Here is a 57,084-nt window from a genome sequence, read left to right on the forward strand (position 1 = left end):
TTGCTGTCCAGGCGTCACAGAATGGGCCACTGAACTCTTCTCGGTAACGTCTCGTGACGTTTTGTGATCTTCGTTCAGGTAGTGCGGCCGTGTTCGAGCTGGAGCAGGACGAGGGCGGCTCGGGCGATCCTGGTGATGGCAGCGGGGTCGAGACTGACCCTGCGCAGCGCCTTGAAGGTGACCTTCAGCAGGGCGTTGGCGCGCTCGGCGACACCGTGGATGCCGCGGATGACGGCGTTGAAAGTCCGTTTCTCTTCTGCGAGTTCGCCTCCCGTGGGCTTCTTGTGCGGGTGGCGGAAGCCGTCGCCGGCGTTCTCGTAGCCGAGGTCGACCAGGGTAGGGATGCCCAGAGTGGCGGCGAGCCGGTTCAGGGCGTCCACCAGTCCGTGGGCCCGGGCGCAGGTGGTGTCGTGCTCCCGGCCCGGCCGGACCGGGGAGACCCAGATGGGCCAGCCGTCCGGGGCGGCGATGACCTGCACGTTCCCGCCGTGATGCTTGTGTTTCCCGGACCACCACAGGTCGGCCTTGTTGGGGCCGGCGGCGGCCACGCGGTCGGTGCGGATGACGGTGCCGTCGAGGTTGAGGTGGGTGTACCCGGCGGTCGCCGCTCGTTCAAGAGCGGTGGACAGATCGGGCGCGTGGTCGGCCAGGACGGTCAGCCCCTCGTGCAGGTAGCGGTAGGTGGTCGGCACGGAGATGCCGTTGTCCCGGGCGAGTTGGGCTATCCGGGTGCCGTCGACGAACCAGCGCAGCACGAGCACTGCCTGCCTGAAGGCGCCCAGCGCGCGGGTGCCCCTGCGGGTCCCGAGCCGTTCACGGTGCCCGCGCAGCAGCTTCGCGAAGTACTCGGCGGTCGCCCTGCGGACATCGAGCACGGCGGTGTAGGTGATACTGGACGTCACGTGGAGCCTCTGGTTGTACGGAACGTGATCTTCGCAGACCTGTTCCTACCAGGGGCTTCACTCATGTCCGGCATCGAGTCACCACCCCGCCGCCCGGCATCATCACGCACCGCAACTGTCACGTTGCCGAGAAGACCTCAATGGGCGACTCAAGGCATGTCTTCTTGCCCCGGGTCTTGCCGGGGAGCTTGGTGAGCTCGGTTTTCGCTGGTCGAGTCGGTGTGCACATGTGGCGAAGTGATCGTCATTGGTCATCATTGGCCATTGCCGAGCGGCCTGGGACGGCCCAGAGATGGGGCCCGGACGGACTGGGCTACGGTGCGGCCCGCCTGTGGCAGGTTGAGCAGTATGGGAGCAGGAATGAAAGTCCCGCCGGATGGCGGCGCCGCGGCAGGCGACTGTCGGGGCAGGGCGCGAAGCGCCCGACCGGAGAGGGGGCCGCTGCGGTTCGCTCGGTCGGGTCACTGGGATCTGGCCCATCGCGATGGGAGCGCAAGCACAGCGCAATGCTGAGCAGCAAGGCGCCCTCTGTCTGCTTTTTCCCATTCGGTTAGGTTTGCTCGTCATTTCACTTGGCGGCTGACTTGGTTGCCGAAAGCGCCGTTGGAACGGGTCGGTAACCTCTTGAATCTCGCATCATTTCTCTACGCTTGCCACGTTTCGCCGGTGACGTGGGAGGATTCTTCTGCTGTTCTCCCGGGAGGAATTGAACGGGAGTTGAGTGATCGTTTTCGTGGTAGAGTTTCAATGAATTCACAGGACGCCGCGAAAAAAGGGGAATGGCGTGAACACCGAGAAGGTCACGGCTCGACGTCTTACGGCCGAAGAGGTTTCGGAGTTGAGTCTCCAGGACGGAATCTTCGTCTCGGCAGAGATGGATGGCCTTCCTCTCGACTGCTATGCCCCGGCTTCCCTTACGGAGCCGGGTAAGAATTTTGAGGGAGGGTCCTTCACCGCGAGGACGATATTCGGTCAGGAAATTCGCGTTCTCCCGGACAATGCCGAAGAGTCCGGGATCTGGGTTGCCGACAAGGCAGGGGAAGAAATCGAGGTTCTTCAGAATGCCGGCGTCCTCCTGAATCTCGCCCTCTTCGTTCCCAACGGGAACAAGGAATCTCTGGAGTCGCTCTACTCCGCCGCCCGGGACGCCTTCGGCGCGGGGATTGTTCAGCGCTGGAGTGAGGAAGTCGTCACGGTGCCGGATGTCAAGGTCGACTTGTTCGAGGAGCCTGCCCGGGGCGGAAGAACGCGAGCAGCCAGAACCGTGACCGCCGCGCCTTGGACATCTACCCGACCCGAGTGCGATTCATGGAGCCCAGCGATGGCTGGAGGTTCATTGTCGAACCTCACAAAGAGGTCGTCGATGAGACACCGACGATCTGACCTGATGGCAGGTTAACCTCGGTCTTTCGCATGAGCCCGTCAGCTTGCTGACGGGCTCTTCGAAGTGCCCTGGGTGGAGGCTGGCCCTTTGCCGTTTGAGCCTCAGCCGATGAACGTCAGCCACGACGGCGGTTGCGTTGATCGACCAGGTGCGCGTGTGTCTCGCTGCACCCCACCGGTCTCAGCTACGTTGTCGGATGCAGTCGACCAGTCCTTCGGCGGCGGGCCTGAGTGGCACACGGCTCCGGAGGCCCCTTGCGTGCGAGGCAACGGCGCTGGTCACGGCTTCATAGGTGCGCGGCCAACCGCGGCCCGTCCACGGGTAGTCCACGGCCTCCTGGCGATCACCTTGAGGAAACTGCTACTGACTCGCGTTTTACCCCTCAGGGCTGCTGCGCCCGTAGTGCTACCGGAAGACGGAGCGGGTGCGCGCACTCGTCTCGCTTGGTTCGTTGTCCACATAGACGTCATCGTCCCGTCTCCCTTATTGAGCCGGAACTGATGGGTTTCCCACTGGATCGTGTAGCGGACGTGGCGGGCGGCGAAGTGGCCGCAGACGACGTGGGGCTGCCTCCGGCGTCGGTGCAGGAAGCGGCGGGTCTCGTGGGCGAGAGCGTCGGCTGAGGTGGCCCGGGCCGCGTGGACGTGGTGCTTCGGATCGGCGTTCAACAGCTCGTCGGGATTCATCTCGGGGCTGCAGCCGGGCATCAGGTGCAGTTCGACGCGCTCGGCGTGCTCGGCGAGCCAGGCCCCGGACGGTCTTGCTGCGGTGGACCGGGTGCCGGTCGGCGATCACGTGGACCTTGCGGCCGGCATGCCGGGCGAGGCGGTCGAGGAACGCGCAGAACACCCGTGAGGTGAACCTGCCGGGGAAGACGGTGCACCACAGCGCCCCGCGGGAGGCGACGGCCGACATGAGGGTGACCCTGAAGCGGCGGCCGTTCACCCGCACCAGCGGGGTCACTCCGGCCGGGGCCCACGAGCGTCCCGGCGGGGCGGTGTCCGAGCGCAGACCGCACCGATCGGCCCGGACCGGCTCGGCCTTCTCCCCGCTCGCCCGGGCCCGGATCGCCGGATACTCCTCCTGCAGCCACCGGCTGACCTCGTCGCCCTTCTGCCGGCAGGAGCGGCGGGCGGGCCGCTGCGGGCGAAGCCGTGCCGGCGCAGTCACTTGCCCACACCCCGCTCGGTCATCGACACCCCGCACACCGACCGGATCAGGGTCCGCACCGAGACACGGGTCCACAGCACCCCGCTCTGCCCGAGGTCGGCCGGGGTGTCATCCCGCATCGCCTGCAAGACCGCTCCACGGGCGGACTCGTCGACCACCCTCCCTTGCCCGCCCGAGATTCACGCACCGCCGTGAGCGGTGCCTGCCTTCCCCGGTGCGGCAGGCCCGCCACCACGTGCCCACCGGCCGCTCGGAGGCCCCGCACATCTCCGCCGCCTGGCCGTCCGTCTGGACCCGCCCCGACTCCAGCGCACTCACCGCCCGCAGCCGCAGGTCCTCCTGCGCAGCGGGCGGCAGACGCCGCATGTCCCCATCCTCGATCGCGCCCGGTCGACGAGCAGGCAACCCATCAGTTCCGACTCACTACGAATCCGTGGAAACGGGTTTCGTTGCGTGGGGTATCTGGGTGCCGGCGCCGGTCCTTCCCGTTATTGGGACAGCCGCTGCCGGAGCGCTCATTGGGAGAGAGATACGCTGGGTACAGCGTGAGGCTCGGCGAGCATGATTGTGCCTCTGGGGCACGCAGCGGGCACGACGACGATGACGACGGCTCCGCCGGGGTGCTCGCACCCGTCTGACCTGCGGGGGAGCGCTCGCCCCGTCTGATCGGCAAAAGGTCTTGAAAACCGTCGTGGCAGCGATGTCACCGTGGGTTCAGGTCCCACCGCCTCCGCTTGCCGAGCAGTGAGAACGGCCCCTGACCAGGTCATACGGTCAGGGGCCGTTCTGCTGTGCGCTGTCCGCTCGGCACCGTGTTTCCCCGGGCTTCCCATGGTCGCTGTAGTACTGAGCCACCTCGGAGCGACCAGGGACGAAAAGCAGGTGGGTTGCCGACTACGGAGGTGTTCGCGCCGGGCTCAGCCCGGCCTGTGGCGGACGAAAAAGGCTGGCGGTAGGCCTGATGACCAGGTAGGAAGAGCGCCATGAGCGCCTCCGACCCCCAGAATCCCGCCGACCGGCGGACCTTCCTCCGCACCACGCTCGACCTGGGCGATGTGCTGCTGCACCCGTGGGGCCGCGAGGCCGCCGAGTCGAAAGCGATGCTGGACGGCCTGATCGCCGCCGCGGCAGACCCGCAGATCGCGCTCTGGAACCCTCTGGCGATAACCGACCGCGGCGATGCCCGGGCATGGCTCGAATCTCGAGTCGGAGGCTGGGACCGCGGTGCCAGTGCCGCTTTCGCCGTGTTGAACGCCACCGACGGCGTCCTGTTGGGCAACGTCACCCTGCGCTGGGTCGACCGCGCGGACGGCCTGGCGATGACCGGCTACTGGACGCTGCCGACCGCCCGCGGACGGGGTGTGGCCACCCGGGCAACGCGGGAGGTCACCAGCTGGGCCTTCCGGACAGCCAATGCCCGCCGGATCGAGATCGCCCACGCAGTTGGCAACGAGGCTTCCTGTCGGGTGGCCCACCGCTGCGGCTACCTTCCCGAAGGCACCCTGCGCGACTCGCACCGCTTCGGCGACGGGGTGTACCACGACGAGCACCTGCACGCCCGCCTGGCCACCGACCCGGAACCGACCAACCCCACGGGGGAACCGACGGCATACGACAAACCGACCACCGAAAGGGCGAGCGACATGTCACGGTAGCCGGCGAGGCCCTCGCCGCCGAACAGGCCCTGACGGCCAGGCCGTGGGGTTATGAAGCTGCTCGTAGGAGGCGGAGTTGGCCGATTTCTGTGGCGTTCTTCAGGAGTTCTGTGTTCACCCAGGCGGCCATGTGGGCCACGGTGTACGCCGGGTCGCTCGGCCAGGGGAACGGTGCAGTGGTGTCCAGATCGGTGTCGGTGAGGCCGTCCAGCGTCGCGAGCCACTCCGTTCGCAGGCCGCGCAGCCACTGGACGGTCGCCGGCCCTTCTCCGGGCCAGGTGATCTCGGTCCGCTCCCGGGGTCGACGCCCGTGCGCATGGTCCAGGGCCACGCTCCACCACCAGCCGATGTGCCAGTTGATCCAGGCGATGGTCGGTACGGGTACGGGGTCGGGCTCGGTCTCCGCCCAGTCAGGGGTCCAGGTTCCGTCGGCGGCACGGTGCATCGTCCAGCAGTGGGCGGTGGGCTCCCACAGGAAGTCGTCCGGCTCCAGCCGCTCCAGGTGGTACTCGAACAGGGACCAGGTCAGTTCGAACTGCCAGCGCAGTAGTTCTGTTCGGGAGAGGGGGGTGGGGGCGGGGTGGGGGTCTGGGGTGCTCATTCGGGGGCTTTCCAGGTGTGTGCGGTGCGTACGGTCAGATCTCCTCGTCCTCGGCCAGTTGCTCCCTGGACACGTCCCGCAGCTCGGAGAGGTCGACCGAGCGGCCGGACGTGAGGGCGACGCGGGCGAGTGGCATGGTCGGCACTCTAGGGCGGTGGTGCATCTGGGTCTTTCGGTTTTCGTGGGGCGTGGGGCGAGGGGCGAGGGCGGGGGCGGGGCGCGGAGGGTGGAGCAAGGGGGCGGGTCAGGGGTGGTGCCCCGTCGGGCGGGCTGCCGACGCGATGGTCGCGCGGGCCTCGCGTTCGGACAGGCCCGTGGCGAGGGCCGCGTCGGCCAAGGAGTTCACCAGAGCGGGGAGTTTCGTCGGGGACAGCGGGATGACGGCCAGTCCGCGTTCGGCGGCTGACGAAGCGCGTGCGAGGGCCGGCGTGGTGGCCTGCCGGTCGGTGGGGACCATGGGGCTACTTACGTACGCACGTTCGAGAAAGGGAAGGGGGAGTGGGCGCGACTCGCCGGGGTTCGCATGGTTTGCGAAAAAGTGCCGAAATGCTTCACCCCTTGCGGGGCTTGGCGCGGAGCGGGGCGTGTCGAGCGGAGAGGTGACTCAGGGGGAAGAGGGGGTTTATCGACTTGTCCTCACGCTTGCGTGCTAATGAGGGCTTCCGAGGTGGTTCACCGGGATTCGGTGGGCAATCCTGATCCCGCGACGTCGTGCACAGTGCCGGGGCGGTCGGCCAACTCCCCTGGTGACAGCCGTACATCACGCACACACGGTCATGAGCCGGTGCGTCCTTGGTTCTGGAGGGAACACAACATGGCAGGCATCCGTACCGCCTGCGTCGTCGCCGCCGTCTCCGCTCTTCCGCTCGCGGCGGCCCTCTTCACCGGCGTCGCGGCGGCGGACAACGGCGCTCTCGCGGACAACGGATCGAGCGCCACGGCCGCAAGCGCCACGGCGGGAGTGGTCGGCAGCGGCGTCGGCGGCGACAACTTCGGCAACGCGGCCACCACGCAACAGCAGGCCGTCGGTTCCGGCGCCTCGAACCAGAGCAACACCGCCCAGGTCAACGGCTCCGCGTTCACGCCCGTCAGCCAGGGCAACGACAACGTGGTGGTCAGCTTCGCCCCGCTGTGGTGGTGAGGTGAGAGGGCCGACGGCCCTCTGAGGCTGTGTGGGGCGTGATTCGTGGGGTGCAAGGCGTCTGCGCGGCGGTACCGCGGTACCGCCGCGCAGACGTTTTCGGGTTTCCGCGTGCGCGCGCCGGGTGGGAGGTGACCGGCCCCGGCGTCGGAGCCGGGGCCCTCCCGCCAGGTTCCCGCGATGCTTCCCCCAGGGAGGAACCCGCACAGGACCTCCCGCGCTCGTCCACCTTCAGGAGGTGCGGCATGCCCCACCCCTACAACCTGAGGGGGACTCGGCTTCGGGACCTGCGGCCGATCCGCCAAACGTGTTCCACTCATAGCGTTGGGTCATGACCACACCCGTCTGCACCAGCGCTTCGAACGCCGCTGCTCCAGCGGCGCAGACCCTCCCGTACCCGTCGTTCTCGTCGTACATGAGGGCCCGGCAGCCGGTGCTCCTGCGTACCGCCCGGTCCCTGACCGGGAACTCGAGCGACGCGGAGGACCTGCTGCAGACCGCGCTCGCCAAGACGTACGTCGCCTGGGAGCGTATCGAGGACCATCGTGCGCTCGACGGCTATGTGCGCCGGGCGTTGCTGAACACGCGGACGTCGCAGTGGCGCAAGCGCAAGGTGGACGAGTTCGCCTGCGACGAGCTGCCCGAGCCGGACCCGGTGCCCGGTGGCGACGACCCGGCCGAGCGGCAGGCGCTGCGCGACGCGATGTGGCGGGCGATCATGCGGCTGCCCGCGCGGCAGCGTGCCATGGTCGTCCTGCGGTACTACGAGGACCTCAGCGAGGTCCAGACGGCCGAGGTGCTCGGCGTGTCGGTGGGCACGGTGAAGTCGGCCGTTTCGCGGGCGCTCGGGAAGTTGCGGGACGACGCTGAGCTGGGGCTTGTTCGATCCTGATCGTGAATGAAGTTTCGTGAAATGTGATCGATCATCCGTTCACCTAGTGACATACCAAGCGGTATGTGCGCAGAATCAGCGCAACCGTTACCGCCGCGTAGGCAATGTCGCCCAGGAGGACGCCGTGCTCAGCACCATGCAGGACGTACCGTTGCTGATCTCAAGGATCCTGACCCACGGGTCGACGATCCACGGCACCTCACAGGTGATCACCTGGACCGGCGAGGACGAACCGCAGCGCCGTTCCTATGCGGAGATCGGCGCCCGCGCGGCACAGCTGGCCCACGCCCTGCGCGAGGACCTCGGGGTGTCCGGCGACGACCGGGTGGCCACGCTCATGTGGAACAACGCCGAGCATGTGGAGGCGTACTTCGCCGTCCCCTGCATGGGCGCGGTGCTCCACACCCTGAACCTCCGCCTTCCGGCCGAGCAGCTCGCGTGGGTCGTCAACCATGCCGCCGACCGAGTGATCATCGTCAACGGTTCGCTGATCCCGCTGCTCGCTCCGCTGCTGCCGCATCTGAAAACCGTCCAGCACGTCGTCGTGACCGGGCCCGGAGACCGTTCCGCGCTGGCGGACGCCGCCGCCCAGGTGCACGAGTACGAGGACCTGATCACCGGCAAGCCCCTCGCCTACGACTGGCCGGAGCTGGACGAGCGCGCCGCCGCCGCCATGTGCTACACGTCGGGCACGACCGGGGAACCCAAGGGCGTGGTCTACAGCCACCGTTCGATCTACCTGCACTCGATGCAGGTCAACATGGGCCAGTCGATGGGCCTGACCGACCGGGACACCTCGCTGGTCGTGGTTCCCCAGTTCCACGTCAACGCCTGGGGCCTGCCGCACGCCACCTTCATGACCGGCGTCAACATGCTGATGCCGGACCGCTTCCTGCAGCCCGCACCGCTCGCCGAGATGATCGAGGGGGAGCGGCCGACGCACGCCGCCGCCGTCCCCACCATCTGGCAGGGCCTGCTGGCCGAGCTGCTGGCCAAGCCCCGGGACGTCTCCTCCCTCACCCAGGTCACCATCGGCGGCTCGGCCTGTCCGCCCTCGCTGATGGAGGCCTTCGACAAGCTGGGCATGCGGGTCTGCCACGCCTGGGGCATGACGGAGACCTCCCCGCTCGGCACCATCGCCCGCCCCCCGGCCGAGGCCGTGGGCACCGAGGCGGAGTTCGGCTACCGCCTGACCCAGGGCCGTTTCCCGACCGGTGTCGAGGCCCGGCTCACCGGCCCCGGTGGCGAACGGCTCCCCTGGGACGGCGAGTCCGCGGGCGAGCTGGAGGTGCGCGGACCCTGGATCGCCGGCGCCTACTACAACGGCGCCGACGCCGAACCGCTGCGCCCGGCCGACAAGTTCAGCGAGGACGGCTGGCTGAAGACGGGGGACGTCGGCACCATCAGCCGTGACGGCTTCCTCACCCTGACCGACCGGGCCAAGGACGTCATCAAGTCCGGCGGCGAGTGGATCTCCTCCGTCGAGCTGGAGAACGCGCTGATGTCCCACCCCGATGTCGCGGAGGCCGCCGTCGTCGCCGTCCCGGACGACAAGTGGGGCGAGCGCCCGCTGGCCACGGTCGTCCTCAAGGAGGGATCCACCGCTGACTTCACCACCCTGCGCGCCTTCCTCGCCGACGAGGGCGTCGCCAAGTGGCAGCTGCCCGAGCGCTGGACGGTGATCGAGTCGGTGCCGAAGACGAGCGTCGGCAAGTTCGACAAGAAGAAGATTCGCGAATCACTCAGGTTGGGTGAGCTGGACGTGACCAAGCTGGACTGAGCCACCACACCACCGCAGAGGGCCCCGGCGCCATGCTGGGGCCCGCCTGCTGTCCTCCCCACCGAGGAGGCTGGGTTGAGTCATGGTGGGTTGCGTAGCAGCCTCCCCGTCTCTCGACGGCTGGCCGGAACTCAGCCGAACTGCGGCCGTCCTTGGCCGCCTCGGGGCCGTCGAGCCGAAGCTGAGCCTCGGGGCCGCCGAGGCTCTGAACCTCGCTTCCCTGGCCGCTGAGCGGCTTCGCCACGGCCTGACCTCTGCCATCCAACTACCCAACCTCTAAGGAGAGTTGTTTCTCGGAACACCCCTGCCTCGGCTCAGGAGACAGGCGCCCCCGTCGTGTGCGGCGCTCGGCGCACGGTCCCGCCGTTGGCATAAATCGCATCCCCTGCGTCCTCTCCGCGCACGGCCCGGACGTGATGCACCGGGAACGCCTTCGGCCTCGGCTGGAAGTCGGAGGATGCGAAGTGAGCCGCACCCGCATCCTGTCTGTCCGCCGCACGCCCGCGATCGATGCCGCCCTGGCCGAGATCATGAGCGCGTCCGACTCGGCCACGACTACCGAAGCCGTCGCCCGTGCCCTCGACATGTACGCCTCTTGGCTTCGGATGAAGCCGGGAACGACCGCCGTGGTTACTGGTCATACGCGCCGTATGACGCCGTAACACGCGCCCCTTCAGCGGGCTTACCGCAGGCAAGGAGAATCCCCCGACATCTTTAGATGCTGGGGGATCTTGTTGTATCCCAGTCGCATGCTCCAGTCAGCCTTTAAGGGCCTTCCATATGGCGCTAAAAGCAACAATAAACCCGGCCACGACCGCATATGCAATCAAGTTAATGAACCAGTTCGAATTCCGCCGCAAAAACGGTTTGAATTCATCCGATTTCTTGGCCCTCTTCACTGGCGTTTCAACAATGTGAGCAGCAGTGCAGTCGACTGGCTTCCTATCGCCATCAACGAGAACCGAGATGCTTACCTTCTGCCCACTCTTGATGAGCCCAGGCTGAATACACAGATTGCTGCCGATGCTACTCAAGGCAGGTTCAGGTGCACTATTCGGCTCTACGTCCGTAGAGATGATTGAAAGAATCGTGTTATGGAAATTGAATACGAGAGAGTTGTCGCCGCTGGCGAAATCTGCTGCGACGATGTCCCGTCGACCAGAATTCTTCAAGGTGAGCCGAACGACTCTAGGGTTTTGCAGAGAAACTCCACCATGAAGAATCTCGATGGAGGCTGCTGCTTGCCGACTCGCAATGAGACGGAGGTTCTCTACATCACCCCATAGAAGTTTCCTTTTTGGCCTCGCCGCTGCGAGCGTTGCCCACGCTGCGCCGGCACCGACGACAAGCGCAGCAACCACTGTAATGACCGTGTTCCAAAAGTCGTTCGAACCGATGTACGGCTCTGCGGTGATCGCGGCTGCGTTCATCTCTTCTCCCCCGAGGCTAGTTACACTATCCCCTACGGCTTCTTGATTTCCGGGCATTCCTTCTTAGCTCGGGCCGGATCGTGGGCGTCCCAGTAGCGGCAGGCCTGGAAGTGTTCTCTCAGCTCACTCTTGGTGGGCTGGGTGAAAGCGTAGATGGTTGTCACCACCGCAAAAATAAGGTTCACGGCTCCAAAAATGAGGAGGCGCCGCTTTTCTCTAGCCTTTTTATCTTCCCTTTTCACGGGAGTGTTTAGGAGAGCGGCGGCCTTAACTTTTACTGCTTGCTCTGACCCGTTGACCAAAACGGAGTAGGTCAGTTCTTGACCTTTTTGAATGGGGCATCGCTTGATCTTCAACTCTGTCCCGCTAATAGCATAATCTGGTCGGGGAGCTGAATCAGGCTTCGTCGTGACGTCAACCACGCCCTCGATAGGCACGCTAAAGTCGAAAATCAACGAGTCGTCGTCGAGCGTGAAGTCGCCCTGTACTATATCCCGGCGTCCCGCATTGCGCAGTTTCAACTCGATTAGCCTGGCTTCGGTCAATGGCCCCGTGGCAGAGGCTGCGTGTGTAATTGTGATGGGAGATGGCGCGCCGCTGGAGGTCTCCGGAACTAGGCTCTGATTACTGCGCTCATCCCAGGCGATCCGCCTCTTAGGGTTGTTGGATCTCAACGCCGCCCAACAACCCAACGCGCCAACAGTGATGCCGACTACGGCACCGATACTGGTGTTCCAAAAGTCGTTCGAGCCGACATAGCTTTCGGCGATGATCATCATTGCTCCCCCCGAGCCCTCTCTCTGCTGACAGCGTGGCGACACTGTAGGGCCAGAGCCAGGGCGGGCCAACTCGGCTAGCGCGCAGGGCGTTTACGCGTACTCGCGGCGGCTTGATCGTTCACGCACGCCCCTAAGCATCTTGCCGTGAGCATGACGAAGCCCCGCACCCTCTTGGGTGTCCGGGGGCTCTCGTCGTCTCTACGGGGCTTCCCTCGGCTTCAGGTTCCTTGTCTCGGCTAGCCACTCCTGCCCCGGCTAGCCCTCGGACGGCTCGCCCCAGACGCACGCCCTTGAAGGGTGAACCTCAGCGGTCCCCGTGCTGGGCACGATGCGGCCAACTCTCCCCGTGGCCGTGTCGTACACCAACTGTCTCTCCCTCAGCGGCACTCTTCAGCCCCCTTCGGGACCGCCGCTTCGAGCACGGCTGACAGCCGGTCGGCTACGTCCGCTCGACACCCCCCAAGCTCGACCATGGCGGCCCCGTTCACGAACCATGCCCCCGACAGGGAAAGAGCACTGACCGAGTAGTACGGCGTAGCCATTGGAACGGCCCGCCGAGCGGTTCAAGAGCTGTGTGACCGCGGCCTGGCGGTCACGCTCTCGAAGGGAACGTTCATCACTACACCGCAGGATCAGCCCGAGGGCGAGTAGCGGCAGGGGCGTGATGATGGCCCGTGGCCACATCTCCACCCTTGACCTCCGGGCATTCAAAGCCCCTTCTGCACCCCGTCTCGCGGGCAAATCTGCAAAATGGCTCGACAGGTTTACCCTGGGGCGACATTGTGTGTTCATGGATGCGGACCGCCTTAGCGCCAAGCTAGCCCCCGAGTCGATAGCGGACACGCTGATTCACGCGGGTCTTTTTCTAACCGCCTACGAACTCATCAAGCCGCAAATCATCGAAAGCGTTCGCGAATTCTTCTGGCGCGGAATGAAAGATGGGAAGATGCTTTACGATGAGTCGGCGTATGCTCGCAGCGTTTTGGCACTCAATCCGGGTAGCAAGTACCTTGCTTCATGCGCTTGGCTCGTCAGCATGGACGCTCTCACCGATGACCAGGTCGCTACACTCGGGGAAATCCAGAAGCATCGGCATGAGATTGCCCATGAGCTGCCGAAACTGCTAGTTGACCCCGACTTCGAGGTGCGAACGGACTTACTAGCGGCCGCCGTAGAGTGCGTGAGATGTCTTGGCGTGTTTTGGGGCTCCATTGAAGCGGACGCAAACCCTAACTTCGACGGGCAAGAGATCGACTATGACGGCATCAAATCCGGCCCGTACCTCCTTATGGAATACCTGGCATCCATTGCTGGGATCAGCGCAAGGGGAGAAGGTCAATAAAAAACTCCCCCTGCCGAAGCAGGGGGAGTTACTAGGGTCAAGATGTCGCAGCCTTGATGATCTGGACCGAGTCAGCCTCGGCCACAGCAACGCCGGCCACGCGCATGGTGAGCTTGAAGCCGACTCGATCCGACTCAAATCCGGCGTCTTCACTCACTCGCACCTGAGCGTTACGGCGAATACCGGCAAAGAGCCGGGAAGCGTCCGCAACACAAACCGTCTTAGCCGGAATGAACGCGCTAGGCAGAATCGGCAGGCCCCAAGCCGTGGAAGCCGGGGAATCGACCGGGGAACCGCCCTGGTACTGGCCGCTACCGGAAGCCTTCTCCTTGCGCAGAGCCGCGGCCATGTCGAGGCTAGCCCAGATAACCGAGGGATGCCCATTAATGGCCTCGATGCGTGCCACGGCGTCGGCCAGGTCGTCATAGGTAACTACCTTGCTGCCGGCCGCCAGGGAAGTCGTCACACCCTGACCCAGGACGCCCTTAACCGGGTCGGTAAGGGCGCCGTTGAAGGCGTCGGAATCGAACCGAAGGCTCGCATCCCGAAGAAGGTTCTGCGCAATGATGTTGCGCAGATCGAGAGCGCTATCTTCCAAAATCTCCGAGCTTGCCCACTGCACCCGGCCGATCTTCTTAGCCGGGAAGCTCAGGGACGCCCAAGTCATCGTGCCCTCGGGAAGCTCTCGCCCTCACCGCGGTAATCTTCACCATCGGACTCAATGAGCTGCGGAACCTGAAGAGTGTCCGTATTGAAGGGGAGAACGTTCCCGGCGGGGAGGGCACGGAGAAACGTGCTCTGAGCCTTCAGTACGTCAACGTACTGAGCAGACGTCTTGCTCGGGACCGTGTACCCGCCGGCCGAGGGCGTTCCCTCGGCGATGAGCGCCCGATACTCGTTCAGAGACGGCATGAGGGCACGCCACTCGTCAGGGTCGCTCGGTCCGTTGCCGGGGGTCAGGAACCCCGCCTGCCGACCAGCAAGGGAGCGAACCTCCGCCTCGCGCTCGCCACACTCGACAGCCTCGCGGGCCTCGGCCTCCAGCTGCATAACGTCACGGTCGATCTTCTCGACGCGCTCTCGCTTCTCAGCCGCGGTCATCTTGTTATCGGCCTCGATGGTACGAAGCTCGGCAATGAGCTTGGAACGCTCTTCGAGAGCGGCCGTTGCCTGCCGCTTGTGCAGATCAGTAGACATATACATTCCTCTTCGGTCAGGGCCGAGAAGCGGCCATGCGAAAGCCGCCCGACACCCGGCAATGGGTGGGGCGGCTTTGAGATAAGGGCGGATAGGTTTAGTTAGAATGGCGGGGTGTGAGCTAGGCGCCTTAGCTCCGCCTCTTCGACATAGCGGACGCGTCGAGCTATCCGGCGGGCTAGGTCCTTACAGGACGGGCCACAGTAGCGGCGCCTACGCCCTGGCCCATGCTCGACGCTAAAGGGCTTCTTGCAAGCCCAGCATCTAAGTTCAACGTCGTTACTCATGTTCTGTGTCTCTTCGAAATTGCGTATGGGGAGCGCAGTTTCAGGCGGGATGCACATAGCGGCCCGGCTCATGGCCTTTGGAGTCAAACCATGGAAACCGGGCCGCTGCTGCTGCCGCACCGCCCATGCCGCACCTGCCCCCGATCCCGAAGGGACCGAAGCTCTCTGTCCTGCATAATCTATAGACCGGTTATGACGCGAAACTCGCCACGAAGCTAAGCGTGATCCCGATCACGCCAGAAAGCCAGGGCTATCCGTAGTAGCGCACAGAGAATGAATGAATTCCCACGACTTCAGGCGAACCCCCGCACGATCAAAGACAGCTAGGGTGGTGGGTGCCGGTAAAGCGCCGCCAGAGTTTAAGATCCGCCCTATGGTCATGCGCACGGCCGAAAGTTGCCGTGAAAGAGTCTGAGCGGTCCTGAGGGCCGCTAGCAGCATGAGAAGCAGGGGAAATGCAGTGAAGCTCTGTGTCGAGCCACAGAACGGCGCCTAGGCCGTTCAGCCGGCCTTACTGGCTGACCATGGCCGAAGGCATGGAATGTTCTTCTATCGCTCCGACTCCCTGTCTGGAGTCGTTCACTCAGCCTTGGCTGTTAGGAGACTCCGAAGCTACAGAGCAAAGGAGTCTTAGTCTGTCTGCTCTCAGCTCTGCTCTGCGGCTTCGAGCTTTCGGCCTAGGGTGAGTGAGCGGAGCAAGCTAACAGAAAGCCTCGGCCGGCCGAGGCTGTTAGATAGCTACTGTCTTACTAAGCGGCCCCGGTATCGAGAGGGGCCGCTATCTAGCTATTGCTCTGCTTTCTACTGAGTAGCCCTGCTCTATCGCCAGGGCTCTAGCTACCGCTACTGCTGTTGCTCCTGGCCTCAGTCTTCGGCCAGGGCTGTACTGCTCACTCCGTGGCCCAGGCTCTATAGGAAACTCGCGTTTCCGCAGGTCAAGGCATTGACGTTGCTCGCTAGGCGAGCGCTTTCGCATCGTCGCCCCGGTAGAGATCCAGCGCGAACAGTGCAGCGTCACGCTGCTTCGGGAGAGACGGCACGCTCGGCCGCTCACGGGTAGCCGCACCCATCACGCCATGGCGAGAGCAGCGGTTCGGATCCTTGGGCGCCTTACCTCCGCCCCGGTATTCGTACGCCATGAGCAGACACCGGGCGTCAGCCTCCGGCGCGAGAACACCCGCAGTCTTCAGCTTCGCTATCGCCTTACGCACGTTCTGACCGTTGACCCCGAGCAACCCCACAAGTTCCCCGCGGCCGTACTCGGAATGCCCGTACCGGTCGGCACGGGCAATCGCATAACCCAGAAGCCGCGTATCGGTGGCCAGGGTCGTGCATTGCGCCATGGCAAACGCGGCATCCTGGCTCATTCCAAACCATGGGCCACGGGAAACGGTGGCACGCTCGCACGGCTCATACTCGACGTCCCACGGCGCTTCCGTTGCGTTGTTGGCCTCAGTAACGACTTCGGTCATTGGCCAGTCCCCCTCTTGGATCGGGCATGAGAAAAGCCCCGACTGTCGCCGGGGCCGTCGTTAGGCGTTTTCTCGGTCTAGGTGTATCTCAGGAATGGTGGCGGGATCAAAGAGCAGCCGTGCCATAACAGAGAAGGGGTGGCGTTTGCAAGAACCAGTTTAAACAGCGCGGAGGCAGGAACAAGAAAGGCCCCGGAAGGTTTCCGGGGCCGTAGGGCAGTCTTAGAGCGTTTCTGGTTCAGTCTTCGAGCAAACGCAGCGGTTTCCGTTGGTCAGCTCGGCGGGAATTTGCCGAGGAATCCCAGGACGGAAATTGTCGCCGCTGCCACACCACCCACGAAGCCCATCACGGCGAACAGGCGGGCTCGCCATATCAAGCCGTACCCGTCGGGGACCCGGTAAGGGGAGGCGGAATACCACAGGCGCATCAGGCGCGCGCCGTATCCGCGGGGGTTGAACCACAGCAGATAAGCCATCCCCAGAAAGTATGCGCCACCGGCGGCTGCCATGAAGAAGGGGATCGGCCCCGGGTCCGCCGTCTGAGTTGCCAGATTCACGGTATTCCTCTCAAAATGCGTTCCGGGGGCGGTTGACCGCCTAGCGAGGATCCTTACGGAGAAGGGGTGGCGAAGTCAAGGAAAGTGTTTAAACGGTGCAGAACAGCTGCTCTTTGAAACCGCCATAGGGAAGGGTGCAAGGTGATTCCACCAGCACCCGACCGGACGGAGACAGCCGGCATTGAGTAGCCGCTACATAAAGTCTGGGGAACGCACCCCGGAAATGCGGGCGTGGATAGCTCGACAACTTGCCACGGCCCCTGAGAGGGGCGAGGAATGGACCAGGGAACTCCACAGCCTGTACGGCTGCCGGAGCAAGCCGAAGCAGTAGGAAACACGTAGGGCCCCCGCCACACGGCGGGGGCCCTTTCTGTGTCTCTAGGGGCGGCTCAGGCGGCCCACACAACCTCTAGAAGGTCCGGGTTGAACTTGCGGGCTCCGCGGCCCGCAGGGCGGACGACAACGGCTCTGATGTGCTTCATGACCACGGCTCGCTGTCGTTCGATCGGAAGCCGCTCGAACTCTTCCGACAGGTCGACCACGGCAGCCGCCGCCTTAGCCTGCTCGACACTGTGGCGGTTCCGTTCGTAGCCCAACTCGTCACGTTCCCGTTCCAGCGGCTCCAGCATGGCGATAGCCGTAGCAGCGGAGATCTTCTTTCCGTTCATCGCGGAAATGAGTTCCGAGATTTCCTGCTCGACCTCGGAGAAACGCGCGGCCCCCGGCCATTCGGCAGGCTCCACAGTGGGCGCGTTCAACCTGGCCTCGGCGTCATGAATCAAGTTAATGATGTACAGGTCGAGCGGTTCACCCGCGCGGGAAACTTTCCCGCAGCCACCATCCTTGGAGGCGGGGCAGCGGTACATAAACCGACTGCCCTTGCTCCCTTCCTTCCATGAAGCGCGCATGTTCGCCATCATGCGCGTGCCGCACTCGGCGCAACGAAGAATGCCGCTCAATAGATACTTGTGATTGTTGCTCAGATTGTTCGCCTTGTATTGCGTCTTGACGCCCTCCAAAACGGCCACAACGGCGTCAAGCCTTTCCGGGGTGCAGATCGGTTCCCAGACACCCATGACCGGCTTACCGTCCGGGCCGATATGTTTCTGACGCTTTACTGCGCGAAACCCAGCAAGGCGAGGATTGGTGAGAATGCCTTTCAGGGCAACGCGGGTAATCGGCTTCCCCGTGTTCCGGGAAGTGCGGATTCCCTTCTCCTGCCATTCGGCGGTAATCGTCGAAAGCCGCGTACCCGACAGCAGGGCGTCATGCGCCTTAGTGATCAGCTCAGCCTGTACCGGGTCCACGGTGATCCGATCAGCCTTCCAACCGAACGGCGGAAACCCTCCGCCGTTCTTCCCGGAATCTGCAAGCTCGCGATGCTTTCGCGCCACACGGCGCGCCGTGTCGTCTGAAGCCTTCTTAGCGGCAGCAGCCATCACGCGGGCCATCATCTGCCCATCCGACGTTGACAAGTCGTAGTCATTCGACACCGTCGAGAAAATGAGAGACTTCCGCTCCTCGAAAATGTCGATCAATCGTTCGAGGTCACGCGGCTGACGCCACAACCGGTCAAGGTCGTATGCAATCAGCCCATCCAGAATTCCGGCCTTCAAGTCAGCCAGCAGCTGTTCAAACTCCGGACGGACCACATTCTTTTTGTACGCGGACAGGTCGTTGTCGATGTAGTCACGGACGACAGTCCACCCAGGGCGGGCGGCGGCCATCTGCCGATAGTCCGCCATCTGACGGTCGACGCCGAGCTCCTCGCCGTCCCTGTCCAGACTGATTCGGGCGTAGCCGCCTAGCCTCACAACCACTGTGACCCCTCCCCGCCCTGTCGGGCGCGTCCATGTGGCAGGCCCCCCGGCCTGACCTGCGGTGATCGCAGAGCATGAGACTATCCCAGAACCAGTGTGATCGGTGAAAGTTCTTGAAAAAGGTGCTGCGTAGGCAGTACGCCGAGGGCACGTTGGACGTCACCCGGCTCTGACGCTCAACGCCCCCCGCACCTGACGCCGTTACGCACCACAGCCGCGCCGGGTGGGGGCGGACCGAACCTCGGTTCGTCCCCACCCGGCGGGCACCGTCGCTCAGTTGGTGCCGATTCGGGCGAGCAGGTCGACGATCCTGTCCTGCACCTCGTCGCTCGTGGACCGCTCCGCGAGGAACAGCACCGTCTCGCCGGAGGCCAGCCGCGGCAGGTCGGCCTGTCCGACGGCGGCGGTGTAGACGACGAGCGGGGTGCGGTTGAGCTGCCCGTTCGCCCGCAGCCAGTCGATGATCCCGGCGGACCCGGCCTGCTGCCGACGTACCTGCAGCAGGTCCATCACCACCAGGTTCGGCCGGAACTGCCCCGCCAGCGTCACCGCGTCCGCATCGCCCGCGGCCCGCGCGACCTGCATACCGCGCCGTTCCAGCGTCGCGGTCAGCGCCAGCGCGATCTCCGCGTGCTCCTCGATCAGCAGCACCCGCGGCGGATGCTGCTCGCTGTCACGCGGCGCGAGGGCCTTCAGCAGTACGGCGGGGTCGGCGCCGTAGGCGGCATCGCGCGACGCCTGCCCCAGTCCGGCCGTGACGAGCACCGGAACCTCGGCGGCCACCGCCGCCTTCCGCAGTGACTGGAGCGCCGTCCGGGTGATCGGCCCGGTCAGCGGATCCACGAACAGCGCGGCGGGGAACGCCGCGATCTGGGCGTCGACCTCCTCGCGCGAGTGCACGATCACCGGCCGGTAGCCGCGGTCGCTCAGCGCCTGCTGCGTGGCGACGTCCGGCGCGGGCCACACCAGCAGCCGGCGCGGGTTGTCCAACGGCTCCGGCGGCAGTTCGTCGTCCATCGGCTGCGGACGCGGATGATCCGCCACCTCGACGGCCCCACCCGGACCGTCCAGCGGTTCGGGTCCCTCGGCGGCGTCCGCGTCCGGCGCCCCTATCGCGTACGAGCGTCCCGTGCCCTCGGTCGTCGGCGCGAGCCGCGACTGCCCGGCGAGCGAGTGCTGCGGCTGAGGCTGCGACAGTGACTGCGGTGGCGACGGGGGCTGCGACTGGGACTGCTGGGGCTGCGACTGTGCCGGAGTTCGGGCGCGCGTGGGCGCCTGGGGCGCTGCCTGCGCCTGCCGCTGGGTGGGGGCGGGGCCGACTGTCGCGTGCGGGCGCGCGCCCTGCTCATGGCCCGCGGCCGGGTCGGTACGCGTGCCGAGCTTGCGGCGGCGGCCCGAGCCGCCCGGCTGATGCGGGGGAGGCGTGGCCGCCGGCAGGGGCTGCTGGACCTGGGCGGCCTGCCGGGTGAACGGCACGCCCTGCCCCAGCGTGCGCACGCTGAACGCACGCCCCTGCGTCGAGTTCGGGTCCACCGGTGCGGTCGGCGCCTGCGCCGACGCCTCTACCGGCAGCGGCTGAGCAGCCCGCTGCGCGGGCGCGGCCGTGGTCTCGGGGGGCAGCGGGGTGCCCGGCGCGGGCGCCGCCACACCGCTCGGCGGTACGGGAGCACCCTGCGGCGGTACGGGAGCACCGGCGTTGGAGGTGCCACCGGCGGCGGGCCACGGCGGCTGCGCGGCCGGGGTGCCGTCGGTCGGAGTTCCCTGAACCGGCGCGGTCTCGGCGGGCAGCGGCTGGGCGACGGAAGCGGGCTGCTCCGCGGCCGGGGCAGCGGGCTGTGCCGGGGCAGGCGCGGCAGGCTGGGGCAACGGCTGACCGGCGGAGGCCACCTGGGGCTGATCGAGGGATGTCGGGGCCTGGGCCTGGGCCGGGGCCGGTGGCTGTACCTGAGGCACCTGCCCGGGGACGGCGGCCGCCAGGCCCTGCCCGGCGGTGCCCCGACCGTGCACAGGCCCGGCCTGCGGCGGAATGGCCGACGGAAGGGCCGCCCCCTGCGGCGGTACGGGCATGCCCTGCGGGGGAACCGGAGCACCCTGCACGGGCGCCACCGGTTGTGCCTGTGCCTGTGCCTGTGCCTGTGCCTGGGCCGGCACAGGCACAGGGCCCGTGCCCTGCTCGGCCGACTGGGCGCCGGCGCGACGGCGCCGGCCCGTCGGGGCGCTGGTGGGATGCGGCTGCGGCGGGGTGTGATCGTCTGACTGGTTGTGCGGGACGGCGTCTTGGCGCCCGTCGAGCAGGACGTCACCGGAAGTGGCGGGTCCGGGCACTGGCATCGGCACCGGGCCCTCCTGCGGACCCTGCCCGACCACTCCGGCCTGCTCCCCCTGGTCCGCCTCGGCGGGCGGCAACGCGAACACCGTACGGGGCGCGGCTTCCTGCGCCGCTGCCCGCTCGGTGGCCGCGGCCAACACACGCCGACGCCGCCCGGTCGCCCGAGGCTGCTCCCCCTGCCCCTGGTCCTGTGCCTGGTTCTGGCCCTGAGAGGCCTGTGCCGTTCCGTCCGCACTGCCCGCGGAGGGCAACGCGGGCGGCAGGGCGTGCTGCTCACCGGAAGCATGCCCGGCGCGCCGTCCCCGGAGGGGACGGGTACTCCCTGCGGCGGTACGGTCCCGCCCAACCCCGTGTTCGAGGCGGCGGACCCCGCCGCAGACTCGGCAGCCGTGACCACAGCCCCGCCGACCGCACCGACCACACTCGTACCCGGCAGGCGGCAGCGGCAGCGGCCTCCGCGCCCTCGGCCGGCCGCCCACGACGCCGTCCGGTCCCGCCGGACGCCACCACCGCGCCCTCACCGGACGCCTGAGCCGGAAGCTGCGCGGGCTCCGCCGTGGCCGTCGCCCGGCGCCTGCGCCGACCGGTGGGGGGCGCCGCGGCATCCGTACCGGAGCCGGAGCCCGAACCCTCCTCGGCCGTCGGCACCTCGCTCTCCAGGAACGCGTCCACCGAGGCCCGCCGGGCCCTCCGCCGCCCACCACCGGAACTCCGCTGACCGTCCGCGGCCGAAGCGGCCTCCTCGGCCGACACCTCCGTCGATCCCGATCCCTGCGAAGGCACCGGCACCGGCGCTTCTTCCGGCACCTCCGCCGGTACCCCGGCAGTCAGCGCGAGCTGCCCTTGGCCTGCGGCGACGACACCGGCGCCGCCCCCGATGGGCACCTCGAGGACGAACGCGCTGCCGCTCATCCCCGGCACCTCGTGCGTCTGCAGCACGCCTCCGTGCGCCCGTACGATCCCGCGCACGATCGGCTCGTGCACCGGATCGCCTCCGCTGTACGGCCCGCGCACCTCGAGGCGTACGACCTCACCGCGCTGTGCCGCCGCGACCACGACCGTGTTGTCCAGGTAACCGCCCGTCGACACGGGAGTGTTGCCGGTGGCGTCGACGCCCGCGACATCCGCGACGAGATGCGCGAGGGCGGTGGCGAGCAGCCGTGAGTCGACCTCGGCCTCGATGGGCGGCGCGTGTACGGCGAACTGCACCCGGCCCGGCCCGATGAGCTCCACGGCCCCGTCCACACCGGCGGCGACGACGGCGTCGAGCATCACCTTCGTACGGGTGATCCCCTCCGTCCCGGCGTCGAGCCGCTGGTAGCCGAGGACGTTGTCGATGAGGGTGGTGATCCGGGAGTAGCCGGCCGACAGATGGTGGAGCACCTGGTTGGCCTCGGGCCACAGCTGGCCGGCGTCGTCCGAGGCAAGCGCGGTCAGTTCGCGGCGCAGTTCCTCCAGTGGACTCCTGAGCGACTGGCCGAGCAGGGTGAGGAGCTGTTCGTGCCGGCCGGAGAGGGCCTCGTAGCGGTCCTTCTCCCGCTCGCCGAGCGCGGCGTACCGCTCCTCGTGCGCGGCGAGTTCCTCGGTGTGCGCCTCGCGCAGTTCCTCCAGCTCGCCGACGTGCTTCTGGCGCAGGGCGGTGAGCTCGGAGGCGTGCTCCTCGGCGAGCCGCTCCAGCTCCTCGGCGTGCTGCCGTCCGGCCTCCTCCTTCTCCCTGACGACCGTGTCGTAGGGCCGCCGGTCGGTGAAGGTCATGACGGCGCCGACGAGCTGGTCGCCGTCGCGCACCGGCGCGGTCGTCAGGTCGACCGGCACCTTGTCACCGCTCTTGGAGTACAGCACCTGTCCGCGCACCCGGTGCTTGCGCCCGGAGCGCAGGGTGTCCGCGAGCGGGGACTCTCCGTACGGGAAGGGCGAGCCGTCGGCGCGCGAGTGGAGGACGAGGGTGTGCAGCTCGCGCCCGCCGAGGTCACTGGCCCGGTAACCCAGTATCTGGGCGGCGGCCGGGTTGACGAGGACGATCCGTCCGTCGGTGTCCGTCCCGACGACGCCCTCCGCGGCGGCCCGCAGGATCATCTCGGTCTGCCGCTGCGAACGCGCCAGCTCGGCCTCGGTGTCGACGGTGCCGGACAGATCGCGTACGACGAGCATCAGCAGTTCGTCGCCGGTGTAGCCGTAGTTGTCGTAGGCCTGTTGGCCGGTCTCCAGATTCGCACTGGTGACCTCGACCGGGAACTCGGTCCCGTCGGTCCGCCGGGCGACCATCCGCGTCGGCTTGGTACGGGCCCGCGGGTCGATGTGGTCCGGACGGCGCATGGAACCGGGGATGAGCTTGGAGTCGAACTGCGGCAGCAGATCGAGCAGCCCGCGCCCCACCAGCGCCGTGCCCGGCGTCTCGAACGCCTCGAGGGCGATGGCGTTGGCGTTGACGACCGTCCCGTTGGCGTTGACCAGCACCAAGGCGTCGGGAAGCGCGTCCAGTATGGCTGCGAGGCGAGCAGTGCCTCGGGATGGCCTGCTGCTCACGAGACGCTTCCTCCCTGTTCCGCTACGTGCCGACCGCGTGGGCCATCTTGCCAACCGGCCCGCAACGTGTCACCCGAGGGAGTCTAAGGGCTGGGACTGCGCTCGCGATGCCGGATGAGACCGAGGTCGCGCGTAACGTGACGGGGATGTGACGCCCGGATCGCCGCGCACCGGCAACGGCCTGCACCGACACCGCCCGAACCGTTGCGGGACCTCCACGCTCGCCTCTGCGCGCCGATACCGGCACCCGCCGCACCGGCGGCGTGCCCGCCCGCCCTGTGCGGCCCCGCACTCCTCGCATGCCCCGCAGGCCGTGTGCCGCGTGAGGGCGGCGACGCGCCCGCCACCCGCCCGTCGGAAGAGCTTTGCTCTGCGGCCACCCTCCCTAGTACCGTGGGGGGCGATTGGTGACGGCACGCGTGAATGTGTCATCATCGGCAGGCACCGCTTGACCCGCGCTCGCGCGCGGAGGGTTGTGCACGGAGGCGTCGCCTAGTCCGGTCTATGGCGCCGCACTGCTAATGCGGTTTGGGTCTTAAAGCCCATCGAGGGTTCAAATCCCTCCGCCTCCGCACCGTTTGCGAAGCCCCGGTCCACCCGACCGGGGCTTCGTCGCAGTCCGGCCCTCCAGCCCTTGTTTCCGCAGGTCACAAGGGGTGAGGCAAACGGATTTCACATGGCGGCGGCGGTCATGTAATGTTCTTCCTGTCGCCGCGAGCGAGCCCAGAGGGGCCGGGAGCGGCGAGAAAACTGAAGACCAGGCACTCGTAGCTTAACGGATAGAGCATCTGACTACGGATCAGAAGGTTGCAGGTTCGAATCCTGCCGAGTGCACAGCAGATCAGAGGCCCTGTGGAGAGATCCACAGGGCCTCTGGCTTTTGTCTTGACGGCAGCGTCTGACGGCAACCGCCGGGGGCGGGGGCTGCCTATCCCTCGGATGCGAAAGGACGGACGACTGTGTCCGGGCCAGGACTCATCACCGTCTCGTGACCGTCCTCGAAACGAACCCGGTAGGGAGGGCTCCCATCAGCACCGAGCACCTCGATGACCTCTGCGGTGCGATCCTGCTGCCCCACGACCCGGCCGTGAACAAGAAGCCTGTCACCAACACTCGCCTGCACGCTGACACCTTTCTGTCGATCTACCCTCTTCTGCCCTACCCAGCGAGTCGCCGTGTCTGAACGGTCGACGCCGCCAGTTCGACCTAACCGGTGACAACAAAGCCAAGAAGGCGGGTACAGGGCCGATCAGACGGCTACGAGGACACCGGCCGTGCCGTCGTCATCGTCCGGCCCGTTGCCGTCACTCCTCAGGGCATCCCCGACCCGGTCGAAGGCGGAGCGCTGGGAGTCGAGCCGTACGAAGGTGTAGATGTCCATGGTCACGCGGATGGAGCTGTGACCCAGGACTTCCATGATCATGCGGGCGTCGGCGCCCTGTTCGTGCAGGAGCGAGGCGCAGGTGTGGCGCAGATCGTGAAAGCGGACCTTGCGGACCCCGGCGCGGAGGCACAGGGTCTCGAAGGACCGGTTCAGGTTGCGCGGCTCGATGGGGGTCCCGTTCTTCGTGGTGAAGACGAGACTCTGACCCGTCCCCTTCCAGTTGGCACCAGCGGCCTTCCGATCGGCTATCTGCTGCGCGCGCTGCGCACGGAGCGCCGTCACGCACTCGGCCGGCACGGCGACGCGGCGGGCCGAGCGCTGAGTCTTCGGCGCGACGATCAGCAGCTCACCGCCGACCCGCTGTAGGGCCTGCCGGACGGTGAGGACACCTTCGTGAAGATCCACGTCCGACCAGCGCAGCCCCAGCAGCTCACCCCGCCTCAGGCCGATGCGGACGGCCAGCTCGTACGCGGCCCACAACCGGTTGTCGCGGGCCGCCGTCAGGAGCTGACGTCCCTCCTTGGCCGTGAGCGGTTCGATCTCTCTCTTCGTTCCCAGGGCCTTACCCACTTCGTAGATCGTGGGCCGGTCCTCCGGGGCATGGCTGAGCATTGCGTTGATCAGCACACCCAGCTCACCGGGGACTTTCACACGCCGTCGCCGGCCGCTCGCCACCGCCTCTCTCTGCGCACGGCGTGGAGCATCGTCGGGGTACTCGATTGCCCGCCAGCCTGTGGCGGAGATGAGCAGGGAGGCGCCGAGGGCGTAGATGTCGGCTGCCTGTGTCGGCTCGGCTTCTCCGGTGGCGAGCACGCTGCGGGCGCCCTCCGGTGCCTCGTAGTGGACGAGGCAGCCGCGGAACGGGAAGTCGTACCCCTCGGGGACGCGTCCGCCCCGGGCGAGGGCAAGGTCGATCAGATGGGTTCGGTCCGGCCCGATGATGAAGTGGGCGGGCTGCACATCACCGTGCGCCCAGCCCTTCGCGTGAAGTTCCGCCAGCGCTTCGACGCAGTCCAGCGCCACGCCGGTGTGCGGTTCAACGGACGAGTCCCGCTCACGGCACGGCTCCCACAAGCGGTACAGGTCCGGCCCTTCGTGCCACGGTGGAAAGTTCCACGTTCCGCGTCCCCACTAGCCATACGCGACGTCGTCGAAGCCGAGGCGATACAGAACGGCACCCTCGCGAGCGGGCGCAAGAGCGGTCCACGGCTGGGCAGGCCAGTCGGGCGTCGCCTCGATCGGATAGCCGAGCTTCACGGCGTACCGCCCTCGATGGCTCTCCACCTCCCACACCGTGGAGCCCCGGCGGTTGATGACCAGGTGCTGCGCCGTGGGCATGAGTGCGTCGAGCACCGCGATCGGCAGTTCAGGGGTCGGGCCGGACAAGGGAGCCTCTCTTCCTGGCGAGCGCGGCCGACCATGAGCACAGGCCTGCCGCTTCGCTGTTGTCGTGTGCTACGCCTGGCCGTACGGTCGCCCGCAGTCGGAGTCGCACTGCGCGAGGTTCTCACTGGACCCATTTCGACGCCCGCCAGTACAACCAGGCCCGCACGTACTTCACAGAGGCCCTGCAACTGGCGAAGGAGATCGATGACCGCCAGTTCATGGCCAACGTCCTCGCCTGCATGAGCCTGCAAGCCACCTACCAGGACAAGCCGGCAGACTCCCTTGCCCTGGTGACCGCCGCGCAGGACCAGGCCCGCTCTTCTCTCGGCACGACGCCCCGCGTCCTGTCCATGCTCTCCATGCGTGAAGCCTTCGCCCACGCCACTCTCGGCAACCGAGACTCCACTCACCGGGCGATCGGGGAGGCACACCGTCACTTCGAACAGATCAGAACGAGCGACCCCGACCCGTCCTGGGTCACCTACTTCGATGAGCCCAAGCTCCTGGTCGACACAGGCATCGCTCACGGGCGGCTGGGTGAGGCCGCGACCGCCGAACCCTTGATCGCGGATGCGCTGCGCAGAGAGGACCGCAGCAACCAGCGCGGCCGTGCGTTCCACTCGTTCTGGTTGGCGAGGACGCAGCTGGACCAGGGCAAGCTCGACCAGGCGTGCCATACGGCCACGGAAGCCCTGGAGTCCGCTTCCACGGTGTCCTCGGAGCGAGTGACAGGGCATCTCAGGGAGTTCTACGACCAGTTGGCCCCGAACAGGCAGGAGCCCGTAGCCCTGGCGTTCGAAGCGCGGCTACGGGCACTCCTCCCACCGATCAGCGGATCGCCTCATCCATGAGCAGATACAGCAGGCCGACGAGCGATCCACTGCTCACGATCTCCCGGCGGTCTATCATCCCGCGCACCTCTGAGAGGGGGATCCACTCGATGCGGTCGGACTCGTTCTTCTCGGTGGGCGGTCCGGCATACGTGGCGCCGTCGACGCGGAAGACGTGGTGCTGTGAGTCGGTGATCCCGTTGGCCGGCTCGGCGTAGACCAGGGGCTTGATGGCGCCGGGGCGATAGCCCGTCTCCTCCAACACCTCGCGGACCGCCGCCTCTTCTGGCGTCTCGCCGACTTCCACCAGGCCCATGGGCAGTTCCCAGGCCCACGACTCGGTGATGAAGCGGTGCCGCCACATCATCAGGACCTCTTGGCGGTCGTTGACCACAGCGGCCACGGCCAAGTGCCGGAGGCGGACGACGTGGTACTCCCACCTGCGCCCGTCGGGCTGCTGGACGTCGACCAGACACAGATTCACCCAAGGGTTGGTGCAGATCTGTCGCTCACCGTGGGTCTTCCACTCCGTACCTGCGGCCCCTCTCGATCGGTCTTCAGGATCTCAGACTGCTCCGGAGGGGGGTGCTGGTTCGACTCTTTTCGCGTCACCTTGACGAGATGGCCTGCGAGTGACCCGCCTTCTGGCTGAAGCGGCCAGGTGTTAGGAGGGCGCAATAGTCAAGACTTGTGTATGAGAATTTTGTTCGGGGACGGAGGGTGTGCGATTCGAACACGCGAGGACGTTGCTGCCCTGCCGGTTTCCAAGCCCACCGCCGGGATGCCTCGCACCAGGCAGGGTCACGCGCGGCGTCCGGGAGGCGTCAGGAACAACTCCCGATCGCGCCACACCACGATGACGGACAGCACCAGAAGCAGGACGGTCTGGATCACCTTGGTGTCCGGGTGCGTGAGGAACATCTCGTTGCCGAAGTTGGCGGCGAGGTGGAAGACGATCGCGACGAGGACGCTGCGGCCGGCGCGGTAGTAAAGCCAGTTCATCAGGATGACGAACGGTATCAGCGAAACACCGTAGTTGAGGCTGTGGATCAGGCCCTCCTCGACGACCTCCGCTTGGTAGTTGCCCTTGATGAAGCCGAGCGGCACGTGCCACAGCACCCAGACGACACCGAACAGCAACGACGTCCACAGGACGTTCATCCGGGACGCGAGCGCATCCGTGCCGTAGGTTTTCCAGGCGACCTCCTCCAGGACGGGGGCCAGGACGAGCGTGATCCACGCCGGCAGCAGGCCCGTCGCGAACGTGAAGCCGTTGCGAAGCTCGAACTGCGAGACGTCGTAGCCGAACGGGATGGTGATCGCGGTGGCGACGAGCAGGGCGCCGGGGAGCAGGGCGACGGCCGCCGGCCAGACCCAGGCGCGAGTGCCGCGCGGCGCGACCAGGCGAGTGAGGACGTCGCGGGTGAGCCCATCTCTGCGGATGAACCAGATCGCCACGACGATCGGGGCGGCGAGACCGGCCAGGCCGAGGCCGGTCATGACGGCGATAGTGCCCTGGCTGGGATCGGGCTGGTGCGACAGCCAGGCGGCGGTGAACCACAGCGCCCACGGGATGGCGGTGGCAAGGACGTAGAAGGCGAGGGGATGGCGGTAACGGCTGACGTTCTTCAGCTCCAGCGCATGACGTGCACTATCAGGCCGGGTGGGTTGTGCCGTGTAGGTCATGACCGCATCCTTTCTCTGCTGCAGAGCAATCGCCACGGCTTACAGGGTTACTGAAGTTGAACTCGTGATGTCGTGCCGTTGGTCAGGCGGGTCTGATGGTCAGTCCTGTCTCGGTGAGGCAGCCGTCTATGAGGTGGCTGCGGTACTGGATGTGCCGGAGGCCGCGTCGGATGCGTTGCATGAGGTGTTCCGGCGTGGTGAAGGCGACGTTGGAGAGCCAGCCGCGCCGCAGCAGGGACCAGATCCCTTCGACGGGGTTGAGGTCGGGTGCGTAGGGCGGCAGGTAGTAGATGGTCAGCCAGTCCCGGGTGGCGGCGAACTCGCCTAGTCCTGCGGCCTTGTGGACGTTGAGGTTGTCCCAGATCAGGACGAGCGGGCCGCCGAGCTGGGTGTGGGCGGCGATGAGCAGGTCGCGGTAGTCGCGCCAGGAGAAGCTCTTGCGTCCGTCGCGGTTGCCGTCGTCGCGGCGGGGCCGGTAGATCAGCCGTGACCGGTGGCCGGGTTTGTAGCAGGTCAGGGCGGCAATCGAGATGCGTCTGCGGGAGCGGCCGCGGACCCGCACCACCGGGGTGCGGCCACGGGGCGGCCAGGTCTTCGCGTGCGGCGGCGTCATGGAGAAGCCGGCTTCGTCCTCGAAGACGCGCCAGGCTCCACGGGCCGCCGCGAGCCTTCCGCGCAGGGCCAGGTCTCCTTCACCCAGCCGGCCACGGCCGCGTCGTCGCGTTCCAGGGCCCGGCGGACAGGGACCTGGCGCGACCAGCCGTTACGCACCAGGAGCTTGCGCACCCCCTGAATGGTGTAGGTCAGGTGGAAGCGCCGGCCGATCACGGTCTTGATCCGGCCCAGGGTCCAGCGTTGGTCCTCCCAGCCGTGCGCGGCCGGCCCTTGGCCGGCTCCCGCTCCAGCTGGGCGAACTGCTCGTCACTGAGCCGCGGCAGCGACGCCGGACCACTCGACTCGAGCGCTCGGGAACCGCCCTCGGCCCAGGCCCGGCGCCACCGCTGCACCGACCGGACGCTGACCCGCAACTCCTTGGCGACCACCGCGTTGGTCTCACCACGGTCGAACCGCTCGGCCGCCTCCAGCCGTAACCGTCCCCGGAATTCCCGGCGTTCGGCGGTCAGCCCGCCCCCTTGTGGATACGCATCCCACGGTGATACCGCACAGAGTGGGCCCCGGTCAGCCGTATGCGACATCACGAGTTCAACCTCAGTAGTTCCGGGACGCGTCAGGGTCGCCTCAGGGTCCTTTACCGCCGAGGAAGCCGTCAGCCTTCTCGCCTTGATGCGGGACGAGTACGGCACGGAGGCCGTGACCCTGCTCGGCGGGGAGCCGTTCGTCCACCGGGACCTCGCGCGGGTCGTCCGCCATGCCAAGGAGGAGCTGGGCCAGCGCGTGGAGATCTGCACCAACGGGTACCGGATCGAGCACCGCCTGACCGAGATCGCTCCGCACCTGGACCTGCTCAGGGTCTCGCCGGAGGGTGTCGGATCGACCAACGACGGCATCCGGAAGCAGGAGATCGTCCAGGACCTCCAGGCTGCCCTTGCGGAGTTTGCGACCATTGCCGAGGCGCTTGGTGGAGAGATTCCGGAGAATGTAGAGCCGGAATAGGCCGTCGGTCTCTGGACCTACAGTGGACCACACCCCAGCGCTTTCCAGGCGTGGTCGGCATTGGAGGTTGAAGAGGCTTTGGAACCGGGGGGTTCCGTCACACAGCCATCATCGACCGCACCACTGACAATCGAGATGGGACGGGCGAAGTCCGCCGCAAGACGGGCTGGTTGATCCGGTGCGAGTGACGGCAACGCTGACGGCAACGACGGCACACATGGGCCCTTGATCACTAGCGCCAGCGATCACCCATGAGGGAGCCCGAGCCCTCGCCCAACGAGCTGCCCGATCCTACGGATCAGAAGGTTGCGGGTTCGAATCCTGCCGAGTGCACAGAGTGAGAGCCCCGCTGGCTGATCCAGCGGGGCTTTCGCGTTGCCCGTGCACCGCCGGTTCAGGGGCGGGGATCGGGGTGGTGGTCGGTTCCGCGGTGGAGGAACGCCGTGCGGAGCTGGCGGCTCAGGGCTGTGGCTGCCGCGGTGAGGAAGACGAAGGTGTAGAGGATCTGGAACATGGTGACCAGGCGGGCCGCCTGGCCGTGCGGGGTGATGTCGCCGTATCCGATGGTGGCGAGGGTGACCAGCGTGAAGTAGAGGGCGTCCAGGCGGGTGGTGAGGCCGATGAGTTCGCCGGGTTGCTGAGCCAGCGCCTGATAGGTCGTCGCGAAGACCAGGATGGACAGGCACATCAGCAGGGGGATGACCAGTCCGGGCCGGGCGTGCGGACGGTCGAGGAGGACGTGGCCGATCTGCTGGAGCAGCAGGGCGGCGATGAGACCCAGTGCCAGTCCGAAGAGGGTCCAGCTCAGGGCGGGGCGGCGGGGGCCCAGGTCGTTCGAGGGGAAGCAGGAAGTAGGCGATGACCAGAACGGTCGCGCCGACCGTCTGTGCGAGCCAGCGCCACAGGCTGCTCGATGCGGTGGAGGGCTTCTTTCGACTGCTTTCCATGGGTGGGGAGGGAGACCGGGGTGTTGTTCCTAGGTCCGGGGCGCCGGCTCTCCGCGTGGTGAGCACAGGGCCCAGATGATGAAGCCGTCGATGATCATGAGGGTGACCGACCAGACCGGCGCGTAGGGCAGCCACACGAAGTTGGCGATCATGCTCAGTCCGGCCAGCACCACACCGGTGGCGCGGGCCCAGGCCGAGCCGCTGAACAGGGCGAGCCCCGCGGCCAGTACGAGGGCGCCGAGGATCAGGTGGATCCAGCCCCAGCCGGTCAGGCTGAACGCGTAGGTGAAGTCGGCGGTACTGACGAAGACGTCGTCCTCGGCGATGGCGGCGATGCCCTGGAAGATCGCCATGATCCCGCCGAAGGTCATCAGCACCGCCGCGGCCGTGGTCCAGCCCGTCACCCAGGCGCTCCGCGGCTCCCATCCGGTCCGGTGATGCGTTCTGCCGACATTGCTAGCCATGTGTCGTCCTTTCGGCTGGTCCCGAGCGGTACGGCTCCTCCTCCAGGTTTGCACCGGGCAGGGCGCTCGGCACCTCGGTGTGCGACGGGGCGCCTCCCCCTGTCGATGTCAGTGGTCGCCTCTACGCTCGTGAGAGATGGCACGGACATGGAAGTGCTCGGGGCTGCGCTGGTCGGTGAACGGTCCCGTGCTGGTGTGGGAGGGCGGTCGGCGCACCGCGCTGGCCTGGGGGAAACGGGTGGCCTTCGGGATCGAGGAAGGGGGCGTGCGGACGTGTGTGGGGGCGCGGGAGCACGTGTGTCCGCTCGGCGTGGTGGTGCCGGGGCGGAGCACGGGAGCGCGCTGCGAGGAGTGCGCGCGGCTGGACCGGGCGCACTCTGTGGCCGCCGACACCGTCGCGGACGATCCGCGGCCGTACCACGTGTACCTGGCGTGGTTCGGGCCGGGGATGGTCAAGGTCGGGATCACCGCGGTGGAGCGGGGGTCGGCGCGGCTGCTGGAGCAGGGGGCGGTCTGCTTCAGCTGGCTGGGGAGCGGGCCGCTGATGGCGGCGCGGCGAACCGAGGAGCTGCTGCGTGCCGCACTCCGCGTGCCCGACCGGATTCCTTACGCCGCCAAGCGGGCGGTGCGGGCGGTGCTTCCGGACACGGAGGCGGAGCGAGCGGTGGAGCTCGCGGAGTTGCATGGGCGGGCGGTCGCCCTGACCGGGTGGCCCGAGTCGCTCGACCGTGAGCCCTTCCGGCCCGTCGATCATGTACGGGTGTTCGGGCTGGCAGGGGTGCCGGCCGCCGCCGGGGAGGTGAGCGAGCTGGTCGCCGGGGGTACGGCGAGCGGGGAGCTGGTGGCCGCCGCCGGGCCCGATCTGCATCTGGTGACGGGAGGCGGGAGCGGGGTCGTGGTGCTGGATACGCGGTTGCTGGCCGGGTGGGGGTTGGTTCCGCGCGAGGGACGGGGGTTCGACCTGCCGGTGAGGGCGGTGAAGGGGGTGAAGGGGGCTGGCGAGGGGGCGGGGACGCAGGACGGGTTGTTCTGATCCCGGTCCGGCTTCGTACCGGACCTGCTGACTCGGCCGGGCTGTTCGGTTCTCCGGTTCGTTCTCCCTGCAGGGGAGTGGACCCGGGGTGCGGTCAGGAGTGATCGTGGCGGCATGAGTGATCACCTCACGGCACCGGCATCAGTACCGGTATCAGCACCGGCACCGGAATCCGTAGCGGAATCCGCCGAGGTACGGCGGTTCTGGGAGGGGCTCGGACTTCCCGGGCTCGTCGACGTGCACACGCACTTCATGCCGGAGCGGGTGCTGCGCAAGGTGTGGGCCTACTTCGACGCGCTCGGGCCGCTGACCGGCGGGGTCGAGTGGCCGATCACCTACCGGCAGGAGGAGAGCGAACGGGCCGAGCTGCTGCGGGAGTTCGGAGCCCGCGCCTTCACGGCCATGCTGTATCCGCACAAGCCCGGCATGGCGCGCTGGCTGAACGGCTGGGCGGTCGACTTCGCCCGCCGTACGCCCGGCTGCCTGCACACCTCGACGCTCTTCCCCGAGCCCGGGGCCGAGGAGCAGGTCCGGGAGGCCGTCGAGGCGGGGGCACGGGTCTTCAAGGCGCATGTGCAGGTGGGGGCGTACGACCCGGCCGACCCGTTGCTGGACGGGGCTTGGGGCGTGCTCGCCGAGGCGGGTGTCCCGGTGGTGATCCACTGCGGTTCCGGGCCGGCGCCCGGCAAGTACACCGGACCCGAGCCGATCGCGCGGGTACTGGCCCGGCATCCTCGGCTGCGGCTGATCGTGGCGCACCTCGGGATGCCCGAGTACGAGGACTTCCTCGACCTCGCCGAGCGCTACGGGGAGGTGCGGCTGGACACCACCATGGCCTTCACCGACTTCGCCGAGCGCATGGTGCCGTTCCCCCGGCGGGCCCTGCCCCGGCTGGCAGACCTCGGCGACCGGATCCTGCTCGGCACGGATTTCCCCAACATCCCGTATCCGTACGTCCATCAGCTCCACGCCCTGGAGCGGCTCGGGCTCGGGCAGGCCTGGCTGCGGGCGGTGTGCCACGACAACGGGGCCCGTCTCTTCGGCCTGCGTGCGAGCGGGGGGTCGCCGGCTTCCTGAGAATCCGAATCCCCAGGGAGGGGGCCGGGCATTTCTCAGGGGAATCACAGACTTCCGAAAGGGTGCTCTCAGAGGCCCCCGCGAGGGTGCGGAGCATGACCACGACCTCGCCCCAGGGGCGCACCGAACTGCTGAGGCCGGACGGGAGCCCCGTCCGGGTGCTTGTGGTGGACGACGAGCAGTCGATCACCGAACTGCTGTCCATGGCCCTTCGCTACGAGGGCTGGCAGATCCGCAGCGCGGGGACGGCCAGGGCGCCATCCGTGCCGCACGCGAGTTCCGACCCGACGCCGTCGTCCTGGACATGACGCTGCCGGACATGGACGGGCTGTCCACTCTCGGGCGGCTGCGCCGCGAGCAGCCGGGCGTCCCCGTCCTCTTCCTCACCGCCAAGGACGCCGTCGAGGACCGTATCGCAGGCCTGACCGCGGGCGGCGACGACCACGTGACCAAGCCGTTCGGCCTGGAGGAGGTCGTCGCGCGGCTGCGCGGGCTGATCCGGCGCTCCGGCGCGGCCGACCGCCGGTCGGAGTCCGTGCTGGTCGTCGGCGACCTCACCCTCGACGAGGACAGCCACGACGTCACCCGGGGCGGGGAGCACATCCACCTCACCGCCACCGAGTTCGAACTGCTGCGCTTCCTGATGCGCAATCCGCGGCGGGTGCTCAGCAAGGCGCAGATCCTCGACCGGGTGTGGTCCTACGACTTCGGTGGCCGGGCCAACGTCGTCGAGCTGTACATCTCGTATCTGCGTCGGAAGATCGACGCCGGCCGGGAGCCGATGATCCACACCCGGCGCGGTGCCGGCTACATGATCAAGCCCGCGGTTTCGTGAGGGGTGACGATGCCGGCCCTGCGGTCGCGTCCGTACGCGCGGGGTCGCGAGGCGCGCCGCAGGCAGCGCGCCTCGCGTACTCCTCTTCGACCAGCCGCGCCGGGAATCCGCCCGTCGCCACCGGGCCCCACCGCTCCGGAGTGATCCGGATGACCGACTTGCCCTGCTTGACCATGGCCGCCCGGTACTCGTCCCGGTCGGGGTGTTCCCCGGCGATGTTCCGGTAGTACTCCACCAGCGGCTCCACCGACTCGGGCACGTCCACGACCTCGGCCGTGCCGTCGATCTGCGCCCAGGGCCCGTTCCACTCGTCGCTGAGGGCGATCAGGCTCACCCGGCTGTCCTCCCCCAGTGCCTTGAGGGCCCGGGAGGTACCCCCAGGCGTTGCGCGTCTTGGCGCGTTCCGGGTACGTGGAGACCACGATCCGGCCCGAGTCGTCGACCCGCAGGTCAACGGTGATCCCTGGGGGCTGCCGTCGGCCCGCCGGGTCAGCAGGATCGCGCGGTGTCGGGGTCGTACGAAGTCGAGCAACTCGTCGAGTGAGACACGGGTGTTCGTCGCGATGTTCGGTGCCAGGGGGGCAGCCTAGGGGGACGTGGCGTCCGGAGAGCGGCGCGACTCCGGCCCGGCGGCCTCGACCGTCGCCGTCGCCGTCCCCTTCGCCGTCTCCGTCGCGGCCGCCGCCGGAACCGGGGCGTCGGCCAGTGCCTCGGCGGCCTGGGCCAGCGCGCCCGTGGTGCGCAGCGGGACCTCCTTGATGAACAGGGTCACCAGGAAGGCGAGGAACGCGACCGGGGCGACGTACAGGAAGATGTCGGCGATGCCGTGTCCGTAGGCGCTCTCCAACCAGGTGCGGATGCCCCCGGGCAGCAGGTCCATGTCCGGCAGTTCACCGGAGCCGAGCGCCTTGGCGGCACCGGCCTGCTCCTGTGGGCTCAGCGTGCCGAGGGTGTCCTCGGCGTAGTGGCTGATCCGGGTCGTCATCACGGAGCCGAGCACCGAGACGCCCACCGCGCCGCCGAGCGACCGGAAGAAGGTGACGACCGAACTGGCGGCGCCGAGGTCGCTCGGGGCGACCTGGTTCTGGGTGCACAGCACCAGGTTCTGCATCATCATGCCGACGCCGAGGCCCATGAGCGCCATGAAGACGCCGATGTGCCAGTACGGGGTGTCGTAGCGCATGGTGCCCAGTAGCCCCAGGCCGGCGGTCAGCAGCGCACCGCCGGAGACCAGCCAGGCCTTCCACTTGCCGGTCCGGGTGATGATCAGACCGGAGGCGGTCGACGACACGAACAGGCCGGCGATCATCGGGATGGTCAGGACGCCCGACATGGTCGGGGACTCGTTCCGCGCCAGCTGGAAGTACTGGCTGAAGAAGATGGTGCCGGCGAACATCCCGATGCCGACGAACAGCGAGGCGACCGAGGCCAGCGTGATGGTGCTGTTGCGGAACAGCCGCAGCGGGATGATCGGCTCGGAGGCCTTCGTCTCGGTGAAGAGGAAGGCCAGGGTGAGCAGGAACGCGCCACCGACCATCGCGTACGTCTGCCAGGACAGCCAGGCGAACCTGTCGTCGGCGAAGGTGACCCAGATCAGCAGCAGGCTGACGGCCGCGGTGATGAAGAAGGCGCCGGCCCAGTCGACCTTCACCTTGCGCCTGGTCTCCGGCAGATGCAGCGTCTTCTGCAGGACGACCAGGGCGATCAGCGCGAACGGCACACCGACGTACAGGCACCAGCGCCAGCCGAGCCAGGAGGTGTCGGTGATCACGCCGCCGACCAGCGGGCCGCCCACGGTCGCGACCGCGAAGGTCGCGCCCAGGTAGCCGGAGTAACGGCCGCGTTCCCGGGGGAGATCATCGCGGCCATGATGATCTGGGCCAGCGCGGTCAGCCCGCCGGCGCCCAGACCCTGGATGACCCGGGCCCCGATCAGCATGCCGGAGTTCTGCGCCATGCCGGCGACGACGGAGCCCAGGAGGAAGATCACCAGGGCCAGCTGGACCAGCACCTTCTTGCTGACCAGGTCGGCGAGCTTGCCCCACAGGGGGGTGGACGCCGTCATCGACAGCAGCGCGGCCGTCACGACCCAGGTGTAGGCGCTCTGTCCGCCGCCGAGGTCGGTGATGATCTCGGGCAGGGCGTTGGAGACGATGGTGGAGGACAGGATCGCGGCGAACATGCCGAGCAGCAGGCCCGACAGTGCCTCCAGGATCTGCCGGTGGGTCATCGGGGCAGTGCTTTCCGTGAAGCCTCCCCGTGCTTGGCATGAGCTCGCACACCGGTTGGTGTGGTCGTTGCCATGGGCTTCCTTTTTTAAGTACGTGCGGGCGTGTAGGTGGTCTCTTGGAGCGCGGGAGGTGCGGAAGCCGCGGGGCTGGGCGGCGGCGTCGCGCAGGGCGCCGCGCGGAGCGTGGGGCGGCAGTCGCCGAAGCTCTCCCTGAGCCGGGCCATGAGCTGGGTGAGCCGGCCGATCTCGTCGTCGGCCCAGTCGTCCAGGCGATCGGCGAGCAGTTGCGTGGTCCGCCGGAACAGCTCGTCGAGCTGGGCGTGGCCCGCGGGGGTGACGCGCAGGATGCGGGAGCGCTTGTCGGCCGGGTCGGGGGAGCGCTCGATCCATCCGCGCTCCGCCAGATGGGCGACGTGGCGGCTGGTGACCGACAGGTCGAGGACGAGTATCTCGGCGAGCCTGCTCATGCGCATGTCGCCGTGGCGGCCGAGTGCCGTCAGCACGGCGGCGGAGCCGCTGTGGCAGTCGGCCGGCATGTTCCGGCGGATCTCCCGCTTCACCGCGCTGAAAGCGCTGAGCTGCCGTACGAGCTCCTCGTACGGCGCCTGCTCGGCCATCACACCTCCCATTTGTTGCTTAGGGCAACGATAGAAGTTGATGGTTGCTACAGGCAAGCAAAAGGGAGGCTGGATGCCTTAAAACTTGGCAAAGGCAAGTATTGCGAATCGTAAACCCGCAGGTGAGTCCGGTGGGAGGGGTGTGGAGGCGGGCAGGGGTGAGGGAGGAAGCGTGGCGTGCGCTCCCTACCGGGCATCTCGCGCTCAGGGCCGGCTGCCCCGTGCCCGAGGCCCGGCTACCCGACGGTGGTCGCGGCCAGGTGCGTGATGCGCGCCCCCACTTGGGGCCGGCGTGGGCAATTCGCTAGTGTCTCGGGCCATGGCTAACTCCCAGACCCCCCAGGGCAACAACGACCCCGCCGGCAGCACTCAGATGTTCCGCGCGTTCGTCGACGAGGCCCCTCAGGGGCAGCAGGCCGCCGCGACGAGCGGTGGCGGTCCGCGTATCGGCCTGATCATCGGCGTCGTCGTCGCCGTGGCGATCGTCGCGGCGGTGGCCTGGCTGGCGCTGACCTGACGATCGGACACGCGGACCTCTGGCCGCCGGAGCGCCCCTCGTGGGCGCGACGGCGGCCAGAGGTCCGCGTCCCGGGGCGAAGCGGCGGCAGTCGCCGACGCTCCGCCAACCGGTGTGTCTCAGTCCGAGATGAGGCCCTCACGCAGTTGGGCCAGGGTGCGGGTGAGCAGCCGGGAGACGTGCATCTGGGAGATGCCGACCTCCTCGCCGATCTGCGACTGGGTCATGTTGGCGAAGAACCGCAGCATGATGATCTGTCGCTCGCGGGGCGGCAGCTTGGCGAGCAGCGGCTTGAGCGACTCCCGGTACTCCACGCCCTCCAGCGCCGTGTCCTCGTAGCCGAGGCGGTCCGCGAGGGAACCCTCGCCGCCGTCGTCCTCGGGGGCCGGGGAGTCCAGCGAGGACGCCGTGTACGCGTTGCCGACCGCGAGTCCGTCGACGACGTCCTCCTCCGACACGCCCAGCACCGCGGCGAGTTCGGGAACCGTCGGGGAACGGTCGAGCTTCTGGGAGAGCTCGTCGCTGGCCTTCGTGAGCGCCAGGCGCAGCTCCTGCAGCCGGCGCGGCACCCGCACCGACCACGACGTGTCGCGGAAGAACCGCTTGATCTCGCCGACCACCGTCGGCATCGCGAACGTCGGGAACTCCACGCCCCGTTCGCAGTCGAAGCGGTCGATCGCCTTGATCAGCCCGATGGTGCCGACCTGGACGATGTCCTCCATCGGCTCGTTGCGCGAGCGGAAGCGCGCCGCGGCGTACCGCACCAGTGGGAGGTTGAGCTCGATCAGGGTGTCCCGGACGTAGCCGCGCTCCGGGCTGTTCTCGTCGAGTGCGGCGAGCCGCAGGAACAGGGAGCGGGACAGGGTGCGGGTGTCGATGGCAGCCGTGTCCGGAAGTTCTGGAGCGGGCGCGGCCGCAAGGGCCGGGACGTCATCGATGGGGCCGAGTGCGTCGAGAGCATTGGGAGCTGTCTCGCTCTCCGCGAGCGTGAGCACCTTCGAGCTGCCCTGGTCTGCGGACATGCCACCCCCTTTGGGTCGCGGGACGGTCGGGGCGAACGTTCCCGTCCGAGGAACGCAGCCCTCACCTGAATACCGGAGCCGGAGCTTCGGCAAACGCGCTTCCCGCAGAATGTCACATGTCGGCAACGCGCTGTAGTGACATGTCGACATCCGAGTGACGAACCAGCCCTGGAAACAAGGGATCTGGCGGTGTTTCAGCCCAGAAGCGTCGAGATGGGTACTGGTGAGCGATTACCCCTTCCAGGCTACGCGTCGATCCTGTTTGCGGAGCGCAGCCGCTGGAAGCTACGCGCGAGTAGCCGGGACACGTGCATCTGCGAGACGCCGAGTTCCACACTGATCTGCGACTGGGTGAGATTGCTGTAGTACCGCAGCAGCAGGATCCGCTGCTCCCGCTCGGGCAGTTGGACGAGCAGATGCCGGACGAGGTCGCGGTGCTCGACGCCGTCCAGCGCCGGATCCTCGTAGCCGAGCCGGTCCAGCAGCCCGGGGAGTCCGTCGCCCTCCTGCGCCGCCTCGAGGGAGGCGGCGTGGTACGACCGCCCGGCCTCGATGCAGGAGAGCACGTCCTCCTCGCTGATGCGCAGCCGCTCGGCGATCTCGGCGGTCGTCGGGGAGCGCCCGAAGGCGGTCGTGAGGTCCTCGGTGGCGCTGTTGACCTGTACCCACAACTCGTGCAGCCGGCGCGGTACGTGGACGGTGCGGACGTTGTCGCGGAAGTACCGCTTGATCTCCCCGACCACCGTGGGCATCGCGAACGTCGGGAACTGCACGCCCCGCTCCGGGTCGAAGCGGTCGATGGCGTTGATGAGCCCGATGGTGCCGACCTGGACCACGTCCTCCATCGGCTCGTTGCGCGAGCGGAAGCGGGCGGCGGCGTAGCGCACGAGCGGCAGGTTGGCCTCGATGAGCGCCGTGCGCACCCGGGTGTGCTCCGGCGTGCCCGGCTCGAGATCCTTGAGCTGGGTGAACAGCGCCTGGGTCAGGGCGCGGGTGTCGGCACCGCGACGCTTGGCCGGTGACGGGGCGAACTCCGGAGTCGGTGGCCGCTCGGGCGTCGGCGCGGATGCGGGTGGGGGTGCGGAGGGCTGCGGAGGGGGCTGCGTCGAGGGGTGAGCCGGGGCCGGGTCCGGGTCCGGGGCGGTCGAGTCCGGGGACTGAGCCGGAGCCGGGGTCAGGGCGGACACCTGGTCCTGGGGCGGCGCAGTACTGGCCGACACGGTCAACGCCACCTCTTCATCGGTCAACTCATCCGTCAAAAGCGGTCATAGCATCACAAGACAGACTCACTTTGTGCAAGCACCGCATATTCCGTGTTGAGGGGCAATTCATTCCCAAGGGTGCGCAAAAGCCCTCCACCGTCATGATGGAGGGCTCCCGGCGCGGAGGCTCAGAACTCGTAGTCGGCGATCACCCACGTGGCGAACTCGCGCCACAGCCCGACATCCGCCTGATGCTTCGGGTGCTCCACGTGCCGGCGCAGCGCGTCGGCGTCCTCGAACGCCGGGTCGATGGCGAAGTCGTAGGCGATGGGCCGGTCGCTGATGTTCCAGGCGCAGTCCCAGAAACGGATCTCCGGGATCTCGCCGTCGAGCGAACGGAACGCCTCCCCGCCCCGCACGACGCGCGAATCGTCGCGCTCGACGCCCTCGTTCAGCCTGGAGAGGACCAGATGGCGGATCATCAGCCCCCTCCATTCGCAAGCCAGGTCATGAAGTCTCCGACGGCGTTCGCGGCGTCGGAGATGCCCTCGAACGCTATCTTGACGTAGTCGGTCGCCTTGTCGGGATCCGTGACGATCACATACAGCGCGAAGACCGCGAGGACAAAAACGGCGACCTTCTTCGCGTTCACCGCCATCGCGGCCCTCCCCTGTCACTGTGGTGCACCGGCGTCACCCCTACGTGCCGAGCGGGCCCATGATCGCACGAAGGGCCCCGTCTGACGACGAGGCCCTTCAAGAGCGGTAGCGGTGGGATTTGAACCCACGGTGACTTGCGCCACACTCGCTTTCGAGGCGAGCTCCTTCGGCCGCTCGGACACGCTACCGAGGGAGACCTTACAGCAAGGGGCGTGATGGTTTGAAATCGGTATTCAGCGGTTCCGGAAGAACGCCGTGAGCAGGTCGGCGCACTCCTCGGCAAGCACTCCCTCGACGACTTCCGGCCGGTGATTGAGCCGCCGGTCACGGACGACGTCCCAGAGGGAGCCGACCGCGCCGGCCTTCTCGTCCCGGGCGCCGTAGACGATCCGGTCCACCCGTGACTGCTGGATCGCGCCCGCGCACATCGTGCACGGCTCCAGCGTCACCACGAGGGTGCAGCCGGCCAGCCGCCACTCCCCCAGCTTCGCGGCGGCCCGCCTCAGGGCGAGCAGTTCCGCGTGGGCCGTGGGGTCGGAACCGGCCTCGCGTTCGTTGTGCCCGGAGGCCAGCACGGTGCTGCCGTCCGGGGCCAGCACGACCGCACCGACGGGCACGTCCCCGCCCCGGACGGCCAGTTCGGCCTCGTCCAGGGCGAGCCGCATCACGGCCCGCCAGGGGTCGCGCACCGGGTCGGTGGGGCGGGTGTTGCCGTTCAGCGGACGGTCTCCAGGACCTCCGAGGCGCCCAGGACCTCGGCGATCTCGCTGAGCGCGTCCCCGGACAGCGAACGCAGCTCCTTCTCGCTCACGCCCAGGTCGTCCAGCACCTGGGCGTCGCCGACCGGCCCGTGCGGCACGGACCCGCCGGAGCCGGCTTCCGCGGCTCCCTCGTCGGCGCTGTCGTCGTCCGGTTCACCGTCCTCCGTGCCGTCGAGGTCGAGGGCGTCCAGGTCGGGGCCGTCGTTCCCGGGCTCCCGGCCGAGCAGTTCGTCGGTGAGCAGAATCTCGCCGTAACTGCTGCGGGCGGCGGCCGCGGCGTCGGACACGTAGATACGAGGGTCCTCCTCGCCGTCCACGCGGACCACGCCGAACCAGCCGTCCTCCTGCTCGATCAATACGAGCACCGTGTCCTCGTCGGGGGCGGCCTCCCGGGCCAGGTCGGCCAGATCCGACAGGGTCTCCACATCGTCGAGCTCCGTGTCGCTCGCTTCCCACCCGTCTTCGGTGCGCGCGAGCAGTGCGGCGAAGTACACCGTGACTCTCCCACTGGTCTTAGGCGTGCCGGTTGGGGATCCCCCCGGCGGAGGTCGTGGACGAGGAGTGCTCTTCGAGCCCGCCCCCGCCCACTCGGAATCGTGGCAGAAACAAGGCCGTCAGGGGATGTCTTCGACTCCCCGTGTCCGACAGTTTTGCACCCACGCCGCCGGGTGTCCCGTACGAGACACCCGGCGGCGCGCTCGCCCTCGCCACACGCGGATCGTACGCGGCTCTGCCCGCCCAGCCCGTAGGGCCACTTCGGCAAACACCCGCATGGGCCGCGATCTTCCCGCACCCGGCTCATCCTTCCCGGCGCCGTGCCCGCCGGGGAGTCCTGGTGGGGCATTCCCTGCGGGGCCCTACCAGCGGAAGGTCCGCATGCGCATCGCGTGCCGCAGCCGGGCCGCCTTGGCGCGGCGAGGCTGGACCCGGTCGCGCAGTTCCCTGGCCTCGGCGAGGTCGCGCAGGAACCGGGCGCGGCGCCGCCGCCGCTCGGAGTCCGTCTCGTCCGCCCCGGGCGGGCCGGTCATGCCGGGTACGCCGGACACCCCCGATGTGTAGGACGCCTCCGGTACGCCGGGCGCGTCGGATGCTCCGCGCGTGCCGCCGGGTGCCCCGCGTCTTCCGCGTGCCCCGGGCGTTCCGGGTGCCCCGCGGGTTGACGGCTCGTCTCGGGAATTTCGCTCAGGCATTGCTTCATCACCCCAGTCCGTCCCTCCCACTTTCCCCCGGACAGGCGGTTTGACGCCAGCGAAGGAGTGGTGGCGGGCCGGAAGGCTTGCCGCACACGACGAGAGCAGGGCCCGGCTCGGCCCGGTTAATGTGGGGACATGCGTCTCCATGTCGTCGACCATCCTCTGGTCGCACACAAGCTCACCACGCTGCGCGACCAGCGCACCGACTCCCCGACCTTCCGCCGTCTCGCCGACGAGCTGGTCACCCTGCTCGCCTACGAGGCCACGCGTGACGTGCGCACCGAACAGGTCGACATCCGGACGCCGGTGGAGCCGACCACGGGCGTCAAGCTGTCCCATCCGCGCCCGATGGTGGTGCCGATCCTGCGGGCCGGTCTCGGCATGCTGGACGGCATGGTCCGGCTGCTGCCGACCGCCGAGGTGGGTTTCCTCGGCATGATCCGCGACGAGAAGACGCTGCAGGCGGCGACGTACGCCACCCGGATGCCGGAGGACCTCTCCGGCCGCCAGGTGTACGTCCTGGACCCGATGCTCGCCACCGGCGGCACGCTGGTCGCCGCGATCCAGGAGCTGATCAAGCGGGGCGCGGACGACGTGACCGCCGTGGTGCTGCTGGCCGCGCCGGAGGGCGTCGAGGTCATGGAGCGCGAGTTGGCGGGCACCCCGGTGACCGTCGTGACCGCGTCGGTCGACGAGCGCCTCAACGAGCACGGCTACATCGTGCCGGGCCTCGGCGACGCGGGGGACCGGATGTACGGGGCGGCCGAGTAGTGGCCGAGCAGTAGCCCGGTAGTACGCGCAGGGTCTCGCCCCGCGGCCGTCCGGGTGCCGGTGCTCCCGTTCGGCCGCCGCGGCTTCAGCAGCTCTTCTTCGGGGTGGGCGCCGGCTTGGGATCGGTCAGTGCGGTCAGGGCCCGGTCGGCGTCCGCCTTCGCCGTCAGCCGGGTGAAGCCGTCGCCGATGATGAGGTCGAGCTCGCCGCCCTTGCGGGACGCCTCGGTGCGGCGTTCGGCGTCGGCGAGCTGAGCGCCGAGCACCGGCAGTGAGGACTTGAGCGCGGATGCGGGACCGAGCAGGACCCCGGTGCCCTTGACCTTCTTGTCGTACTCCTCGGTCGCGTTGCCGATGTCGCCGATCTTGAAGCCGCGCTTCTTCAGCTCGTCGGCGGTCTTCTTGGCCAGGCCGCTACGGGTCGTGGCGTTGAGGACGTTGACCGTGATCCGGCCGGGTTCGGGGAGCGCGGCGCTGCGGGCGGGGCTGGGGCTGGGACTCGCCTCGGCGGCGCAGCCCGCCTTGACACCGACCGCGGAGGCGGGGTTTCCGCCGCGGGTGAAGACGTCGAAGAGCTGCAGCGTGCCCCAGCCGGCCACGCCGAGCACCGCGACGGACGCGGTGGCCAGGGCGACGAGCCTGCCGCGGCGTCGGGGGCGGCGCATCCGCGGGTACTTGTTACCCCGGATCCGGTACTGGCCACCCATGCCGGGAGGAGTCAGCATGCTCATGGGCGCAGCGTAGTGCGCTCCGACGGTAATGCCTACTAGATGATCATCGGATACCGCGCAGTCCAACCCGAAAGGGCCAAAGTGGGCTCTGCCAGGGGTTCATCCGGGCCCCGGACGGGTCAACGGGGGAGGCCGAAGCCGCCCGGCGGCATGCCGTGGGCTCCTGGACCGGGTTCCGCGCGGACGTACCGGCGGGTGGGGGTCCCCCCGGACGGAGTCTGGGGGAGGGTCAGCCCAGTTCGAGTACGCGGGCGTGCAGCACCTGGCGCTGCTGGAGCGCCGCCCGCACCGCGCGGTGCAGGCCGTCCTCCAGATAGAGGTCGCCCTGCCACTTCACGACGTGCGCGAAGAGGTCGCCGTAGAAGGTCGAGTCCTCGGCGAGAAGGGTCTCGAGGTCGAGTTGCTGCTTCGTCGTGACGAGCTGATCGAGGCGGACCGGGCGCGGCGCGACGTCCGCCCACTGCCGGGTGCTTTCCCGGCCGTGGTCGGGGTACGGCCGGCCGTTTCCGATGCGCTTGAAGATCACGCGGAAAGCCTACCGGTCAAGACGTTCCGGGCGCAGCCTCACGGCTCGGACGCGTGAGGCAAGTCCGGGCAACGCATGGTCGATTTCCGTCAAAGGGGGTGGGTGTGACTGGGTTGCGGCCACATTCCTCCAGGGAGATCTCCCGCGCGGCCCGCCACCCGGAGCGGGGCACGTGGCCGACGCCGGGACTGCTTCGCGGTCGTCTTCGCGGACTTGGTGGCCCTTCCGGCCTTCGCCGCCCGCGCCCAGTCGCCGGCACGCCCTCGTGCAGGGCGGATCCAGGCCGAACACGCCGGTCGCCGGGTCCGGGTCGACGAGGGGGTACGCCCGCTGGTGCGGCCTGTCCGCGCTGTCGAACCGCAGCCGCACCCGGATCCTCGGGTGGACGCCGGTCGTGGCGAGCATCCCGCCGTCGGAGAAGCGCAGTCGCCGGTAGTCGGGGTGACGTCCTCGGCGCGCGTCACGGTGAACTCGAAGTCCTCGGCACGCATCGGCTTGGGGACCGCGCCCTCCCGACCCCGCCCCTGCCCCCTCGCGCGTCCACCCTTCGCGTACGATTCCGCCACGGCTTACTTAGGAGAGCCTAACCTAAAGGGAATGGGGGGCACAGTGACCGGCGAGATCTTTCGGGACGCCTGGGGAATCCCGCATCTGCGCGCGGGCGACGCGGTCGAACTCGCCCGCGTCCAGGGCCGGGTCACCGCCCTCGACCGGGCCTGGCAGCTGGAGGTCGAGCGGCACAGGGCGCAGGGCACCTCCGCGTCCTTCCTCGGCCCCGAGGCCCTCCCCTGGGACCGCTTCACCCGCCGCGCCCGCTTGGCCGACACGGCCCGCCGCTGCTTCGCCGAGCTGGAACGGCGGGACGCGGAAACGGCGCACTGGCTTCGGGCGTACGTGGAGGGCGTCAACGAGGGGCTGCGTTCCACCACCGCCCCCGAGTTCGCCCGCGTAGCCCTCGCGCCCGGCCGTTGGGAGCCCTGGACGCCGCTCGCGGTCTGGCTCGCCACGCACATCCTGTTCGCCGGCTTCCCCGCGAAGCTCTGGCGCGAGCGGGTCGCCGCGCACCTCGGCGCGGACGCCGTCGGGCTGTTCGCCGCCGACGGCCCCGGCACCTCCGGCAGTAACGGCTGGCTGGTCGCGGGGGAGCGGACGGTGACCGGGCGGGCCGTCATCGCGGGGGACCCGCACCGCTTCCTCGAGGACCCCGGCGTCTACCAGCAGATCCACCTGTCCTGCCCGGAGTTCGACGTCGTCGGCCTCGCCGTACCCGGTGTCCCCGGCATCGCCCATTTCGGCCACACCGGCACGGTCGCCTGGGCGATCACCAACGCCATGGCCGACTACCAGGACCTCTACCGGGAGCAGCTGCGGCGTACAGATGGGGGAAGAGCCGAGAGTGGGGGAGGAGGCGTGGAGGCGCTCGGTCCGGACGGCGTCTGGCGGCGGGCCGCCCGGCACACCGAGACCATCGAGGTCGCCGGCGAGAAGCCGGTCGAGGTCGAGGTGATCGAGACCGAGCGCGGGCCGGTGATCATCGGTGGTCCGGAGGGCCTCGACGACGGCGTGCCCGAGCCCGGCGTGCCCCCGGTCGCCCTCGCCCTGCGCCACCCGCCCCGCGTCACCGGCGACCTCGGCTTCGGCGCCCTGCTGCCGTTGCTGCGGGCCCGCCGCGTCGCCGACGTGGACCGGGCCGTCGACCTGTGGGCCGAGCCGGTCAACGTGGTCCAGGCCGCCGACACGGACGGCGGCACGCTGCACCGGGTGGCCGGCCGGGTACCGGTACGGGCCGAGGCCAACCGGATCCGCCCGGTGCCCGCGTGGGAGCCCGGCCACGACTGGCAGGGATGGCACGAGCCACCGCGCGCCGGGCTGACCGACGGTGTCGCCGTGATGGCGAACCAGCGCGGCCCGGCGTCCCCCCTCGGGGTCGAGTTCGCACCGCCGCACCGCGCCGACCGCATCGCCGCCCTGCTCGCGCGGAAGGAGCACTGGTCCGCGGCCGACATGCCGGCCCTCCACATGGACACCCACCTCGCCTCCGCCACCGCCCTGCTGGACCACCTCGCCGCCCTCGACGGCCTGACCGGTCCGGCGGCCGGTCTGCGCGACCGACTGCTGCGCTGGGACCGGCGCATGGACGCGGACAGCGCCGACGCGGCGGTCTTCGCGGCGGTGCGCGGTGCGGTCGTACGGCACCTCGCGGAGCACCCCGCGTTCGCCGCGCTCACCACACCCCCGGCCTGTCCGGAAGTGTTCCTGCCCTGGCTGGCACTGACCCCGCGCATCGGCTTCGCGCTCGAGCACCTGCTCACGGCAGAGGAGTTGTACGGTATCGACCGCCCGGCCACGGTCCGCGCGGCACTGGAGGAAGTGGCCGTGCGGCCACCTACCGGCACCTGGGGCGACACCCACCGGCCGGCACCCTGGCGGGCGTTGCCGCCCACGGCGCCGTACGACGAACCCGGTCTGTCGGGCGACCACGACTGCGTGCTGTGCACCTCCTCCGTGCCCGGCCTCACCGACCTCGCGGCGCGCGGCCCGGCCGCCCGCTACGTCTGGGACCTGGACCGCCGCGCGGACAGCCGCTGGGTGGTGCCGCTCGGCGCCTCGGGCATCCCGGACTCACCCCATCACCGGGACCAACTGCCCCTGTGGCTCGCGGGAGACCTCGTCCCGGTCGTCACCGACTGGGCGCGGTTGCGGAAGGAGACCGATGTCTGACCCGTACGACTCCCGTGCGGCCGTCCACGAGCAGGTGGTCGACGGCTTCGGCTCCGTGCGCGTCCTGCCGCTCGATCCGTCGGCCGACGCGCCGCTGCTGCACCGCTGGGTGAGCGGGGAGCGCGCCGTCTTCTGGGGCATGAACGGCCTCACCGAGCGGCAAGTGGCCCAGATCTACGCTCACATGGACACGCTCGACACCCACCACGCGTACCTCGTCGTCAAGGACGGTGAGCCGGCCGCCCTGCTCCAGACCTACGAACCGGAGGCCGACCGGGTCGGTGACTGCTACCCCGTCGAACCCGGTGACATCGGCCTCCACCTGCTGCTCGCCCCCGCCGCACCAGGAGGCGCGCGCCCCGGGTGGACGGCCGCGCTGATCGCCGCCATCACCACGTTCCTGCTGCTGGGCCTGGACCGCGGGCGCGTGGTGGCCGACCCGGACGTGGCCAACGAGAAGGCGATCGCCCGCTTCCTGCGGCAGGGATTCACGGCCGGTCCCACGGTCGTCCTGCCCGAGATCGACCTGCCCGACGTGTACCTGCCGGAGAAGAGGGCCCAACTCGCGTTCCTCACCCGGGAGGCAGCCTTCGGCGGGTGACGGCTCCACCCGTGCCGCCGTGGTTTCCGCCGGGGAAGCCGTGGTTCCCACCAGAGGGAGGTGAGCGCTCCGCGCCTCCCCTCCGTACTCAGCCTGAAGCCGGATTGCCGGAAGGCGGGAAACGACGTGCAGCGACGGCGCAGTGGGGCGGCGGGCGAGGGCGGACGCGACGAGGGAACGGGCCGCGGAACCCGGCGACTTCAAGGGCTGGTGCTGCTGGGCACCGTGCTGGTTCTGCTCCTCCTCGGCAGCGCCTGCCCGGCCAGCGCGCACGCGGCCGTCCGCGGGGCCGTCCCCGAGGACGGAAGCGTCGTCAAGTCCACCCCGCGGCACGTCACCCTGACCTTCACGGAGTCCGTCGCCCTGCTCGACGACTCGTTCCGCGTCTACAGCCCCGACAACCACCGGGTGAAGCTGGGCGAGCCGCGGCACGCCGACGGCAGGTCCGACACCGCGCGTGTCGACCTGCCCGGCGGGCTCGGCGACGGCACCTACACGGTCGCCTGGCGGGTGGTCTCCGCGGACGGTCACCCCGTCTCCGGTGCCGTCACGTTCTCCGTCGGCAAGCCCTCGCCCTCCGCGCCCGCGGTGCCCACAGCCCCGGCGGAGCACCCGGTCACCTCGAGCCTCTACGACACCGGCCGCTACCTCGCGTACATCGCCGCCGCCCTGCTCATCGGCACGGTGGCGTTCGCGGCCCTGTGTCGTCCGCCGGACACCGCCCCGCTGCGGATGCCGCTGGCCACGGGCTGGTGGATGCTGCTGACGGCCACCGTGGTCCTCCTCGCCCTGCGGGCCCCGTACGAGAACGGCACGTCACCCACGACGGCGTTCGACCTCTCGGCCTTCACCGGCACCCTCACCGGGCGGCCGGGCATCGCCCTGCTGACCCGAGTGGCGCTGCTGGTGCTGGCGGCGGCCGTCCTCCCGCGTCTGCCCCGCCTCACTCGCCGCCGTGAGCCGGACGCCGGCGACCGGACACCGCCCGCTCGTCTCGCCGTGGGGGGCGTTCTGGCCGTCGCGCTGGCGTTGACCTGGGCGGCCGCCGAGCACGCCTCGGCCGGTATCCAGGTCCCGGCGGCGATGACGTCGTCCGTGCTGCACCTGCTGGCGATGGCCTGCTGGCTCGGCGGCCTCGCGGCCCTGCTCACCCTCCTGTTCCGCGCCGAGACCACGCTGCCCGCCGCCACGGTCACCCGTTTCTCCCGCCTCGCCTTCCTCTCCGTGACGGTGCTCGTCGTCACGGGCGCCTACCAGTCCTGGCGGGGTCTCGGCTCCTGGACGGCGCTCGGGGACTCGGCGTACGGGAGGGTCCTGACCGCCAAGCTCGTGTTGACGGCCGTACTGCTCCCGGCAGCGGCCCTGTCGCGCCGCTGGACGACCCGCCTGGCGACGGCCGCGGTGACGGAGAGGGAGACGGCGACGGACGCGGAGGCGGCGGAGACGTCGGCAGCGGCTGCGGAGAAGGCACCGTCGGCGAGGTGGCCACGGGTCCCGGAACCCGTGGCCACCCCCGCTCCGGACAGGACACTCACCGCACCCCCCGCACACCTGCCCCCCGACGTCCGGACGCCATCCGAACCGAATGTCCCTGCCCCTGAGGCACCTGCCGCCGAGGCACCCGCCCCCGACCGCTATCGGCGAGGTCTGCGCATCTCCGTCCTGGCGGAAGCGGCCGTGGCGGTCGTGGTGCTGCTGATCACGTCGGTGCTGACCAGCACCCTCCCGGCCCGTGCCGAGGCCGAGGCGGCAGAGGCGGCCAGGAGCGCCCCGGTCGCCGGACTGCCCGCGGCGTTGGTGGTCACCATCCCCTACGCCATCGGCACCCCCGGCGGGAAGGGCAGCGTGCAGATCACCCTGGACCCGGGCCGGGTCGGGGAGAACGGCATCCAGGCGGTGGCGTTCGCCCCCGATGGTGCCCTGGACTCGATCCCGGAGCTCCGCCTGTCCTTCACCCTCGAGGCGAAGGGCGTCGGCCCCATCGACGCGGGCCTGACCGACCGCGGGGGCTACTGGGCCACCAGCGATCTCACCCTCCCCCTCCCCGGTACCTGGACGATGAAGGCGACCATCAGGGTCTCGGACGTGGACCAGGTGACCGAATCCCACCCCGTCCGCATCGACCCCTGAGACGCCCTCACCCGCTGCTCCCCGTCGCAGCTGCGGCTGACCATCAGGCATCCCGGCGCCGTGCCGGCAGCGCGTACGGGGCCGGGGAGACGCCTGTGGACGCGCCGGGTCACCCCTTCGGGCCCGATGCCGACGCGGACGGCGCCCACGGCACGACGAGGACCCCGGCTGCTGGGCAGTCCGGGGTCTTCGGTTCGTCTGTTCAGGCGGCTGCGGAGGATACGAGACGCCTGCTTGCGAGGGGATGCCGCCGGTGACGCCACGGTCACCGGCCGGAACCAGGACAGGCGCTAGCCCGCCCTGCGTCGAGCCACACCCGTATTCGCCCCTTTTTCGGGGAGCGGTTCCTGGTGCGCATCGTCGATCAGGAAAGCGTCGTCCTCCCCGAAATCCGGGGCCTGGAAGGGGTCTGCCACCGGAGGTGGCGAAGCGGCGGTGGCCTGCCGCGGCGCCCCCTCCGGGGCGGAGAACAGCGAGGTCAGGTCGATGAGAGGTCTCCCATTCGTCAGGGGGCCGTGAAGGAATCCGGTGTGTCGTGACCGGGCCCGGCGGTCCTGCGGCAGCAGCGGTTGCTACCGATACTGCTACAGCTTGCTCATCTTGGCGTACGGGCTCAGGATCCGCTCCTGCGCCGAACCGAAATCCACGAGTACCGCGATTCCGTCCTCGATGCCGATCACGCGTCCGAGACCGTACATGTCGTGTGTGACCTGGTCGCCCACCGCGAAGTGCTTGGGAGGCGGCGCGACCGGGGCTTTGAAGGGGCTGGTGGGCAGAATGCGCTTCGGTGCAGCTGGCTTTGTCATTGCCACCAGTATGGGCCTGTGCGCCCGCGGAGGACCCCGGGGGCATGACCGTCGAACGCGCGCACGCGTCCGTTGCCTCGCCCGACGAGGGCGACCCGCGCGCCGGGGCGGGTCACACCTTTTCGACGGTGATCGTGTCCGGCGCCAGTTCTTGCAGGTCGTCCACGTGCGAAGGGAAGACGGTGACCTGTCCCTCCTGCTGTCTCGCGACGACGGCGAGCACGGCGCCGCTCGCGTACTTGTGACCGTGCGGCTTGGCGTCTGCCAGGAACCGGCGTGTCCGGCGGGCCTCGTCCCTCGACGCGCATCGCTCAAGATCGGAAAGGCGACGGCTCCCCACCATGCCCAGCTGTGGATCAGCTGTGCGCACGGCGCTCCTTTTTTGTTAACCCTTGGAGAACTCTTCTACAACCTTTCGTCACATCTGTCTGTCTAGCTCCCACAAAGACGCTTAAAGGCCCATGAAGAGGAGCTCAGGACGTGACCGTGCGTTCCTTTACCCGGCGGATGCGACCGCGAGTCGAGCGGAAGGCCGCCGAAAGGGTGTGGCAGCTGCGTACCATGCGGCGGCGCCGCAGGGCAGCGATCACGGACCCGGTGCTCCGCCCGGTGGCGGTGCGCGGCCAGCAGCTCTACGGGCGGGTCGTGACGCGGTTCAGCGCTGCTGAGGCGGCCGCCGCCAACCTCGAGCTGGTCGTCGCCGCGCTGGAGCAGGAAGGTATCCCCTACTTCCTGGTACCGGCCTCGCGTACGCGCCACACGGTCGGCGTGAACGCCGTCGACCGGGAGCGTTTCCTCACCACCCTCGAGGCGCAGAACGCGGGGAAGGCGGTGTTCATCGGCAGACCGCTGCCTGGCGCGAAACTCGAGCACCCCGCACTGTTCATGGACGGTGTACTGCCGACCGCCTTGCGTACGGTCCCCATACTGCGGATCGGGGAGAACCACCTCGGGCCCTCGGGTCAGCTGCTCGCCGGGCCGGAACTCGCCTGCGACATCGAGTTCTGGGAGGACGGGGCACAGCTCCTCGCCTCCGACGACGGGCCTCGCCGACTGGCCAAGGTGCAGCCGCAGGCGTCCGAGGACGTCTTCGCCGAGTCCCTCGTCGCACCGCGGAACAACGGCATCACGGACGTACTGCCGGCGTCCGAGCAGAAGCCGGCCACGGTGCGGGTCGGCGACCGGGAGCTGCCGAGCTTCGTCCCGCTCACCCTGCCGACCGTGAACGACGTGACCTTCCCCGTCGACGTCGTCTACACCTGGGTGAACGGTGAGGAACCGGAGATGCGGGCCAAGCGGGCCCGGTACCAGGAGCGCGGCATCGCCGAGATCCTGGACAAGGAGACCAACGCCTCCCGCTACACCAGCCACGACGAACTGAGGTACGCACTGCGCTCGCTGCAGATGTACGCCGGGTTCGTCCGGCACGTCTACCTCGTGACCGACTCCCAGATCCCCGCCTGGCTGGACCCGGACGCGGAGGACCTGACCGTGGTCGACCACCGGGACCTCCTCCCGGCCGATGCGCTTCCCGTCTTCAACTCGCACACGATAGAGAGTCGGCTGCATCACATACCGGGTCTGTCGGAGCACTACCTCTACTTCAACGACGACGTCTTCATCAACCGCCCGGTACGGGCCGAGCACTTCTTCCACGGCAACGGCATCGCCCGGATCCCCCTGTCCCCGCTGAAACTCGGCGTCGGTGCCCCGCACCCACTGGAGCCGGCCCCGAACTCCGCCTGGCAAGAACGCCCGAGAGGTGATCAGGCGCTTCCACGGCAGACAGATCACCCACAAGTCGTTGCACACTCCGCATCCCCAACTGCTTTCGGTCCTGCGGGAGATGGAGAGCCTCGGAATCGAGGAACTCGAGCGGACCCCCTACTCGCGCTTCCGTTCCACCTCCGACGTCGCTCCGGCGTCCACGCTCCACCACCACTGGGCGATCGCGACCGGCCGGGCCGTTCCGGCCGACTACCGCTTCCGCTACGTGCAACTGGGCACACCGGACATGCGGCGGCGTCTGGCCCGCCTCGCGGCCGGTGAGGACATCGACTTCTTCTGCCTCAACGACGTGGACACCGCCCCGGCGGTCAGGTCGGCGACCCAGAGCGCCCTCCGCGCCTTCCTGGAGCGGAAGTACCCGTTCCCGAGCCGTTTCGAAGGAGCTGCCCGGACCACCTCGTGCCCGGTCGCGCCGCTTACGGCGAGTCTCCCGCCGCAGCCGGTGCGGGAGGAGGCACAGCTTCGCGATTGACGAGCACGGGTGCGGGCGAGGTGCCTGCATGTGCCGGACGCCACGCTCAAGGAAGTGGCCCGGAAGATGGCCCATGCCCTCCGGGGTCCCGGAAACACCCTCTGTGGACAAAGACCAGGGCAACGAGGGCCGAGACACGTCGAAGGGCCCCACCGCGAACGGTGGGGCCCTTCGACTTCGTGCCCGGTGAGGCACTGGCGGAGGATACGAGATTCGAACTCGTGAGGGGTTGCCCCCAACACGCTTTCCAAGCGTGCGCCCTAGGCCACTAGGCGAATCCTCCGCCAGGAACATTACATGACCGAGGGGAGTGGTTGCGAACTCGTTCCGCCCCCGCGACATGAGGTAGCCTTTGCGCAGCCCCTCACGCGGCGCTATCTGACTGAACTCCCCCAGGGCCGGAAGGCAGCAAGGGTAGGTCGGCTCTGGCGGGTGCGTGGGGGGCGCTTGCGTTTCCGGCCCGTACGCGCGGGGGCACCCGAGGGCGGGGCCCGATGTCGGTGGGCGCCTATAACCTCGTAGGTGTGTCGTCTCTCGCGCTGTACCGCCGCTATCGCCCGGAGTCGTTCGCCGAGGTCATCGGACAGGAACATGTCACCGACCCGTTGCAGCAGGCGCTGCGGAACAACCGGGTCAATCACGCGTACCTGTTCAGCGGCCCGCGAGGCTGCGGCAAGACGACCAGCGCGCGCATCCTGGCCCGGTGCCTGAACTGCGAGAAGGGTCCCACGCCGACGCCGTGCGGCGAGTGCCAGTCCTGTCAGGACCTCGCGCGCAACGGGCCCGGCTCGATCGACGTCATCGAGATCGACGCCGCGTCCCACGGTGGTGTGGACGACGCCCGTGACCTGCGCGAGAAGGCATTCTTCGGGCCCGCCCACAGCCGGTACAAGATCTACATCATCGACGAGGCCCACATGGTCTCCCCGCAGGGCTTCAACGCCTTGCTCAAGGTCGTCGAGGAGCCCCCGGAGCATCTGAAGTTCATCTTCGCGACCACCGAACCCGAGAAGGTCATCGGGACGATCCGGTCGCGTACGCACCACTATCCGTTCCGGCTGGTGCCGCCCGGGGTCCTCCGGGACTACCTCGGCGAGGTGTGCGACAGGGAGAACAGCCCCGTCGAGGACGGCGTGCTGCCGCTCGTCGTGCGGGCCGGTGCCGGATCCGTGCGTGACTCCATGTCCGTCATGGACCAGCTGCTCGCCAGCTCCGGGTCCGATGGTGTGACATACGCCATGGCCACCTCCCTGCTCGGGTACACCGACGGCTCGCTGCTCGACTCCGTGGTCGAGGCGTTCGCGACGGGTGACGGTGCGGCGGCCTTCGAGATCGTCGACCGCGTGATCGAGGGCGGCAACGACCCCCGGCGGTTCGTCGCCGACCTGCTCGAGCGCCTTCGGGACCTGGTGATCCTCGCCGCGGTCCCGGACGCCGCCGAGAAGGGGCTCATCGACGTCCCCGCCGATGTCGTCGAGCGCATGCAGGCCCAGGCCGGCGTCTTCGGCGCCGCCGAGCTCAGTCGCGCCGCCGACCTCGTCAACGAGGGACTCACCGAGATGCGGGGCGCCACCTCGCCCCGGCTCCAGCTCGAGCTGATCTGCGCCCGCGTACTGCTGCCCGCCGCGTACGGAGACGAGCGATCGGTCATGGCCCGCCTGGACCGGATCGAGCGAGGCGCGAACTTCTCGGCAGGCGGCCCCGCCGCCGGCCTGCCCGCCATGGGGTACGTGCCGGGGGGCGACGTGCATGGGGGAGCCGAGGGTGCCTCGGTTCCGCCGGGGGGCGGTCCGGCCGCGGCTCGGGCCGCGGCACGGGGGCAGGCCTCGCCCCCGCCCTCGCCGGTGCGGCCTCCGGCTCCGGTGCCCCCGGTCGCCGTGCCTCCGGCTCAGGCTTCCGTTCAGCCTCCGGCTGCGGCTCCGGCGGTGCCGCCCGCCGCGGGGCTGAGCGAGCCCGCGGCGGGTGCGCCTGCCCCGGGGGCCTGGCCCACCGCGGCCTCCGCCGGAGGCGGTCGCCGGCCCGGTGGCTGGCCCACGGCGGCGGCTGCGGGCGGCGGGCGGCCTCAGGCTGCCGCTCCGAGCGCACCTGCCCCCGCTCCCGCTCCCGTGCCTGCGCCCCAGGCGCCCCAGGCGGGCCCCGCACCCTCCGGGGGTGGTGGCGGTGGGCACGATCCCCGCATGCTCTGGCCGAACATCCTTGAGGTGGTCAAGAACCGCCGTCGATTCACCTGGATTCTGCTCAGCCAGAACGCCCAGGTGACCGGTTTCGACGGTACGACCCTCCAGATCGGCTTCGTGAACTCCGGTGCGCGGGACAACTTCCTGAGCAGTGGCAGCGAGGACGTGCTGCGGCAGGCCCTGGGTGAGCAGTTCAACGTGCAGTGGAAGATCGAGGCCGTCGTCGACCCGTCCGGGGGTGGTGCGGCGGCTCCGACCCCCGGAGGCGGTCGTGGCGGCGGGGGCGCTGCGGGCTACGGCGCCGGTGGCGGTAGTGGTGGCGGCGGCTCGGGCGGCGGGGGTGGTGGCGGTGGTTACGGAGGTGCCGGCGCCGGTCAGCGGTCCGGGGCCGCCCAGCCGTCGGGTCCGTCCGGGCCGTCCGCGTTCGCCTCCGCGCAGCCGTCGGCCCCCGCGCCCGCCCCCACCCCGGCACCGGCACCTCGGCCCGCCGCTCCGGAACCACCGCCCCCCGTCTCCCCCGAGGACGACGTCCCCGAGGAGGACGACCCCGATCTGGACGAGTCCGCCCTCTCCGGCCAGGAGCTGATCATCCGGGAGCTGGGTGCGACGGTGGTCGAGGAGCTCACGAACGAGTAGAGCGCCCCGGGCGGATTGGAGGAACCCACGAACCCGTTCGTCCCGGTCCTTCGGAAGCCCGCACAAGGCGAACCCCTCCGGTCCCGTTAGGCTGACCCCGTGAAGGTCCTCGTCATCGGCAGCGGTGCCCGCGAACACGCCCTGTGCCGTTCTCTGTCCCTCGATCCCGACGTCACCGCGCTCCACTGCGCTCCCGGCAACGCCGGTATCGCCGAGGTGGCCGAGTTGCACCAGGTCGACGCCTTGGACGGCGCGGCCGTGTCCGCGCTGGCCACACGGCTCGGCGTGGACCTCGTGGTGGTCGGCCCGGAGGCCCCCCTCGTCGCCGGTGTCGCCGACGCCGTGCGCGAAGCGGGCATCGCCGCCTTCGGCCCCTCCAAGGAGGCCGCGCGGCTCGAAGGCTCCAAGGCTTTCGCGAAGGACGTCATGGCGAGTGCGGGCGTGCCCACGGCACGGTCGTACGTCTGCGCCACCCCCGCCGAGACCGCCGCCGCCCTCACCGCCTTCGGCGCTCCCCACGTCGTCAAGGACGACGGGCTCGCCGCCGGCAAGGGCGTGGTCGTCACCGATGACGTCGAGGTGGCCAGGGCGCACGCCGACGCCTGCAAGCAGGTGGTCATCGAGGAGTATCTGGACGGTCCCGAGGTCTCCCTCTTCGCCGTGACCGACGGCGAGACCGTGCTGCCCCTCCAGCCCGCCCAGGACTTCAAGCGCGCGCTGGACGGCGACGCGGGCCCCAACACCGGCGGCATGGGGGCGTACTCCCCGCTGCCGTGGGCCGATCCGAAGCTGGTCGACGAGGTCACGCAGTCGGTGCTCCAGCCGACCGTCGACGAGTTGCGGCGGCGCGGTACCCCCTTCTCCGGCCTGCTCTACGCCGGTCTCGCGATCACCTCGCGCGGCGTCCGCGTGATCGAGTTCAACGCGCGGTTCGGCGACCCCGAGACGCAGGTCGTGCTGGCCCGCCTGAAGACCCCGCTGGCCAGGGTGCTGATGGCCGCCGCCA

The 57,084-nt window shown here is 68.7% G+C and carries 44 protein-coding genes, 4 tRNA genes, 1 other RNA gene and 13 pseudogenes (1 of these 62 cut by a window edge); 24 read left to right on the forward strand and 38 right to left on the reverse strand.

Translation table 11 applies throughout. From position 1 onward, the window contains the following. Nucleotides 1–74: 74 nt before the first annotated feature. Nucleotides 75–902, reverse strand: coding sequence for a transposase family protein (locus tag WJ438_RS20955; protein ID WP_406726619.1), 828 nt, complete (start codon nt 900–902; stop codon nt 75–77). A gap of 784 nt (nt 903–1,686) precedes the next feature. On the opposite strand from WJ438_RS20955, the pseudogene WJ438_RS20960 reads away from it, so the two are divergent. Then, a pseudogene (locus WJ438_RS20960) lies at nt 1,687–2,285 on the forward strand (hypothetical protein). Nucleotides 2,286–2,769: 484 nt separating this feature from the next. Here WJ438_RS20960 and WJ438_RS20965 read toward each other — a convergent pair. Then, nucleotides 2,770–3,492, reverse strand: coding sequence for a transposase (locus WJ438_RS20965; RefSeq protein ID WP_406726620.1), 723 nt, complete (start codon nt 3,490–3,492; stop codon nt 2,770–2,772). Further along, entirely contained in the window at nt 3,453–3,575 is a 123-nt protein-coding gene (locus WJ438_RS20970) for a winged helix-turn-helix domain-containing protein (RefSeq protein ID WP_406726621.1), read from the reverse strand. Before WJ438_RS20970 ends, WJ438_RS20965 begins: the two co-directional genes overlap by 40 nt. 864 nt (nt 3,576–4,439) lie before the next feature. Between WJ438_RS20970 and WJ438_RS20975 the strand changes: the two genes are divergently transcribed. Beyond that, the gene (locus WJ438_RS20975) at nt 4,440–5,111 is read left to right on the forward strand and encodes a GNAT family N-acetyltransferase (protein WP_406726622.1); all 672 of its coding nucleotides are present in this window, start codon (nt 4,440–4,442) and stop codon (nt 5,109–5,111) included. 49 nt (nt 5,112–5,160) lie between these two features. Here WJ438_RS20975 and WJ438_RS20980 read toward each other — a convergent pair whose 3' ends face one another. Then, entirely contained in the window at nt 5,161–5,712 is a 552-nt protein-coding gene (locus WJ438_RS20980) for a DinB family protein (protein ID WP_406726623.1), read from the reverse strand. 346 nt (nt 5,713–6,058) lie between these two features. Then, nucleotides 6,059–6,169: pseudogene (locus tag WJ438_RS20985) on the reverse strand (DNA primase); the annotation flags it as partial. Nucleotides 6,170–6,526: 357 nt separating this feature from the next. Here WJ438_RS20985 and WJ438_RS20990 point away from each other — a divergent pair. The 4 genes from WJ438_RS20990 (at nt 6,527) to WJ438_RS21005 (ending at nt 10,187) form a co-directional block, all read left to right on the forward strand. Next, nucleotides 6,527–6,853: a hypothetical protein gene (locus WJ438_RS20990; protein ID WP_406726624.1), complete on the forward strand. Its 327-nt coding sequence runs from the start codon at nt 6,527–6,529 to the stop codon at nt 6,851–6,853. Nucleotides 6,854–7,184: 331 nt separating this feature from the next. Beyond that, nucleotides 7,185–7,745 (forward strand): SigE family RNA polymerase sigma factor, encoded by a 561-nt coding sequence (locus tag WJ438_RS20995; RefSeq protein ID WP_406726625.1) that lies wholly within the window; start codon nt 7,185–7,187, stop codon nt 7,743–7,745. Between the two features lie 124 nt (nt 7,746–7,869). Further along, entirely contained in the window at nt 7,870–9,525 is a 1,656-nt protein-coding gene (locus WJ438_RS21000) for a long-chain fatty acid--CoA ligase (protein WP_406726626.1), read from the forward strand. 464 nt (nt 9,526–9,989) lie between these two features. Next, nucleotides 9,990–10,187, forward strand: a complete 198-nt coding sequence (locus tag WJ438_RS21005; RefSeq protein ID WP_406726627.1) for a hypothetical protein — start codon at nt 9,990–9,992, stop codon at nt 10,185–10,187. A 96-nt stretch (nt 10,188–10,283) separates the two neighbouring features. On the opposite strand, the gene WJ438_RS21010 is transcribed toward WJ438_RS21005, so the two are convergent. Further along, entirely contained in the window at nt 10,284–10,955 is a 672-nt protein-coding gene (locus WJ438_RS21010; protein ID WP_406726628.1) for a hypothetical protein, read from the reverse strand. Between the two features lie 32 nt (nt 10,956–10,987). After that, complete coding sequence (locus WJ438_RS21015; protein WP_406726629.1) at nt 10,988–11,734, reverse strand: hypothetical protein; 747 nt, start codon at nt 11,732–11,734, stop codon at nt 10,988–10,990. Between the two features lie 661 nt (nt 11,735–12,395). On the opposite strand from WJ438_RS21015, the gene WJ438_RS21020 reads away from it, so the two are divergent. Beyond that, complete coding sequence (locus tag WJ438_RS21020; RefSeq protein WP_406726630.1) at nt 12,396–13,076, forward strand: hypothetical protein; 681 nt, start codon at nt 12,396–12,398, stop codon at nt 13,074–13,076. 37 nt (nt 13,077–13,113) lie between these two features. Here the strand turns inward: WJ438_RS21020 and WJ438_RS21025 are convergent. The 5 genes and pseudogenes from WJ438_RS21025 to WJ438_RS21045 form a co-directional block, all read right to left on the reverse strand. Continuing rightward, nucleotides 13,114–14,279 (reverse strand): annotated as a pseudogene (locus tag WJ438_RS21025) (phage major capsid protein). 1,237 nt (nt 14,280–15,516) lie between these two features. Then, nucleotides 15,517–16,032: a hypothetical protein gene (locus WJ438_RS21030; protein ID WP_406726631.1), complete on the reverse strand. Its 516-nt coding sequence runs from the start codon at nt 16,030–16,032 to the stop codon at nt 15,517–15,519. A 272-nt stretch (nt 16,033–16,304) separates the two neighbouring features. Further along, entirely contained in the window at nt 16,305–16,589 is a 285-nt protein-coding gene (locus WJ438_RS21035) for a hypothetical protein (RefSeq protein WP_406726632.1), read from the reverse strand. Nucleotides 16,590–16,978: 389 nt separating this feature from the next. Further along, nucleotides 16,979–18,409 (reverse strand): recombinase family protein, encoded by a 1,431-nt coding sequence (locus WJ438_RS21040; RefSeq protein WP_406726633.1) that lies wholly within the window; start codon nt 18,407–18,409, stop codon nt 16,979–16,981. Nucleotides 18,410–18,682: 273 nt separating this feature from the next. Further along, nucleotides 18,683–23,264 (reverse strand): annotated as a pseudogene (locus WJ438_RS21045) (PAS domain-containing protein). Nucleotides 23,265–23,745: 481 nt separating this feature from the next. Here WJ438_RS21045 and WJ438_RS21050 point away from each other — a divergent pair. Both WJ438_RS21050 and WJ438_RS21055 read left to right on the forward strand, forming a co-directional pair. Further along, nucleotides 23,746–23,836 (forward strand) — tRNA-Ser (locus WJ438_RS21050). Nucleotides 23,837–24,025: 189 nt separating this feature from the next. Continuing rightward, nucleotides 24,026–24,098 (forward strand) — tRNA-Arg (locus WJ438_RS21055). 94 nt (nt 24,099–24,192) lie between these two features. On the opposite strand, the gene WJ438_RS21060 is transcribed toward WJ438_RS21055, so the two are convergent. From WJ438_RS21060 to WJ438_RS21070, 3 genes and pseudogenes are all read right to left on the reverse strand, one after another. Further along, a complete protein-coding gene (locus tag WJ438_RS21060) occupies nt 24,193–24,387 on the reverse strand; it encodes a DUF1918 domain-containing protein (protein WP_359593852.1) in 195 nt (64 codons plus the stop codon). A gap of 126 nt (nt 24,388–24,513) precedes the next feature. Next, nucleotides 24,514–25,218: a site-specific integrase gene (locus WJ438_RS21065; protein WP_406729756.1), complete on the reverse strand. Its 705-nt coding sequence runs from the start codon at nt 25,216–25,218 to the stop codon at nt 24,514–24,516. Continuing rightward, a pseudogene (locus WJ438_RS21070) lies at nt 25,204–26,034 on the reverse strand (protein kinase); the annotation flags it as partial. The gene WJ438_RS21065 and the pseudogene WJ438_RS21070, both read right to left, overlap by 15 nt. Before the next feature lie 110 nt (nt 26,035–26,144). On the opposite strand from WJ438_RS21070, the pseudogene WJ438_RS21075 reads away from it, so the two are divergent. Continuing rightward, a pseudogene (locus tag WJ438_RS21075) lies at nt 26,145–26,885 on the forward strand (hypothetical protein); the annotation flags it as partial. Here the strand turns inward: WJ438_RS21075 and WJ438_RS21080 are convergent. The 4 genes and pseudogenes from WJ438_RS21080 to WJ438_RS21095 form a co-directional block, all read right to left on the reverse strand. Further along, nucleotides 26,863–27,348, reverse strand: a complete 486-nt coding sequence (locus tag WJ438_RS21080) for an NUDIX hydrolase (protein ID WP_406726634.1) — start codon at nt 27,346–27,348, stop codon at nt 26,863–26,865. The pseudogene WJ438_RS21075 and the gene WJ438_RS21080 overlap by 23 nt on opposite strands. 317 nt (nt 27,349–27,665) lie before the next feature. Further along, nucleotides 27,666–28,550 carry a CPBP family intramembrane glutamic endopeptidase gene (locus WJ438_RS21085; protein WP_406726635.1) on the reverse strand — a complete coding sequence of 295 codons (885 nt, stop codon included), beginning with the start codon at nt 28,548–28,550 and terminating at the stop codon, nt 27,666–27,668. An 82-nt stretch (nt 28,551–28,632) separates the two neighbouring features. Beyond that, nucleotides 28,633–29,163, reverse strand: coding sequence for a transposase (locus WJ438_RS21090; RefSeq protein ID WP_406726636.1), 531 nt, complete (start codon nt 29,161–29,163; stop codon nt 28,633–28,635). Beyond that, a pseudogene (locus WJ438_RS21095) lies at nt 29,160–29,635 on the reverse strand (winged helix-turn-helix domain-containing protein). The gene WJ438_RS21090 and the pseudogene WJ438_RS21095 overlap by 4 nt, the downstream one beginning before the upstream one ends. Nucleotides 29,636–29,744: 109 nt before the next feature. Between WJ438_RS21095 and WJ438_RS21100 the strand changes: the two are divergent. Next, nucleotides 29,745–30,098, forward strand: a pseudogene (locus WJ438_RS21100) (radical SAM protein); the annotation flags it as partial. Between the two features lie 460 nt (nt 30,099–30,558). Here the strand turns inward: WJ438_RS21100 and WJ438_RS21105 are convergent. Continuing rightward, nucleotides 30,559–31,111: pseudogene (locus WJ438_RS21105) on the reverse strand (potassium channel family protein). Between the two features lie 29 nt (nt 31,112–31,140). Continuing rightward, complete coding sequence (locus WJ438_RS21110; RefSeq protein ID WP_406726637.1) at nt 31,141–31,575, reverse strand: hypothetical protein; 435 nt, start codon at nt 31,573–31,575, stop codon at nt 31,141–31,143. Nucleotides 31,576–31,711: 136 nt separating this feature from the next. On the opposite strand from WJ438_RS21110, the gene WJ438_RS21115 reads away from it, so the two are divergent. The 3 genes and pseudogenes from WJ438_RS21115 (at nt 31,712) to WJ438_RS21125 (ending at nt 34,520) form a co-directional block, all read left to right on the forward strand. After that, nucleotides 31,712–32,608 (forward strand): DUF2797 domain-containing protein, encoded by an 897-nt coding sequence (locus WJ438_RS21115; protein ID WP_406726638.1) that lies wholly within the window; start codon nt 31,712–31,714, stop codon nt 32,606–32,608. Between the two features lie 114 nt (nt 32,609–32,722). Beyond that, complete coding sequence (locus tag WJ438_RS21120) at nt 32,723–33,685, forward strand: amidohydrolase family protein (RefSeq protein ID WP_406726639.1); 963 nt, start codon at nt 32,723–32,725, stop codon at nt 33,683–33,685. A gap of 95 nt (nt 33,686–33,780) precedes the next feature. Beyond that, nucleotides 33,781–34,520: pseudogene (locus WJ438_RS21125) on the forward strand (response regulator transcription factor). On the opposite strand, the gene WJ438_RS21130 reads toward WJ438_RS21125, so the two are convergent. From WJ438_RS21130 to WJ438_RS21140, 3 genes and pseudogenes are all read right to left on the reverse strand, one after another. Continuing rightward, entirely contained in the window at nt 34,501–35,052 is a 552-nt protein-coding gene (locus WJ438_RS21130) for a PPOX class F420-dependent oxidoreductase (RefSeq protein WP_406726640.1), read from the reverse strand. The pseudogene WJ438_RS21125 and the gene WJ438_RS21130 overlap by 20 nt on opposite strands. Before the next feature lie 54 nt (nt 35,053–35,106). Further along, nucleotides 35,107–36,823: pseudogene (locus tag WJ438_RS21135) on the reverse strand (MDR family MFS transporter). Nucleotides 36,824–36,835: 12 nt separating this feature from the next. Beyond that, nucleotides 36,836–37,366, reverse strand: coding sequence for a MarR family winged helix-turn-helix transcriptional regulator (locus tag WJ438_RS21140; RefSeq protein ID WP_406726641.1), 531 nt, complete (start codon nt 37,364–37,366; stop codon nt 36,836–36,838). A gap of 319 nt (nt 37,367–37,685) precedes the next feature. Between WJ438_RS21140 and WJ438_RS21145 the strand changes: the two genes are divergently transcribed. Next, nucleotides 37,686–37,883 (forward strand): hypothetical protein, encoded by a 198-nt coding sequence (locus WJ438_RS21145; protein WP_406726642.1) that lies wholly within the window; start codon nt 37,686–37,688, stop codon nt 37,881–37,883. A gap of 119 nt (nt 37,884–38,002) precedes the next feature. On the opposite strand, the gene WJ438_RS21150 is transcribed toward WJ438_RS21145, so the two are convergent. The 8 genes from WJ438_RS21150 to WJ438_RS21185 all read right to left on the reverse strand — a co-directional run bounded on the left by WJ438_RS21150 (nt 38,003) and on the right by WJ438_RS21185 (nt 42,573). Then, nucleotides 38,003–38,905, reverse strand: coding sequence for an RNA polymerase sigma factor SigF (locus tag WJ438_RS21150; protein WP_406726643.1), 903 nt, complete (start codon nt 38,903–38,905; stop codon nt 38,003–38,005). Between the two features lie 245 nt (nt 38,906–39,150). Further along, a complete protein-coding gene (locus tag WJ438_RS21155) occupies nt 39,151–40,131 on the reverse strand; it encodes an RNA polymerase sigma factor SigF (RefSeq protein ID WP_406729757.1) in 981 nt (326 codons plus the stop codon). Nucleotides 40,132–40,295: 164 nt separating this feature from the next. Beyond that, a complete protein-coding gene (locus WJ438_RS21160; RefSeq protein WP_406726644.1) occupies nt 40,296–40,589 on the reverse strand; it encodes a Dabb family protein in 294 nt (97 codons plus the stop codon). Beyond that, nucleotides 40,589–40,765: a hypothetical protein gene (locus WJ438_RS21165; RefSeq protein WP_406726645.1), complete on the reverse strand. Its 177-nt coding sequence runs from the start codon at nt 40,763–40,765 to the stop codon at nt 40,589–40,591. The genes WJ438_RS21160 and WJ438_RS21165 overlap by 1 nt, the downstream gene beginning before the upstream one ends. Before the next feature lie 104 nt (nt 40,766–40,869). Beyond that, nucleotides 40,870–40,954 (reverse strand) — tRNA-Ser (locus WJ438_RS21170). A gap of 45 nt (nt 40,955–40,999) precedes the next feature. Continuing rightward, a complete protein-coding gene (gene tadA, locus WJ438_RS21175) occupies nt 41,000–41,431 on the reverse strand; it encodes a tRNA adenosine(34) deaminase TadA (RefSeq protein WP_406729758.1) in 432 nt (143 codons plus the stop codon). A 50-nt stretch (nt 41,432–41,481) separates the two neighbouring features. Further along, entirely contained in the window at nt 41,482–42,021 is a 540-nt protein-coding gene (locus tag WJ438_RS21180; protein ID WP_406726646.1) for a hypothetical protein, read from the reverse strand. Nucleotides 42,022–42,384: 363 nt separating this feature from the next. After that, a complete protein-coding gene (locus tag WJ438_RS21185; RefSeq protein WP_406729978.1) occupies nt 42,385–42,573 on the reverse strand; it encodes a hypothetical protein in 189 nt (62 codons plus the stop codon). Between the two features lie 282 nt (nt 42,574–42,855). On the opposite strand from WJ438_RS21185, the gene upp reads away from it, so the two are divergent. Further along, complete coding sequence (gene upp / locus WJ438_RS21190) at nt 42,856–43,491, forward strand: uracil phosphoribosyltransferase (RefSeq protein WP_406726647.1); 636 nt, start codon at nt 42,856–42,858, stop codon at nt 43,489–43,491. A gap of 85 nt (nt 43,492–43,576) precedes the next feature. On the opposite strand, the gene WJ438_RS21195 is transcribed toward upp, so the two are convergent. The 3 genes and pseudogenes from WJ438_RS21195 to WJ438_RS21205 all read right to left on the reverse strand — a co-directional run. Then, complete coding sequence (locus WJ438_RS21195) at nt 43,577–44,197, reverse strand: LytR C-terminal domain-containing protein (RefSeq protein WP_406729759.1); 621 nt, start codon at nt 44,195–44,197, stop codon at nt 43,577–43,579. 253 nt (nt 44,198–44,450) lie between these two features. Further along, nucleotides 44,451–44,747, reverse strand: a complete 297-nt coding sequence (locus WJ438_RS21200; protein ID WP_003986294.1) for a type II toxin-antitoxin system VapB family antitoxin — start codon at nt 44,745–44,747, stop codon at nt 44,451–44,453. Between the two features lie 224 nt (nt 44,748–44,971). Further along, nucleotides 44,972–45,238, reverse strand: a pseudogene (locus tag WJ438_RS21205) (siderophore-interacting protein); the annotation flags it as partial. Between the two features lie 118 nt (nt 45,239–45,356). Between WJ438_RS21205 and WJ438_RS21210 the strand changes: the two are divergent. From WJ438_RS21210 to WJ438_RS21220, 3 genes are all read left to right on the forward strand, one after another. Beyond that, entirely contained in the window at nt 45,357–47,468 is a 2,112-nt protein-coding gene (locus WJ438_RS21210; RefSeq protein ID WP_406729760.1) for a penicillin acylase family protein, read from the forward strand. Continuing rightward, entirely contained in the window at nt 47,461–48,069 is a 609-nt protein-coding gene (locus WJ438_RS21215) for a GNAT family N-acetyltransferase (RefSeq protein ID WP_406726648.1), read from the forward strand. The genes WJ438_RS21210 and WJ438_RS21215 overlap by 8 nt, the downstream gene beginning before the upstream one ends. 210 nt (nt 48,070–48,279) lie before the next feature. After that, complete coding sequence (locus WJ438_RS21220; RefSeq protein WP_406729761.1) at nt 48,280–50,199, forward strand: copper resistance CopC/CopD family protein; 1,920 nt, start codon at nt 48,280–48,282, stop codon at nt 50,197–50,199. Between the two features lie 584 nt (nt 50,200–50,783). Here the strand turns inward: WJ438_RS21220 and WJ438_RS21225 are convergent. Further along, nucleotides 50,784–51,005, reverse strand: a complete 222-nt coding sequence (locus WJ438_RS21225) for a hypothetical protein (RefSeq protein WP_406726649.1) — start codon at nt 51,003–51,005, stop codon at nt 50,784–50,786. Between the two features lie 112 nt (nt 51,006–51,117). Then, a complete protein-coding gene (locus WJ438_RS21230) occupies nt 51,118–51,375 on the reverse strand; it encodes a hypothetical protein (protein WP_406726650.1) in 258 nt (85 codons plus the stop codon). A gap of 515 nt (nt 51,376–51,890) precedes the next feature. Between WJ438_RS21230 and WJ438_RS21235 the strand changes: the two are divergent. Further along, nucleotides 51,891–52,616: pseudogene (locus WJ438_RS21235) on the forward strand (stealth family protein); the annotation flags it as partial. Nucleotides 52,617–53,019: 403 nt separating this feature from the next. After that, nucleotides 53,020–53,265, forward strand: coding sequence for a hypothetical protein (locus WJ438_RS21240; protein WP_406729762.1), 246 nt, complete (start codon nt 53,020–53,022; stop codon nt 53,263–53,265). Nucleotides 53,266–53,460: 195 nt separating this feature from the next. On the opposite strand, the gene WJ438_RS21245 is transcribed toward WJ438_RS21240, so the two are convergent. Then, nucleotides 53,461–53,548 (reverse strand) — tRNA-Ser (locus WJ438_RS21245). Nucleotides 53,549–53,620: 72 nt separating this feature from the next. Between WJ438_RS21245 and ffs the strand changes: the two genes are divergently transcribed. The 3 genes from ffs to purD form a co-directional block, all read left to right on the forward strand. Further along, nucleotides 53,621–53,719, forward strand: an RNA gene (gene ffs / locus WJ438_RS21250) — signal recognition particle sRNA small type. A 70-nt stretch (nt 53,720–53,789) separates the two neighbouring features. Beyond that, nucleotides 53,790–56,078 carry a DNA polymerase III subunit gamma and tau gene (locus WJ438_RS21255; RefSeq protein WP_406726651.1) on the forward strand — a complete coding sequence of 763 codons (2,289 nt, stop codon included), beginning with the start codon at nt 53,790–53,792 and terminating at the stop codon, nt 56,076–56,078. Between the two features lie 99 nt (nt 56,079–56,177). Then, nucleotides 56,178–57,084, forward strand: the 5' portion of a protein-coding gene (gene purD, locus WJ438_RS21260; protein ID WP_406726652.1) for a phosphoribosylamine--glycine ligase. It continues 395 nt past the right edge of the window; only the first 907 of its 1,302 coding nucleotides appear in the window; it begins with the start codon at nt 56,178–56,180; the stop codon falls past the right edge of the window.

The sequence above is a fragment of the Streptomyces sp. GD-15H genome (genome assembly GCF_045291515.1).
GTDB lineage: Bacteria > Actinomycetota > Actinomycetes > Streptomycetales > Streptomycetaceae > Streptomyces.

Coding starts and splice junctions, on each gene's coding strand:
- WJ438_RS20970 (WP_406726621.1), bottom strand. CDS start 3,575: ATGCGGGATGACACCCCGGCCGACCTCGGGCAGAGCGGGGTGCTGTGG.
- WJ438_RS20975 (WP_406726622.1), top strand. CDS start 4,440: ATGAGCGCCTCCGACCCCCAGAATCCCGCCGACCGGCGGACCTTCCTC.
- WJ438_RS20980 (WP_406726623.1), bottom strand. CDS start 5,712: ATGAGCACCCCAGACCCCCACCCCGCCCCCACCCCCCTCTCCCGAACA.
- WJ438_RS20990 (WP_406726624.1), top strand. CDS start 6,527: ATGGCAGGCATCCGTACCGCCTGCGTCGTCGCCGCCGTCTCCGCTCTT.
- WJ438_RS20995 (WP_406726625.1), top strand. CDS start 7,185: ATGACCACACCCGTCTGCACCAGCGCTTCGAACGCCGCTGCTCCAGCG.
- WJ438_RS21010 (WP_406726628.1), bottom strand. CDS start 10,955: ATGAACGCAGCCGCGATCACCGCAGAGCCGTACATCGGTTCGAACGAC.
- WJ438_RS21015 (WP_406726629.1), bottom strand. CDS start 11,734: ATGATGATCATCGCCGAAAGCTATGTCGGCTCGAACGACTTTTGGAAC.
- WJ438_RS21030 (WP_406726631.1), bottom strand. CDS start 16,032: ATGACCGAAGTCGTTACTGAGGCCAACAACGCAACGGAAGCGCCGTGG.
- WJ438_RS21085 (WP_406726635.1), bottom strand. CDS start 28,550: ATGACCTACACGGCACAACCCACCCGGCCTGATAGTGCACGTCATGCG.
- WJ438_RS21090 (WP_406726636.1), bottom strand. CDS start 29,163: ATGACGCCGCCGCACGCGAAGACCTGGCCGCCCCGTGGCCGCACCCCG.
- WJ438_RS21110 (WP_406726637.1), bottom strand. CDS start 31,575: ATGGCTAGCAATGTCGGCAGAACGCATCACCGGACCGGATGGGAGCCG.
- WJ438_RS21115 (WP_406726638.1), top strand. CDS start 31,712: ATGGCACGGACATGGAAGTGCTCGGGGCTGCGCTGGTCGGTGAACGGT.
- WJ438_RS21120 (WP_406726639.1), top strand. CDS start 32,723: ATGAGTGATCACCTCACGGCACCGGCATCAGTACCGGTATCAGCACCG.
- WJ438_RS21140 (WP_406726641.1), bottom strand. CDS start 37,366: ATGGCCGAGCAGGCGCCGTACGAGGAGCTCGTACGGCAGCTCAGCGCT.
- WJ438_RS21145 (WP_406726642.1), top strand. CDS start 37,686: ATGGCTAACTCCCAGACCCCCCAGGGCAACAACGACCCCGCCGGCAGC.
- WJ438_RS21150 (WP_406726643.1), bottom strand. CDS start 38,905: ATGTCCGCAGACCAGGGCAGCTCGAAGGTGCTCACGCTCGCGGAGAGC.
- WJ438_RS21160 (WP_406726644.1), bottom strand. CDS start 40,589: ATGATCCGCCATCTGGTCCTCTCCAGGCTGAACGAGGGCGTCGAGCGC.
- WJ438_RS21165 (WP_406726645.1), bottom strand. CDS start 40,765: ATGGCGGTGAACGCGAAGAAGGTCGCCGTTTTTGTCCTCGCGGTCTTC.
- tadA (WP_406729758.1), bottom strand. CDS start 41,431: ATGCGGCTCGCCCTGGACGAGGCCGAACTGGCCGTCCGGGGCGGGGAC.
- upp (WP_406726647.1), top strand. CDS start 42,856: ATGCGTCTCCATGTCGTCGACCATCCTCTGGTCGCACACAAGCTCACC.
- WJ438_RS21195 (WP_406729759.1), bottom strand. CDS start 44,197: ATGGGTGGCCAGTACCGGATCCGGGGTAACAAGTACCCGCGGATGCGC.
- WJ438_RS21215 (WP_406726648.1), top strand. CDS start 47,461: ATGTCTGACCCGTACGACTCCCGTGCGGCCGTCCACGAGCAGGTGGTC.
- WJ438_RS21225 (WP_406726649.1), bottom strand. CDS start 51,005: ATGACAAAGCCAGCTGCACCGAAGCGCATTCTGCCCACCAGCCCCTTC.
- WJ438_RS21240 (WP_406729762.1), top strand. CDS start 53,020: ATGCGGCGGCGTCTGGCCCGCCTCGCGGCCGGTGAGGACATCGACTTC.